This is a genomic window from Actinomycetospora sp. C-140, assembly GCF_054796175.1.
The window spans coordinates 282,954-338,973 of the sequence record NZ_JBTWNF010000002.1 but is presented as its reverse complement, the minus strand read 5'-3'; the positions used below and the strand labels follow the sequence as shown (position 1 = coordinate 338,973).

General features: G+C 72.8%; 56 protein-coding genes (2 of these 56 only partly in view). 27 read left to right on the top strand and 29 right to left on the bottom strand.

Annotated elements, in window-relative coordinates; translation table 11 throughout:
- Positions 1-731, top strand: the 3' portion of a protein-coding gene (locus ACR9E3_RS04630; RefSeq protein ID WP_460378888.1) for an aldo/keto reductase. It extends 145 nt beyond the left edge of the window; only the last 731 of its 876 coding nucleotides appear in the window; the start codon falls outside the window, past its left edge; the stop codon is at positions 729-731.
- An 83-nt stretch (positions 732-814) separates the two neighbouring features.
- Here the strand turns inward: ACR9E3_RS04630 and ACR9E3_RS04625 are convergent, their stop codons facing one another.
- A complete protein-coding gene (locus ACR9E3_RS04625; RefSeq protein ID WP_460378887.1) occupies positions 815-2,419 on the bottom strand; it encodes an SDR family oxidoreductase in 1,605 nt (534 codons plus the stop codon).
- Positions 2,420-2,805: 386 nt separating this feature from the next.
- Here ACR9E3_RS04625 and ACR9E3_RS04620 point away from each other — a divergent pair, with 386 nt between their 5' ends.
- The 3 genes from ACR9E3_RS04620 (at position 2,806) to ACR9E3_RS04610 (ending at position 5,541) form a co-directional block, all read left to right on the top strand.
- Positions 2,806-3,345, top strand: a complete 540-nt coding sequence (locus tag ACR9E3_RS04620) for a hypothetical protein (RefSeq protein WP_460378886.1) — start codon at positions 2,806-2,808, stop codon at positions 3,343-3,345.
- A gap of 184 nt (positions 3,346-3,529) precedes the next feature.
- A complete protein-coding gene (locus ACR9E3_RS04615) occupies positions 3,530-4,099 on the top strand; it encodes a DoxX family protein (protein ID WP_460378885.1) in 570 nt (189 codons plus the stop codon).
- Between the two features lie 104 nt (positions 4,100-4,203).
- Positions 4,204-5,541, top strand: coding sequence for a D-arabinono-1,4-lactone oxidase (locus tag ACR9E3_RS04610; protein WP_460378884.1), 1,338 nt, complete (start codon positions 4,204-4,206; stop codon positions 5,539-5,541).
- Here ACR9E3_RS04610 and ACR9E3_RS04605 read toward each other — a convergent pair.
- Complete coding sequence (locus ACR9E3_RS04605) at positions 5,484-7,988, bottom strand: FUSC family protein (RefSeq protein ID WP_460378883.1); 2,505 nt, start codon at positions 7,986-7,988, stop codon at positions 5,484-5,486. The genes ACR9E3_RS04610 and ACR9E3_RS04605 overlap by 58 nt on opposite strands.
- Positions 7,989-8,141: 153 nt before the next feature.
- On the opposite strand from ACR9E3_RS04605, the gene ACR9E3_RS04600 reads away from it, so the two are divergent.
- Positions 8,142-10,001, top strand: a complete 1,860-nt coding sequence (locus ACR9E3_RS04600) for an acyl-CoA dehydrogenase (protein WP_460378882.1) — start codon at positions 8,142-8,144, stop codon at positions 9,999-10,001.
- A 10-nt stretch (positions 10,002-10,011) separates the two neighbouring features.
- Complete coding sequence (locus ACR9E3_RS04595; protein WP_460379068.1) at positions 10,012-10,872, top strand: DUF72 domain-containing protein; 861 nt, start codon at positions 10,012-10,014, stop codon at positions 10,870-10,872.
- On the opposite strand, the gene ACR9E3_RS04590 is transcribed toward ACR9E3_RS04595, so the two are convergent.
- From ACR9E3_RS04590 to ACR9E3_RS04570, 5 genes are all read right to left on the bottom strand, one after another.
- Positions 10,869-11,768, bottom strand: a complete 900-nt coding sequence (locus ACR9E3_RS04590; RefSeq protein ID WP_460378881.1) for a DUF1206 domain-containing protein — start codon at positions 11,766-11,768, stop codon at positions 10,869-10,871. The genes ACR9E3_RS04595 and ACR9E3_RS04590 overlap by 4 nt on opposite strands.
- Positions 11,765-13,792, bottom strand: a complete 2,028-nt coding sequence (locus ACR9E3_RS04585; protein ID WP_460378880.1) for a VanW family protein — start codon at positions 13,790-13,792, stop codon at positions 11,765-11,767. Before ACR9E3_RS04585 ends, ACR9E3_RS04590 begins: the two co-directional genes overlap by 4 nt.
- A 35-nt stretch (positions 13,793-13,827) precedes the next feature.
- Complete coding sequence (locus ACR9E3_RS04580; protein ID WP_460378879.1) at positions 13,828-14,163, bottom strand: GroES family chaperonin; 336 nt, start codon at positions 14,161-14,163, stop codon at positions 13,828-13,830.
- Positions 14,164-14,396: 233 nt separating this feature from the next.
- Entirely contained in the window at positions 14,397-15,587 is a 1,191-nt protein-coding gene (locus tag ACR9E3_RS04575) for an AAA family ATPase (RefSeq protein ID WP_460378878.1), read from the bottom strand.
- A 344-nt stretch (positions 15,588-15,931) separates the two neighbouring features.
- Entirely contained in the window at positions 15,932-16,594 is a 663-nt protein-coding gene (locus ACR9E3_RS04570) for a TetR/AcrR family transcriptional regulator (protein WP_460378877.1), read from the bottom strand.
- 99 nt (positions 16,595-16,693) lie between these two features.
- Here ACR9E3_RS04570 and ACR9E3_RS04565 point away from each other — a divergent pair, with 99 nt between their 5' ends.
- Together ACR9E3_RS04565 and ACR9E3_RS04560 are read left to right on the top strand one after the other, a co-directional pair.
- Positions 16,694-17,224 carry an SCP2 sterol-binding domain-containing protein gene (locus tag ACR9E3_RS04565; protein ID WP_460378876.1) on the top strand — a complete coding sequence of 177 codons (531 nt, stop codon included), beginning with the start codon at positions 16,694-16,696 and terminating at the stop codon, positions 17,222-17,224.
- 15 nt (positions 17,225-17,239) lie between these two features.
- Positions 17,240-18,451 carry an acyl-CoA dehydrogenase family protein gene (locus ACR9E3_RS04560; RefSeq protein WP_460378875.1) on the top strand — a complete coding sequence of 404 codons (1,212 nt, stop codon included), beginning with the start codon at positions 17,240-17,242 and terminating at the stop codon, positions 18,449-18,451.
- Positions 18,452-18,564: 113 nt separating this feature from the next.
- Here the strand turns inward: ACR9E3_RS04560 and ACR9E3_RS04555 are convergent, their stop codons facing one another.
- The 7 genes from ACR9E3_RS04555 to ACR9E3_RS04525 form a co-directional block, all read right to left on the bottom strand.
- Positions 18,565-19,761, bottom strand: a complete 1,197-nt coding sequence (locus ACR9E3_RS04555; protein ID WP_460378874.1) for a tyrosine-type recombinase/integrase — start codon at positions 19,759-19,761, stop codon at positions 18,565-18,567.
- A 39-nt stretch (positions 19,762-19,800) separates the two neighbouring features.
- Positions 19,801-19,989: a helix-turn-helix transcriptional regulator gene (locus ACR9E3_RS04550; RefSeq protein ID WP_460378873.1), complete on the bottom strand. Its 189-nt coding sequence runs from the start codon at positions 19,987-19,989 to the stop codon at positions 19,801-19,803.
- A complete protein-coding gene (locus tag ACR9E3_RS04545) occupies positions 19,986-21,662 on the bottom strand; it encodes a replication initiator (protein WP_460378872.1) in 1,677 nt (558 codons plus the stop codon). The genes ACR9E3_RS04550 and ACR9E3_RS04545 overlap by 4 nt, the downstream gene beginning before the upstream one ends.
- The gene (locus ACR9E3_RS04540; protein ID WP_460378871.1) at positions 21,662-23,212 is read right to left on the bottom strand and encodes an FtsK/SpoIIIE domain-containing protein; all 1,551 of its coding nucleotides are present in this window, start codon (positions 23,210-23,212) and stop codon (positions 21,662-21,664) included. Before ACR9E3_RS04540 ends, ACR9E3_RS04545 begins: the two co-directional genes overlap by 1 nt.
- 247 nt (positions 23,213-23,459) lie before the next feature.
- A complete protein-coding gene (locus ACR9E3_RS04535; protein WP_460378870.1) occupies positions 23,460-23,879 on the bottom strand; it encodes a WhiB family transcriptional regulator in 420 nt (139 codons plus the stop codon).
- The gene (locus tag ACR9E3_RS04530; RefSeq protein ID WP_460378869.1) at positions 23,876-24,130 is read right to left on the bottom strand and encodes a hypothetical protein; all 255 of its coding nucleotides are present in this window, start codon (positions 24,128-24,130) and stop codon (positions 23,876-23,878) included. The genes ACR9E3_RS04535 and ACR9E3_RS04530 overlap by 4 nt, the downstream gene beginning before the upstream one ends.
- Positions 24,130-24,579 carry a plasmid replication, integration and excision activator gene (locus tag ACR9E3_RS04525; RefSeq protein ID WP_285651025.1) on the bottom strand — a complete coding sequence of 150 codons (450 nt, stop codon included), beginning with the start codon at positions 24,577-24,579 and terminating at the stop codon, positions 24,130-24,132. Before ACR9E3_RS04525 ends, ACR9E3_RS04530 begins: the two co-directional genes overlap by 1 nt.
- A 138-nt stretch (positions 24,580-24,717) precedes the next feature.
- Between ACR9E3_RS04525 and ACR9E3_RS04520 the strand changes: the two genes are divergently transcribed.
- Positions 24,718-25,938, top strand: coding sequence for a helix-turn-helix domain-containing protein (locus ACR9E3_RS04520; protein WP_460378868.1), 1,221 nt, complete (start codon positions 24,718-24,720; stop codon positions 25,936-25,938).
- Between the two features lie 44 nt (positions 25,939-25,982).
- Complete coding sequence (locus tag ACR9E3_RS04515) at positions 25,983-26,459, top strand: NUDIX domain-containing protein (protein WP_460378867.1); 477 nt, start codon at positions 25,983-25,985, stop codon at positions 26,457-26,459.
- A 1,217-nt stretch (positions 26,460-27,676) separates the two neighbouring features.
- On the opposite strand, the gene ACR9E3_RS04510 is transcribed toward ACR9E3_RS04515, so the two are convergent.
- Positions 27,677-28,186 carry an ImmA/IrrE family metallo-endopeptidase gene (locus ACR9E3_RS04510; RefSeq protein WP_460378866.1) on the bottom strand — a complete coding sequence of 170 codons (510 nt, stop codon included), beginning with the start codon at positions 28,184-28,186 and terminating at the stop codon, positions 27,677-27,679.
- Between the two features lie 11 nt (positions 28,187-28,197).
- Positions 28,198-28,557 carry a helix-turn-helix domain-containing protein gene (locus tag ACR9E3_RS04505; RefSeq protein ID WP_460378865.1) on the bottom strand — a complete coding sequence of 120 codons (360 nt, stop codon included), beginning with the start codon at positions 28,555-28,557 and terminating at the stop codon, positions 28,198-28,200.
- A 347-nt stretch (positions 28,558-28,904) separates the two neighbouring features.
- Between ACR9E3_RS04505 and ACR9E3_RS04500 the strand changes: the two genes are divergently transcribed.
- A complete protein-coding gene (locus ACR9E3_RS04500) occupies positions 28,905-29,132 on the top strand; it encodes a DUF2188 domain-containing protein (RefSeq protein ID WP_460378864.1) in 228 nt (75 codons plus the stop codon).
- Between the two features lie 107 nt (positions 29,133-29,239).
- Complete coding sequence (locus ACR9E3_RS04495; RefSeq protein WP_460378863.1) at positions 29,240-29,521, top strand: hypothetical protein; 282 nt, start codon at positions 29,240-29,242, stop codon at positions 29,519-29,521.
- Between the two features lie 140 nt (positions 29,522-29,661).
- Here the strand turns inward: ACR9E3_RS04495 and ACR9E3_RS04490 are convergent, their stop codons facing one another.
- The gene (locus ACR9E3_RS04490) at positions 29,662-30,396 is read right to left on the bottom strand and encodes a tyrosine-type recombinase/integrase (RefSeq protein ID WP_460378862.1); all 735 of its coding nucleotides are present in this window, start codon (positions 30,394-30,396) and stop codon (positions 29,662-29,664) included.
- Positions 30,397-30,529: 133 nt separating this feature from the next.
- On the opposite strand from ACR9E3_RS04490, the gene ACR9E3_RS04485 reads away from it, so the two are divergent.
- On the top strand, positions 30,530-30,658 hold the full coding sequence (locus ACR9E3_RS04485; RefSeq protein WP_460378861.1) for a hypothetical protein: 129 nt from the start codon (positions 30,530-30,532) through the stop codon (positions 30,656-30,658).
- A gap of 3 nt (positions 30,659-30,661) precedes the next feature.
- On the opposite strand, the gene ACR9E3_RS04480 is transcribed toward ACR9E3_RS04485, so the two are convergent.
- From ACR9E3_RS04480 to ACR9E3_RS04460, 5 genes are all read right to left on the bottom strand, one after another.
- Positions 30,662-31,006, bottom strand: coding sequence for a VOC family protein (locus ACR9E3_RS04480; protein ID WP_460378860.1), 345 nt, complete (start codon positions 31,004-31,006; stop codon positions 30,662-30,664).
- 591 nt (positions 31,007-31,597) lie between these two features.
- Positions 31,598-31,747 carry a hypothetical protein gene (locus ACR9E3_RS04475; RefSeq protein WP_460378859.1) on the bottom strand — a complete coding sequence of 50 codons (150 nt, stop codon included), beginning with the start codon at positions 31,745-31,747 and terminating at the stop codon, positions 31,598-31,600.
- Between the two features lie 30 nt (positions 31,748-31,777).
- The gene (locus tag ACR9E3_RS04470; RefSeq protein WP_460378858.1) at positions 31,778-32,035 is read right to left on the bottom strand and encodes a hypothetical protein; all 258 of its coding nucleotides are present in this window, start codon (positions 32,033-32,035) and stop codon (positions 31,778-31,780) included.
- A gap of 290 nt (positions 32,036-32,325) precedes the next feature.
- Positions 32,326-32,505, bottom strand: coding sequence for a YegP family protein (locus ACR9E3_RS04465; protein ID WP_460378857.1), 180 nt, complete (start codon positions 32,503-32,505; stop codon positions 32,326-32,328).
- 121 nt (positions 32,506-32,626) lie between these two features.
- Positions 32,627-33,046, bottom strand: a complete 420-nt coding sequence (locus ACR9E3_RS04460; protein ID WP_460378856.1) for a limonene-1,2-epoxide hydrolase family protein — start codon at positions 33,044-33,046, stop codon at positions 32,627-32,629.
- 83 nt (positions 33,047-33,129) lie between these two features.
- Between ACR9E3_RS04460 and ACR9E3_RS04455 the strand changes: the two genes are divergently transcribed.
- Positions 33,130-34,338 (top strand): acyl-CoA dehydrogenase family protein, encoded by a 1,209-nt coding sequence (locus ACR9E3_RS04455; RefSeq protein ID WP_460378855.1) that lies wholly within the window; start codon positions 33,130-33,132, stop codon positions 34,336-34,338.
- Positions 34,339-34,366: 28 nt separating this feature from the next.
- Here the strand turns inward: ACR9E3_RS04455 and ACR9E3_RS04450 are convergent, their stop codons facing one another.
- Entirely contained in the window at positions 34,367-35,686 is a 1,320-nt protein-coding gene (locus tag ACR9E3_RS04450) for a cytochrome P450 (RefSeq protein ID WP_460378854.1), read from the bottom strand.
- Positions 35,687-35,826: 140 nt separating this feature from the next.
- On the opposite strand from ACR9E3_RS04450, the gene ACR9E3_RS04445 reads away from it, so the two are divergent.
- The 5 genes from ACR9E3_RS04445 to ACR9E3_RS04425 all read left to right on the top strand — a co-directional run bounded on the left by ACR9E3_RS04445 (position 35,827) and on the right by ACR9E3_RS04425 (position 43,478).
- Entirely contained in the window at positions 35,827-36,231 is a 405-nt protein-coding gene (locus ACR9E3_RS04445) for an SRPBCC family protein (RefSeq protein ID WP_460378853.1), read from the top strand.
- 15 nt (positions 36,232-36,246) lie between these two features.
- Entirely contained in the window at positions 36,247-36,783 is a 537-nt protein-coding gene (locus ACR9E3_RS04440; RefSeq protein ID WP_460379067.1) for a metallophosphoesterase family protein, read from the top strand.
- Between the two features lie 335 nt (positions 36,784-37,118).
- Positions 37,119-40,271, top strand: coding sequence for a glycosyltransferase family 2 protein (locus ACR9E3_RS04435; protein ID WP_460378852.1), 3,153 nt, complete (start codon positions 37,119-37,121; stop codon positions 40,269-40,271).
- On the top strand, positions 40,268-42,226 hold the full coding sequence (gene glxA, locus ACR9E3_RS04430; RefSeq protein ID WP_460378851.1) for a radical copper oxidase GlxA: 1,959 nt from the start codon (positions 40,268-40,270) through the stop codon (positions 42,224-42,226). Before ACR9E3_RS04435 ends, glxA begins: the two co-directional genes overlap by 4 nt.
- 262 nt (positions 42,227-42,488) lie before the next feature.
- On the top strand, positions 42,489-43,478 hold the full coding sequence (locus ACR9E3_RS04425; RefSeq protein ID WP_460378850.1) for a glycoside hydrolase family 6 protein: 990 nt from the start codon (positions 42,489-42,491) through the stop codon (positions 43,476-43,478).
- Between the two features lie 62 nt (positions 43,479-43,540).
- On the opposite strand, the gene ACR9E3_RS04420 is transcribed toward ACR9E3_RS04425, so the two are convergent.
- The 3 genes from ACR9E3_RS04420 to ACR9E3_RS04410 are packed head-to-tail and all read right to left on the bottom strand — an operon-like array spanning position 43,541 to position 45,513.
- On the bottom strand, positions 43,541-44,395 hold the full coding sequence (locus ACR9E3_RS04420) for an NAD(P)-dependent oxidoreductase (protein WP_460378849.1): 855 nt from the start codon (positions 44,393-44,395) through the stop codon (positions 43,541-43,543).
- A gap of 9 nt (positions 44,396-44,404) precedes the next feature.
- Positions 44,405-44,986: a peroxidase-related enzyme gene (locus ACR9E3_RS04415; protein WP_460378848.1), complete on the bottom strand. Its 582-nt coding sequence runs from the start codon at positions 44,984-44,986 to the stop codon at positions 44,405-44,407.
- A 17-nt stretch (positions 44,987-45,003) separates the two neighbouring features.
- Positions 45,004-45,513 carry a hypothetical protein gene (locus ACR9E3_RS04410; protein WP_460378847.1) on the bottom strand — a complete coding sequence of 170 codons (510 nt, stop codon included), beginning with the start codon at positions 45,511-45,513 and terminating at the stop codon, positions 45,004-45,006.
- A 148-nt stretch (positions 45,514-45,661) separates the two neighbouring features.
- Here ACR9E3_RS04410 and ACR9E3_RS04405 point away from each other — a divergent pair, with 148 nt between their 5' ends.
- The 5 genes from ACR9E3_RS04405 (at position 45,662) to ACR9E3_RS04385 (ending at position 49,994) form a co-directional block, all read left to right on the top strand.
- Positions 45,662-46,000 (top strand): DUF3024 domain-containing protein, encoded by a 339-nt coding sequence (locus ACR9E3_RS04405; protein WP_285651065.1) that lies wholly within the window; start codon positions 45,662-45,664, stop codon positions 45,998-46,000.
- Positions 45,997-46,614: an NUDIX hydrolase gene (locus ACR9E3_RS04400; RefSeq protein WP_460378846.1), complete on the top strand. Its 618-nt coding sequence runs from the start codon at positions 45,997-45,999 to the stop codon at positions 46,612-46,614. The genes ACR9E3_RS04405 and ACR9E3_RS04400 overlap by 4 nt, the downstream gene beginning before the upstream one ends.
- Positions 46,615-46,737: 123 nt before the next feature.
- Entirely contained in the window at positions 46,738-48,306 is a 1,569-nt protein-coding gene (asnB, locus tag ACR9E3_RS04395; RefSeq protein WP_460378845.1) for an asparagine synthase (glutamine-hydrolyzing), read from the top strand.
- A gap of 49 nt (positions 48,307-48,355) precedes the next feature.
- Positions 48,356-49,186, top strand: coding sequence for an aldo/keto reductase (locus tag ACR9E3_RS04390; RefSeq protein WP_460378844.1), 831 nt, complete (start codon positions 48,356-48,358; stop codon positions 49,184-49,186).
- 175 nt (positions 49,187-49,361) lie between these two features.
- Complete coding sequence (locus ACR9E3_RS04385) at positions 49,362-49,994, top strand: TenA family protein (protein WP_460378843.1); 633 nt, start codon at positions 49,362-49,364, stop codon at positions 49,992-49,994.
- Here the strand turns inward: ACR9E3_RS04385 and ACR9E3_RS04380 are convergent.
- Positions 49,991-50,368 carry an HNH endonuclease gene (locus ACR9E3_RS04380; protein ID WP_460378842.1) on the bottom strand — a complete coding sequence of 126 codons (378 nt, stop codon included), beginning with the start codon at positions 50,366-50,368 and terminating at the stop codon, positions 49,991-49,993. The two genes, ACR9E3_RS04385 and ACR9E3_RS04380, sit on opposite strands and share 4 nt — an antisense overlap.
- A gap of 137 nt (positions 50,369-50,505) precedes the next feature.
- Between ACR9E3_RS04380 and ACR9E3_RS04375 the strand changes: the two genes are divergently transcribed.
- From ACR9E3_RS04375 to ACR9E3_RS04365, 3 genes are all read left to right on the top strand, one after another.
- Complete coding sequence (locus ACR9E3_RS04375; RefSeq protein WP_460378841.1) at positions 50,506-51,540, top strand: alpha/beta fold hydrolase; 1,035 nt, start codon at positions 50,506-50,508, stop codon at positions 51,538-51,540.
- An 80-nt stretch (positions 51,541-51,620) separates the two neighbouring features.
- A complete protein-coding gene (locus ACR9E3_RS04370; RefSeq protein ID WP_460378840.1) occupies positions 51,621-52,076 on the top strand; it encodes a hypothetical protein in 456 nt (151 codons plus the stop codon).
- Positions 52,077-52,108: 32 nt separating this feature from the next.
- A complete protein-coding gene (locus tag ACR9E3_RS04365; RefSeq protein WP_460378839.1) occupies positions 52,109-53,755 on the top strand; it encodes a glycoside hydrolase family 13 protein in 1,647 nt (548 codons plus the stop codon).
- 12 nt (positions 53,756-53,767) lie between these two features.
- Here the strand turns inward: ACR9E3_RS04365 and ACR9E3_RS04360 are convergent, their stop codons facing one another.
- Both ACR9E3_RS04360 and ACR9E3_RS04355 read right to left on the bottom strand, forming a co-directional pair.
- Positions 53,768-55,060, bottom strand: a complete 1,293-nt coding sequence (locus ACR9E3_RS04360; RefSeq protein WP_460378838.1) for a DUF4032 domain-containing protein — start codon at positions 55,058-55,060, stop codon at positions 53,768-53,770.
- Positions 55,057-56,020 carry the 3' portion of a LacI family DNA-binding transcriptional regulator gene (locus ACR9E3_RS04355; RefSeq protein WP_460378837.1) on the bottom strand. It continues 86 nt past the right edge of the window, so the window shows 964 of its 1,050 coding nt (coding positions 87-1,050); its start codon lies beyond the right edge, outside the window; it ends in the stop codon at positions 55,057-55,059. The genes ACR9E3_RS04360 and ACR9E3_RS04355 overlap by 4 nt, the downstream gene beginning before the upstream one ends.

Below are 56,020 nucleotides of genomic sequence, written 5' to 3'. Positions count from 1 at the left end.
ACAACGCGCTCGCGGTGCTGCGGCGCGCGGTGGACCTGGGCGTGGACTTCGTCGACACGGCCGATTCGTACGGCCCGTACGTCAGCGAGGAGCTCGTCCGCGAGGCCCTGTACCCGTACCGCGGCGTCACCGTCGCGACGAAGGCGGGCCTGCTGCGCACCGGGCCGAACAAGTGGATCCCCTGCGGGCGCCCGGACTACCTGCGTCAGGAGGCCGAGATGAGCCTGCGCCGTCTCGGCGTGGAGACCCTCGACCTCTTCCAGCTCCACCGCATCGACCCGCACGTCGCCGCCGACGAGCAGTTCGGCCTGCTGGCCGACCTCCAGCGCGAGGGCAAGGTCCGCGAGGTCGGGCTCAGCCAGGTCTCCGTCGCCGAGATCGAGGCGGCCGGGAAGATCGTCGACGTGGCGTCGGTGCAGAACCGCTACAACCTCGTCGACCGCTCCTCGGACGACGTGCTGCGCCACTGCACCGAGCACGGCATCGGGTTCATCCCGTGGGCGCCGGCCGACGCGGGCAAGCTCGCGGAGCCCGGCCACGCCGCCGCGCGCGCCGCCGACCGTCTCGGCGCGACGCCCGCCCAGGTCGCCCTGGCGTGGCTGCTGCAGCGCAGCTCGGTGATGCTGCCGATCCCGGGCACCAGCTCGCTCGACCACCTCGAGGAGAACTGCGGCGCGGCCGCCCTCGACCTCGACCGCGACACCGTCGCGACCCTCGACGCCGCCGCGTAGCTCCGTCGGGCCGCAGTGATCGAAGTCCCGTCACGGACGCTCAGCGTCCGTGACGGCACTTCGCTGACACTCCAGCGAGCCACTCAGGTGCCGGTGTGCTGCACCGCCGGGCGGGCGCGTTCGGCGTCGCGGCGGGCGCGGCGGTCCTTGAGCCGGGCGACCAGCCCCGTCGGCGGTTCCGGGCTCTCCCCGCGCTCGGCCCGCTCGGCGGCCGCCACGATCCGGCGCTCCATGCCGCCGAACACCAGCACGTGGAACGGGGCGATCACCCACCAGTAGGCGTGCCCGGCGAGCCCGTGCGGGAAGAAGATCGCCCGCTGCCGGTAGGACGAGCCGCCCGGGGCCGGCGCGACGCGCAGCTCGAGCCAGGCGAGGCCCGGTGCCTTCATCTCCGCGCGCAGCCGCAGGAGCCGCTCGCCCGGGGCCATCTCCGTGCCGTCGGTGCTCTCGTGGCCCTCGTCGAGGCACTCCTCGACCCGCCACCAGTCCAGGGCGTCGCCGATCTTGAGTGAGTCGGCGTCCCGGCGGCCGCGCCGCAGGCCGACCCCGCCGAAGAGCCGGTCCAGCACCCCGCGGGCCCACCACCCCAGCGGGAACGAGTACCACCCTCGCTCGCCGCCGATCCCGGTCACGACGTGCCAGACGTTGTCCACGGATGCGGTCGACCGGCGCTCCCGGACGTCGGTGTAGACGGTCCCGCCGGCCCACGCCGGGTCCGACGGCAGCGGGTCGGAGGGCGCGTACGTCGCGTTCGCGCCCGACCACCGGGTCTCGACCTGGCCGCTGCTGATGCGGTACAGCGCGAGCGCGACGGCCCGCTGGAAGCCGGTGAGGCCCTCCTCGGGGGCCGCGACGAAGTGGTCGATGTCGTGCTCGGACGCGACGACCTCGTGCACCAGGGAGTCGATCAGCGGCACCGCGGTGGACCGGGGCACGGGCGTCACAAGGTTGACCCAGTGCGACGACAGCCGGGGCGTCAGCACGGGCACCGGCAGCATCGTGCGCGTCGGCAGCTCGGCGACCTCCGCGAACCCCTCCATCATCTGCAGGTAGGTCAGGACGTCGGGACCGCCGATGTCGAAGGTGCGGTTGACCTCGGGCGGCAGATCGACGACGCGCACCAGGTAGTGCAGCACGTCCCGGATCGCGATCGGCTGGACGCGGTGGTGCACCCAGGACGGCGTCAGCATCACCGGCAGCCGCTCGGTCAGGTAGCGCAGCATCTCGAAGCTCGCGGACCCGGAGCCGAGGATCACCGCCGCCTGCAGCACGACCGTCGGCACCCCGGAGCGCAGGAAGATCTCGCCGACCTCGGCGCGGGAGGCGAGGTGCTCGGAGAGCTCGACCCCGTCCGGGTGCATGCCGCCGAGGTAGACGATCCGCGAGACGCCGGCCTCCCGGGCGGCCTGCGCGCTGATCATCGCGGCGCGCCGGTCGACGGCGGCGAAGCCGGACTCGGACAGGGAGTGCACGAGGTAGTAGAGGACGTCGGCGCCCGCGCAGGCCCGGCGCATCGACTCCTCGTCGAGCACGTCGCCCGCCACGATCTCGACCTGGCGCGCCCACGGGACGTCGCGCATCTTGTCGGGGCTGCGCACCACGCAGCGCACGTCGTGGCCCTCCGCGGCCAGGCGCGGGGCGAGACGCCCGCCGATGTAACCCGTCGCTCCCGTGACCACGCATCGCACGCGACGATCGTGGCGTCCGGAGGCCGGGACCGCAGCGTCGGACGCCCTGCCACCCGCCCCGGGGACGGCCGACCCGATCGCGTGGCGGCGGGCCCGCGAAACCCGCCGCGCCCCCAGGGGGTGACACCCGGCCGGGGGATCCTCCGGCGTGTCGCGGGCGAAAGGCCGTGTCGCCGCGATCCGGGCCCCAAGTCGCCTCAGGTCGCTGCCGTTGTGGGGGCCAGACGCTCGCAGCGGTTCGGCCGTTCGGCGGTGAGCACGCGGGCGAGCAGAGGGATCAGTAGTCGGGGAGGTCGAGGATCGTGTGGGTATGGCGTGATGACCTGGGGTCCGGTGCAGCGTCCGGCGGGGCCGGTGGCTGGCGGCTGGACGCGTACGGCACGTGGGTGTGGGACGAGCCCTCGGTCCTCGAGCGGCCCGGCGCCGGCACGGACGCGCTGCGGCGCGCCGCGGGGTCCGCGGGGTACACGGCGTCCGCGGGTTCCCGGGGAGCCGGCGTCGTCCGGCGGCAGCGCCCGGCCCGCAGTGCCCGTCCCGCCGCGGGCGACCGCGCCATCGCGGCCCTGGGTGACGACCCGACGCCGATCTTCCACGAGCTGACCGAGGACCGGTCGCGCCCGGCGCAGCGCCCGTCCCGCGTCCACGTCCCGGAACCGCACCCGGGTTCGGGCCCGCTGCCCGTGCAGGACCCGTACCCGACGCCGCGGCGCGGCGGGCTCGACGAGGTGCCGACGGTGCCGCCGCCCGCGCCGGCCGGGTCGAGCCCGGCCGGGGACGTCGCGGAGTCGCCCGAGGACGAGCTGCGGCGCCGGGCCGAGCGCCGGCGCCGTCCCCTCGGCGACGGTCGGGACGCGGACCGTGAGGGCGGCCGGCACACGTGGCGCCGCGAGGAGGTCCGCACCGGACGGCACGCGCTGCGTCGCTGACCCGCGCATCGGGTACGGAACCGCCGGGCCGTCCGTCACCGGGCGGCCCGGCACTCCGGCCGGCACGACCGGGGCGCGGATCGGGCGGGGCTATGCTGCGGCACCCGCGCGGGCCCGCCGACCGGGCCGAGTCCGGTCGCCGCCGCTCCTGCCGTCGCCGCCGTCGTCCGTGGAGGTCGCTCCCGTGCTCGTCCGTCGTCTCGCCCGGCCCATGCTGGCCGCCATGTTCATCAAGGGCGGGGTCGACACCCTGCTCAACCCCGAGCCGCGGGTCCAGAAGGCGACCCCGCTGCTCGAGAAGGTCGGGCCCACGCTGCCGGACCAGGTCCCGTCCGAGCCCGGCCAGCTCGTCCGCATCGACGCCGGGGTCAAGATCGGGGCCGGGACGCTGCTCGCGATCGGCAAGTTCCCGCGGCTGTCCTCGCTCGCGCTCGCCGCGACGCTCGTGCCGACGACCGTCGCCGGTCACCCCTTCTGGGAGAAGGCGGACCCGGCGGAGAAGACGGCCGAGCAGCAGCAGTTCCTGAAGAACCTCGGCCTGCTCGGCGGCCTCATCCTCGCCGCGGTCGACACCGAGGGGAAGCCGTCGCTCGGCTGGCGCGGCCGTCGCGCCGCCCGCAAGCTCGCGGAGCGCACGAGCGAGCTCTCCGGCCACTCCGACGACGCGGGCGACAAGCTCCGGGAGGCCGGGGACAAGGTCCGGAAGAACGTCGTCGACGGTGTCGACGTCGCGATCGGCTCGATCGCGTCCTGAGCACGGGAGAGGGCCGCCCGCGTCCTCGGGGTCGAGCCCGGCCCCTGGCGGCCCTCTCTGTCTCGACGGTTCGGCTGATCCCGTGAGCCCCTAGGGTGGCGCCCGTGTGGACGAACTGGTCCGGCGGCCAGCAGTGCCGGCCCACCGCGACGGTGCGGCCGCTGGACGACAGCGGCGTGTCCGCCGTGGTGCGCCGGGCCGCCGAGCGGGACCAGAAGGTGCGCCCCGTGGGCGCCGGGCACTCGTTCAGCGCGCTCGCCGTGACCGACGGCGTGCACGTCGACCTGTCCGCCTTCCGCGGGGTCACCGCGAGCGGCGGGGCTCCCGCCCGGCCCACCGTCCGCGTCCGGGCCGGCACCACCCTCGGCGAGCTCCACGACGAGCTCGCGACGCGCGGGCTGGCCCTCGACGCGCCCCTCGAGCTCGCCGCCCCGACCGTCGGCGGCGCGCTGGCCGTCGGGATGCACGGCAGCGGGGCGTCGCGGGGGTCGCTGTCCGCGGCCGTGGTCGGGCTGCGTCTCGTCGACGGGCGCGGGCGCCTGCGCGACGTCGCCGCGGCCGACCTCGACGCCGCCCGCACCTCGCTGGGTGCCCTGGGCGTGGTGCTCGAGGCGGAGCTGGCCGTGGTGCCCGCCGGCCGCGTCCGGGTCACCCGCGAGCCCCGCCCCGTCGAGGAGGTGCTGCGCGGCGACTTCTGGAGCGCGCACCCCGTCGTCGAGGCCGCCGTCTTCCCGTCCGCGAGCACGGCGCTGACGCGCTGGGCGGACCCGCTGACGGACGCCGGGGACGACGAGGACGACGGCGAGGACGAGGAGACGCACCGCGGCGGGGGTCGAGCCTCGAGGGAGGCCGGCGAACGCAGCCTCGGGGTCACGGTCGCGGGGGCCACGGGCCGCACGGCCCTCGGCGGCGCGGTCGTCGTCGAGCGCGCGCTGCCCCGCCTCGTCCCCCGGTTCAACCGCGCGGTCTCGCGCCTGGCCCGCACCGTGTCCGCCAGCGGGCCCATGCACCGCGTGCTCTCCAGCCCGCCGGCGGTGCGCTACGAGCAGACCGAGTGGGCCCTGCCCCGTGCCGGCCTGCCCGCCGCGGCCCGCGAGCTGCTCGCCGCCCTCGCCGACGACCACCTCGAGGTCGGGCTCCCGGTGCGGCTGCGCGTCGGGGCGCCCGAGTCCGGCTGGCTGCACCCCGCGCACGACCGCGCGACGGCCTGGGTGGCGGTGCGGGTGCCGCGGCACACCGACCACGCCCCGGTGCTCGAGCGGGCCTGGCGCGTCCTGCGGGCCCACGGCGGCCGCCCGCACTGGGCCTCCCGGTCGGACTGGACGGTCGAGGACACCGTCGCGGCCTACCCCCGCTACCCGGACTTCCGCCGGGTCCGCGACGACTACGACCCGGACCGGGTGTTCACCACCCCGCCGCTGGCGGCGGTGCTCGGGGACTGATCGATCTCCTCGTCCGGGTCGTCGGCCGCGCCCAGGTCGACGGCGAGGCCGACCACCGCCTGGTCGATGCGCCGCAGCAGCCGGGCCGCGGTGAGCATCGTGGCGCGCCGGTGCGGGTCGTCGGCGATCCGCGCGGCGTGCTCCTCGGCCGCGTCCACGAGGCGCTCGGCCGACCGCGCCTGCACCTGTCCCCCGTCGGACGCCCGCCGCCCGCGCACGAGGACGTCGCGCAGCCCGTCGAGGTTGGCGCGCACCCGGGCGGCCGCGGGGTCGAGCGTCGGCGCCCACGTCCGGTCGGTGACCTGGTCGGCGGTGCGGGCCAGCGAGCGGGCGTAGACGTCGCACACGACGAGGATCCGCAGGCCACGCTGATAGCTCGACCGCGCGCGCCGGCGGGCGAACGGCGCGGCCAGGGTCTGGGCCCGCAGACGCAGGGTGGCCAGGGCGTCGTCCATGGCCCGTACGCCCTCGCGCGGTGACGTCGCGGGCTGCCGGCCCACGAGCCGGTCGGTCGCCTCCTGCAGGACCCGGTCCATGGCGTCGACGACCTCGCTCACCGCGTCGCCGAACGCCGCACGCGTGCCGCGGGGCAGGACGAGGAACGCCGCGACGACGGCCGCCGCCGCGCCGATCACCGTCTCCTCGATCCGCAGGACGAGCACCTGCACGCTGAACTGGCCGATCAGCCCGTAGACGAGCGCGAGCACCGCGGTGATCCAGAAGGCGAGCATCGACGGCGAGACGCGCACCAGGTACAGCGCCAGGAACACGCAGGCGAACAGCAGCACCAGCGACAGCACGGTGCTGCCGCCCACCAGCGCGGCGAGCCCCATGCCCGCCAGCACCCCGCCGACCGTCCCGAGCACACGTCCCCACCCGCGGGAGAGCAGGTCGCCCCGGCTGTTCGTGCCGGCGAACACGACGAAGGCGGTGATGACCGCCCAGTACCAGCGCGAGGGGGCGATGAGCTCGCCGACGACGATCGCCAGCGTCGCCGCCACCCCGACCTGCACGGCCTGGCGGGTGCTCAGCGCGAGCCCCCGGGACGACGCCGCCGGCGCGTCGGCGGGGCGCACGTCGTCGGGCTCGGGGCGCTCCGAGGACGGCCCCGGTCGCTCGTCGGGAGCGGGGGCGGCGATCGCGTCCGGCACCGGCCCGCCCCCGGCGGCGCCCGCCGAGGACGCCGAGGACGCCGAGGACGCCGAGGACGCCGAGGACGCCGAGGACGCCGAGGACGCCGAGGACGCCGAGGACGCCGAGGACGCCGTCGCCGGCGGACGCAGCGGTGCGGCGACGCCGGTGGTCCGCGCCGGCGAGCCGGGCGCGCCGCCGTCGGGACGGCGCGACGGGGCGTCGACCTGGGCGTGGTGGATCGCGTCGGCGACGCGGCGCACCGCGAACGCCGTGCGCTGCACGCGCTCGTGGCCGGGCCGGGTGTCGGCGACGAGACCGGCGACCGCGGCGCGGGCGTCCGCTGCCGCCTCGAGGATCGCGGCGTGCCCCTGGCCGGACTCCAGCGCCGTCAGCAGGTGGCGCAGGCCCGTGCGGAGCGCGGCGATCACCACCGGGTCCGCGGGCTCGGCGGGATCGTCCCGCTGCGGCAGCGCGAGGCGCCGCGCGACCACCGAGAGCCGCTCGAGGGCGAGCTCCGCGTCGGCCACCCGGAGGGCCAGCGTGTCGTCGTCGAGCCCCGGCCAGACGCGCCCGGCCGTCGTCTGCTCGAGGGTGTCCTCGACGAGCAGCGCGACCTCCTGGAGGCGGGCGCGGGTGCGACGCAGCGCCTCGAGGTCGCGCTCGTCCAGCGCGCCGGCCGCGATGCCGGCGAGCACGTCGTCGGTGGCGTCGACCAGGGCGTGCGCCCGCGCCCGGAAGGCGGTGACCGTGCGGCGCAGGGTGCGGGCCGGTCGTTCGGCGAAGACGACCCCGCGCAGCAGCAGCGTCGAGGAGATGCCGACGACGACGGCGACGAGCAGCCAGGGCAGCTGCGCGGGCGCGATCTTGAGGAACTGCGTGAAGAAGTAGGGCATGAAGCCGGCCATGCCGAGCGCGAACCCGCGGGGCCCGTACCGGCGCACCCAGACCGCCACCACCATGACGAGCACGAACACCGCGGCGGCCGGGATCCGGTAGGGCGAGAGGACGGCGCCGAGGACGGTGCTCGCGGCGGCGGGCAGCACCATGAGCGCGGTGGTCACCCGCCGGCGGCGCAGGTCGTCCTCGTTGACCGCCAGGTTCGAGATCATCGCGAGGACGCCGGCGAACAGCAGCACGGTCACCGGTTCGGACGGGGCGAGGAGTGCCCGCACCGCCGCGACGACCACGACCGCGAGCACCATCGCGGCCACCGCGATCGCGGCCAGGCGCAGGCGCGTCAGACCGGGGTCGACGCCGGCGAGCCAGGTCCGGACGTCGGCCCACCGACCCCCGCGCCGAGCGTCCCCAGCCACGCCGTTCCCCCTGTCCCTCCGACGAGCCGGGAGTCTCGCACGGGGGAACGCCGGGAGGCCGATCTCGACAGGGTTACCCCGCAGTAATAGTGTGTGGTTACCGGCCGGTAGAAATCATCGGCCGCGCGCCGTGGGGAACAGGAGCGAGGCGGCATGGGCCACTACCGGGCGAACGTCCGCGACATCGAGTTCAACCTCTTCGAGGTCTTCCGCGTGCAGGACCGCTTCGGGTCCGGCCCCTTCGCGGACGCCGACGAGGAGACCGCGCGCGCCCTGCTGGGCGAGGTCGCGTCGATGGCGGAGGGGCCGCTGGCCGACTCCTACGTCTCCGGCGACCGCAACCCCGTGCGCTTCGACCCCGAGACGCACATCGCCCATCTCGACGAGGGCATCAAGAAGTCCTACCGCGCGATGTGGGACGGCGAGTGGTGGCGCCTGTCGGCCGACAACGCGATCGGCGGCATGGGTGTCCCGCCCTCGGTGCAGTGGTCGGCCGGCGAGATGATCCTCGGTGCCAACGCCCCGGTGTTCATGTACATGGCGGGCCCGAACTTCGCGTCGGTGGTCTACCGCAACGGCACCGAGCAGCAGAAGCGCTGGGCGCAGCTGATGGTCGACCGCGCCTGGGGCGCGACGATGGTGCTCACCGAGCCCGACGCGGGCTCCGACGTCGGCGCCGGGCGCACCAAGGCCCGCGACAACGGCGACGGCACCTGGTCGATCGAGGGCGTCAAGCGCTTCATCACCTCGGGCGACGCCGACGACCTCAACGAGAACATCATGCACCTGGTGCTCGCCCGTCCCGAGGGCGCGAAGCCGGGCACCAAGGGCCTGTCGCTGTTCCTCGTCCCGAAGTTCCACTTCGACGACACCACCGGCGCGCCGGGCGAGCGCAACGGCGCCTTCGTCACGAACGTCGAGCACAAGATGGGCCTCAACGCCTCGGCCACCTGCGAGGTGACCTTCGGCGGCAACGGCACGCCCGCGATCGGCTGGCTGCTCGGCGACGTGCACGACGGCATCGCGCAGATGTTCCAGGTCATCGAGTACGCGCGGATGATGGTCGGCACCAAGGCCATCGGCACGCTCTCGACCGGCTACCTCAACGCCCTGGACTACGCCAAGGAGCGCATCCAGGGCGCCGACCTCACGCGGCAGACCGACAAGACGGCTCCGCGCGTCCCGATCACGAACCACCCCGACGTGCGCCGCAGCCTGATGACGCAGAAGGCGTACGCGGAGGGCCTGCGCGCGGTGTACGCCTTCACCTCGACCTACCAGGACCTCATCCGGTTCGGCGAGGCACCCGAGGCCGACCGGGGGGCCGTGTCCGCCGAGGAGATCGCGCTGGCGGAGAAGGTCAACGACCTGCTGCTGCCGATCGTCAAGGGCGTCGGGTCCGAGCGGGCGACCGAGCAGCTGATCCAGTCGTTGCAGACCCTCGGCGGCTCGGGGTACCTGCAGGACTACCCCATCGAGCAGTACATCCGCGACGCCAAGATCGACTCGCTCTACGAGGGCACCACGGCGATCCAGGCGCAGGACTTCTTCTTCCGCAAGATCGTCCGCGACAACGGCCAGGCGCTGATGCACGTCGCCGGCAAGGTCCAGGCGTTCCTCGACGCCGAGGGCGGCAACGGGCGGCTCAAGGAGGAGCGCGCGCTGCTCGCCACCGCACTCGCCGACGTGCAGGCGATGCTCGGGGCGATGGTCGGGTACCTGACCTCGTCGCAGCAGGAGGTCACCAACCTCTACAAGGTCGGCCAGCACGCCGTGCGCTTCCTCATGAGCGTCGGCGACATGCTCATCGGGTGGCTCCTGCTCACGCAGGCGGAGGTCGCCGGCGCCGCCCTCGACGCGGGCACCGCCGGGCGTGACCAGCAGTTCTACGAGGGCAAGATCGCCGTGGCGCGCTTCTTCGCCCGCTCGGTCCTGCCGGAGCTCACCAGCCGGAAGGCCATCGTCGAGGCTGCCGAGAACTCCATCATGGAGCTGGACGTCGCGGCATTCTGATGCCGTGACGGTGCGCATCGGGACCTCGGGGTGGATCTACCCGCCGTGGCGCGGGGTGTTCTACCCCGAGGGTCTCGTGCAGCGCCGTGAGCTGACCTACCTCGCCGAACGCCTCGACACCGTCGAGATCAACGGCTCCTTCTACTCGCTGCAGCGGGCCTCGAGCTACCGCACGTGGTCCGAGCGCACCCCGGACGACTTCGTCTTCGCCGTCAAGGGCGGGCGCTTCGTCACCCACCTGAAGAAGCTGCGGGGCGTCGAGGAGGGGCTGGCCAACTTCTTCGCCTCCGGCCCGCTCGCGCTCGGGGCCAAGCTCGGTCCCGTGCTCTGGCAGCTCCCCCCGAACCTCCCCTACGACGCCGAGCGGATCGAGGGGTTCCTGCGCCTGCTGCCGCACACCACCGCCGAGGCCGCGGCGATGGCCGCCGGGCACAGCGACAAGGTCAAGGATCCCTGCACCGAGACCGACGCCGACCGGCCGCTGCGCCACGCCATGGAGGTGCGGCACGCGAGCTACCGCGACCCGGCGTTCGTCGCCCAGCTGCGCCACCACGGGGTGGCCCTCGTCGTCGCGGACACCGCCGGCACCTTCCCCCGGCTCGACGACGTCACCGCCGACCTCGTCTACGTCCGGCTGCACGGCGACACCGCGCTCTACGCCAGCGGCTACACGCCGGCCTCGCTCGACGCCTGGGCCGGGCGGCTCCGCGCGTGGGCGGCCGGGGAGGCGCCCGTGTCGGAGGACACCGCCGCACCGGACGACCCGCCGCCCCCTGCCCCCGACGGGCGGGACGTCGTCGTCTACTTCGACAACGACATCAAGGTCCACGCGCCCTACGACGCGATGGGGCTCCGCGAGCGCTGCTCCTAGATCCGCCGGGCCCAGGCCTCGGCCACGCAGAACAGGCCGAACGCGACGAAGCCCAGCGCCACCACGACCAGCAGCAACGGGCCGTAGGGCTGCCCCGCGAGGGTCTTCAGGGCGCCGTCGAGGCCGCCCGCCCACGAGGGGTCCGCGCGGACCGCGGCGACGCCGAAGAGCACGCCCATCACCCCGAACGCGACGGCGCGCAGGACGTGCCCGGCGACACCGAGCCAGCGCACCGGGCGCCGCAGCCGGGCCGGGAGCCGGGACCAGTCGAGATCCTCGGCGAAGTCGGCGGTGATCCCGGCCCAGGCGGTGGCCCCGGCCACGACGAGCACCACCAGCCCGACCAGCCCGACCAGGACCTGGCCCGCGGGCAGGGCGAGGAGCCCGGCGGTCGCCTGCTGCGACCCGCCGCTGCTCGAGCCGGACGAGCCGGTGACCAGCAGCCGGACCCCGATGACGGCGACCGCGAGCACGCCGACCGCCTTGGCGCCCGCCCCGATCCGGCGCTGCGTGCGGTCCCACCCCGTGGCCCAGCGGAAGCCGGCGGCCGCCGCGACGCCCTGCCAGATCGCGAACGCGACGAGCCCGACGACGACCACCACGAGCACGACGAACCCGAACGGCTCGGACGCGATCGTCGCCAGCGCCCCCTGCTGGTCGGCCTGCCCGCCGCCGCGGACGGCGACCTGCACGGCGAGCACGCCGATCAGCAGGTGCACCAGGCCGTACCCCACGAGGCCCACGCGGCCGAGGAGCTCGACCCCGCGCGCCGGGGCCTCGCCCTCGCCGGAGCGCCCGAGGCCGGTGAGCTCGCTGCGGGCCCGGTCCGCGGCGCGGGCGACCGCCTCGCCGGCGTCGCCCCCCGAGCGGTCGGCGGCGTCCGACGAGGCGCTCACGGCCCGTTGCAGGTGATCGTCGGCTGCGGCTCGTAGCGCACCGTGCGGGGCTCCCGGCGGACCTCGCCGGTCTGCACGTTCCGCAGGACGCGGGTGTCGGTGATGGTGAAGCCCTCCGACCCCGGTCCGGGCGTGCAGGTCGGGTTGCCGCCCTGGTCGCGCACCTGCGGCGGGGTGACGTTCGTGCGCGGCCCCGGCTCCGAGGTCACCTCGAAGCGCTTGATGCCGTAGAGCTGCACCGTGATCGAGTTCGGCGTCCACTGGGTGCGGATGTAGATCGGCGTCGGCCCGTCGTTGGCCTGCCGCAGGTCGATCGAGCCCTCGAAGACCGTCGCCTCGCGTCCCGCGGGGTAGCGACTGATCCAGTAGCTGTGCTCCTTGTGCTCCACGTTGCGGAGCCCGGCGAAGTAGCTCGCGTTGTAGAGCGTCGTCGCGAACTGCGAGGTCCCGCCGGCCATCCCGCGCCCGGGCGCGCCGTCGTCGATGATCCCGGCGTCGACGAAGCCGTTCGAGGCGTTCCGCGGCCCCGTGAACCCGTTGAGGCTGAACGTCGAGTTCGGCGCGATCACCGCGCCGTCGACGATCTCGGCGACACGGCGGATGTTCTGGCCCGAGTCGGGCTTGAACCCGCGGGTGGTGAACTCCCCGATGAGCTCGGCCGGCCCGAGGGCCTGCAGCGACTCGGTGGTCACCCGCGGCGGCGTGGTGGTGTAGACCGCGTTGACCGCGCGCCCGCTCTGGGCCGGCGGCTGGGCGGGCTCGACACCGGGCGCCGTCGGCGGCGGGGTGAACACCGGCGGCGCGGGCTGGTCGGCCGGCCGGCCCAGCGCCTCGACCATGCCGGAGAACGTCCGCGGCCAGTCGACGGCACGGCCGACGACGGCGGGGACGACGTTCGCCTGGGTGCCCGCGAACTCCAGCGTGGCGTCCCGGGGCTCGGTCTCGGTGGTGGCGAGCTGGGGCTGCACCGCCGCGATCGCCGCGGGCTCGTCGATCGCGGCGTTCAGGCCGCCGCGCCCGTCGGGGACGAAGCGCAGGAACGTCGTGATGGCGCGCGTGGTGACCGTCGCGTTCTTCGCGTCGCCGACGACGGTGACCGGGCCGGCCACGGCGGGGCGGGCGACCCGGTCGATGGCGTCCTGGATCCCCTCGGGAGTGACGCTCACCGGCGTCGCCGTGATCGGCAGGCCGACCGGCGCGGGGTCGAGCCAGTGGTCGACGATCGTCTGCCCGGCGGCGCCGCCGTCCACCACCTGGCCCGGCACCGCCGGCACGGCGACCGGCTCGACGCCGTCGAAGCGGATGTTGCCCTCGGTGGTGGGGCGGTCGAGCTGCGGGCGGACGGCGTTGAGCGCCTGCCCGAGGGCGAAGGCGTTCACCCGCGTCACCGGCGCGACATCGCGGGTGGTGACGAGCGAGGTGAGGCGCGTCCAGGGATTGAAGGGCTGCTCGCCCGCCCGGGCGATCGTGCCCTCCACGTCCAGCTCGAGCCCGGCGGCGGCCGGGTCGAGGGTCGCCGTGCTCTCGCCGGCCTGCAGCGTCACCGGCCCGGCGGTGCGACCGGCCAACTGGTCGCGCAGCGCCGCCTCGGCCTCGGGCTGCCCCATCCCCCCGATCTCGACCCCGGCCACGGTCACGCCGCGCGGGACGTCGGTGGAGGAGAACAGGAGGTCGCCGACGTAGAGGACGGCGAGCAGGCCGACGACGGCGGCGCCGATCAGCAGCGGGCGCCGCCGACCGCCCGACGACTCGGCCTCGTGGGCTCCGTGCTCGGGCTGGTGCGGGTGCTCGGAGCCGTCGGGCCCCCAGGACGACGGGCCGAAGCCGGAGGCGCCGAACGCCCGGGGATCCCGCTCGGCGATCGGGGGGAGCTGCGCGGTGCGGTCCGGGTCGGTGACCTCGGCGTCGGGGTCCGGCGTGACCCCGGGCCCGACCTCCGTCGCGGGCTCCCCGGCCATGGCCCGGGTGGGCTCGTCGAGCGCCTCGTACCCGGCCGGGTCGTCTCCGGCCGGGCCGGCGTCCACGGTCGTGTCCTCGGGCGTGCGTCCCCCGGGTGAGCTCACAGGTACAACCCCGTCCCGCTCGAGCTTCTCGTCGACTCGGTCGTCGCGCTCGCGACCGCGTGCAGGTCGCGCTCGCGCAGCACGACGAAGGTGCGCCCGGACACGTCGACCTCGAAGTGGTCGTCCTGGCCGTAGAGCACCCGGTCGCCGACCGCGACGCTGCGGACGTGGTGGCCTGTGCCGAAGACCTCGCCCCACACGAGCCGCTTGGCGGGCTGGGCGGTCGCGGGGATCACGATGCCCCCACTGCTGCGCCGCTCGCCCTCGCCCTGGGTGGGGGCGACCATCACACGGTCGTGGAGCATCTGGATCTCCAGCCTGGGATCCGACACGCCGGGATCGTACGGGGCGGGCGGTTTGGGGCGGTGCGCAGGGCGGCCGGGCACTCACGGGGGGCTCACGCGGCCGCACCGGGACCCGAGCAGCAGAACGGCCCCGGAACGTGGAACGCCCCGTGGCCCTGCCAGGTCGGGGGTCCGGCAGCGCCACGGGGCTCGCCGGGTGTTTCGGCCTCCGGGGAGCCCGCGTTACCGGCCTCCTCGGAGTTCACTCGTTCGGACCAGCGCTAGTCGCGGCCTAGGAGGAAACGGCCGAAGTGCGGCACGGTGAAGGCGATCCAGCCGCGCTCGGCGGAGAACACCAGGCCCTTGCGCAGCAGGCTGTCGCGCGCCGGCGACAGCGACGAGGGCTTCCGCCCGAGGTGCTGGGCCAGACTCGAGGTCGGCACCGGCTCGTCGCGGCCCTCGGCGATCTCCGCCATCCCCTGCAGGTACTCCCGCTCGGCCGGGGTCGCGCGCTCGTAGCGCGAGCCGAAGAAGCCCACGGCGAGCTCGGCGCCCGCCTCCGGCGCGGCCATGCGGACGTCGTCGGCGTCGATGGGGCTCCGCACCGCGGCGTCCCAGGCGGCCTTGCCGTAGGCCTGCACGAAGTACGGGTAGCCCCCCGAGACCTCGTAGAGCGCGTCGAGGGCGGCCTCGGTGAGCTCGGTGTCCTCGCGCTTGGCGGGCACCGTGAGGGCGAGGTCGGCGTCGGTGCGGTCCAGCTGCCCGATCATGACGTAGCGGAAGAGCCGCTCGGAGTACGACTTCGAGGCGCTGAGCACCGCCGGCAGGTGCGGCAGGCCCGCGCCCACGACGACCAGTGGGGCGCCGGACTGCGAGAGCTCGTGGCAGGCCGCGCACAGGGCGGACACGTCGTCGATGCCGAGGTCCTGCATCTCGTCGATGAGCAGGGCGATGCCCACCCCGACGTCGGCGGCCAGCTCCGCGCACACCCCGAACAGCTCGACCAGGTCGATCTCGATGTCCCCGGAGTCGGCCCGGCCGTTCTTCACCGGCACGTCGATGCCGGGCTGCCAGCGATCCTTGATCTTCGCGTCGGACGGCGTGGCCTTGAGGGCGAAGGCCTTGAGCACGCCGAGGGTGTCCTCGACGCGGTCCGGGGCGCGGTGGTGCACGGCGAGGTCGCGGATCGCCCGGTGCAGCGCCGCCGAGAGCGGGCGCCGCAGGTCGGCGTCCGGGCGGGCCTCGATCTTCCCGGCGCCCCACCCCGCGCGGACGGCCATCGAGCGCAGCTCGCCGAGCAGGACCGTCTTGCCCACCCCGCGCAGACCGGTGAGCACGAGGCTGCGCTCGGGGCGGCCGCGGGCCACGCGCTCGAGCACGACGTCGAACGCGTCGACCTCGCGGTCCCGGCCGGCCATCTCGGGCGGGCGCTGCCCCGCGCCGGGCGCGTACGGGTTGCGCACCGGATCCATGCATCGGAGCGTATGGCCCTCTCTAGCGTCCGCCCGATACCTCACGAGAAACCGCGATCGGCGTGTCGTGCTCGGCGCGGAGGCCCGCCCCGGAGGAGCGAGGGACGCCTTGGGTGCGTGGGGGGCAGCGAGGGACGCCTTCGCGCCGCGGGGCCGGGCGGGCACCGGAGGAGCGAGGGACGCCCTGGGTGCGTGGGGGGCAGCGAGGGACGCCTTCGCGCCGCGGGGCCGGGCGGGCACCGGAGGAGCGAGGGACGCCCTGGCTGCGTGGCAGGCAGCGAGGGACGCCCTCGCTCCCACCGACCCACCCCACCGGCGCGGGGCATCGCGGCGTATCGGGCTGTCTAGCGTTCGCCCGAGAGATCGGCAGACGACGCGATCGTCCCGCCGGCGAGTTCCGTGAGCCCGGCGAGCCCCGGGCCGACGACGGTGACGAGCATGTCGGCGAGGACGTCGGCGGGATCCCCGTCGCCGACGTCCGGGTCACCGGTCAGCCACCAGTCGGCGAGGCCCTCGGCCGCGCCGACGAGCGTGTGGGCGTAGGGCTGCGCGACCGCGCGGGGCACGCCGAGCCCGCCGGCCATGAGGTCGGCCGCCTGGTCGACGATCTGGCGGCGCAGGGCGTCGACCTCGCCGGCGAAGGGTCCCGTGGAGGCCTGGCGCCAGAGCACGGTCCAGCCGGCCTGGCGGGTGGTCAGGGCGTGGAAGAACGCGCGCAGGGCGCGGCGCAGGCGCTCGAGGGGCTCGTCGTCGGCGGCGCCCGCCGCGCTCTCGACCGAGCGCAGCAGGCGCTCCGCTTCGCGGTGCAGGCACGCGGCGAAGAGCTCCTCCTTGCTGCCGCCGTGCGCGTAGACGAGCGGCTTGCTGACCCCGGCCCGCGCCGCCACGGCGTCCATGGACGCGCCGTGGAAGCCCTCCTCGGAGAACACGGCGACCGCGGCGTCGAGGACCTGCTGGCGGCGCACCTCCGGCGCGAGACGCCGGCGCGGGTGAGTCTCCGAGGTCACTCTTGCCCCGTATCTACTAGCGCGTAAAGTAGCCGCTGTTGCCGGGACCGCCAGTACCGGACACATCCGCCACCTTGCCGACGACGCCGGAGTGAGACCGTGCCCGAGAAGATCGACGTCAACGAGCTGGGTCGCAGCGTCGACCCGAAGTCGTTGTCCGACGAGCAGCTCGTCGACGCCCTGCGCGACGGCCTGGCCTCGGGCGGGGGCAAGGACATCGATCCCTCCCTGTTCGCGCGACTGGTCAAGAGCACCGGCAAGGGCCAGCTCGAGGCCGTCATGGCGTCCGACGTCCGCCGGCCCGTGCTCGACGCCATCTTCGGGCGAATGGCGGAGTTCTACTCCTCGAAGGGGTCGAGCGCGAAGCGCCAGGTCGTGCACTGGCACGTCACGGGCACGGCCGGCAGCGACGACTTCCAGACCGCCATGCAGCACGGTACGTGCGAGGTGTCCGAGGAGCTGTCCGAGGAGCCCCGCACCGAGCTGTCGATGGACGGCGTGCAGTTCCTCAAGGTCGTCACGAACAACGCCTCGCCGGTCACGCTGTTCATGACCCGCAAGCTGAAGGTCTCCGGCGACGTCGGGTTCGCGACGGCGCTGCAGAAGATGTTCACGATCCCCTCGGCGTGACAGGAGCACCCCGCGATGACCTTCTCCATGGAGCTCTCCGAGGAGCACACCGACCTCCGCGACTGGGCCCACGGGTTCGCCGCCGAGGTGATCCGCCCGGCCGCCGCCGAGTGGGACGAGCGCGAGGAGACCCCCTGGCCCGTCCTCCAGGAGGCCGCGAAGATCGAGCTGTACAACTTCGAGACCCTCGCCAGCTTCTGGGGCGACGAGACCGGGCTGAGCCTGCCGCTGGTCAACGAAGAGCTCTTCTGGGGCGACGGCGGCATCGGGATGGCGATCTTCGGGACGACCCTCGCCGTGGCCGGCATCTTCTCCTCGGGCACGCCCGAGCAGATGGTCGAGTTCATCCCGCAGTGCTACGGCGACGCCGGCGACGTCAAGGTCGCCGCCTTCTGCTCCTCGGAGCCCGAGTCGGGGTCCGACGTCTCGGCGATGCGCACCCGGGCGACCTACGACGAGGCGAAGGACGAGTGGACGCTCACCGGCCAGAAGGCGTGGGCGACCAACGGCGGTATCGCGAACATCCACGTCGTGCAGGCGGTCGTCGACTCCTCGCTCGGCTCGCGGGGGCAGGCCGCGTTCGTGGTCCCGCCGAACACGCCGGGGCTCGAGACGGCGAAGAAGATCAAGAAGATGGGCCTGCGCGCGTCGCACACCGCGGACGTCTTCCTCGACGACGTGAAGGTCCCCGGCTCCTGCCTGCTCGGCGGCAAGGAGAAGCTCGACGAGCGCCTGGCCCGGGCCCGTGAGGGCGTGAAGTCCAAGGGCTCCGCCGCCATGCAGACCTTCGAGCTCTCCCGCCCGACGGTCGGCTCGCAGGCGATCGGCATCGCCCGCGCGGCCTACGAGTACGCCCTCGAGTACGCCAAGGGCCGCGAGACCTTCGGGCGCCCGATCATCGACAACCAGTCGATCGCGTTCACCCTCGCCGACATGAAGACCGAGATCGACGCCGCCCGCATGCTCGTCTGGCGCGCGGCGTGGATGGGTCGCAACGGCGTCGCGTTCGAGGCCGGCGAGGGCTCGATGTCCAAGCTCAAGGCCGGCCGCGTCGCCGTGTGGGCCACCGAGCGGGCGATCCAGATCCTCGGCGGTGCGGGCTACTCGCGTGAGCACCCGGTGGAGCGGATGCACCGCGACTCGAAGATCTACGACATCTTCGAGGGCACCGAACAGATCCAGCAGCTCGTCATCGCCCGCGCCATCAGCGGACGCCACATCGCCTGAGGCTCCCCCGCGGCATCGGCGCCGGTCACGAGGCCCGTCCTCGTGGCCAGCGCCGGCGGGCGTCGGGGCCTGGCGTGGCCCTCGGCGTCCGGCCGTCGTCGGCGCTTTCATGATCAGGCCGTCCTCAGGCCGTGGGAGGTATCAGCGCCGGCCCCGAGCACCGCGTCCACGGCCTGCCGGGCGCGAGCGTGGCTCGACGGCACGAGGTGGGTGTAGGTCCGGAGCGTGAAGCCGGGGTCGGCGTGGCCGAGGTACTCGGCGACCTCCTTGATGGACACGCCGCCGGCCAGGAGCGTCGAGGCGTAGAAGTGCCGGAGGGCGTGCATGCCGTCGGTCCGCGTTGCGTAAGCGAGCCCGGCCACCCGGAACGCCCCGCGCCACATCACCTTGTTGAAGTGATCGCCCGAGTGCGGCTCGCCGCGCTCGTTCGAGAGCAGCAGCTCGACCTCGACGGTTCGTTCTCCGGGTTCCAGCCACGGCAGCCGTACCCGTGGCGAGGGGAACGACCGGCGATGCGTCGCGATGGCGGCGCAGACCTCATCGGGCAGCGGGACCGTGCGGGACTTGCCGCCCTTAGGAGGGGCGAAGACCAGCTGGCCGCGAATGATCCGCAGTTGCCGAACGACGTGGACGACGCCCTCAGCGGTGTCGACGTCATCAGCCGAGAGGCCGAGCACCTCGCCCTGGCGCAGTCCGAGCCCGGCCCCGACATCGGCCGCCAGACGCCACCGCTCGGCCAGCCCCTTCTGCACAGCGTGGACTCGTTCAACGGGCCATGGCACGACGCGCCGGCTGGACCGTCGGGGCTTCTTGATGCTCCGTGCCTGACAGGGATTGTCACGAACGAGCTTGTCCTCGACGGCGGCGTTCATGATCGAGGAGAGGGTGTCGAAGAGGACCGCTCGATACGTTCCGTCGAGCCGGCGCTCCTCCAGCCAAGCGAGCCAGTCGCGCACGCGAGCCGGTCCGATGGCGTCGACTGGACGCCGGTCGAAGAAGGGGTAGAGCTGGCTGCGCAGCCGGCTTTCGATCGACTGCCGTGAGGACGCGTCGCTGGACTGCCCCTTGACCCAGCTCTCTGCGTACTCGCGGAACGGCACCTTGCCGGCGTCGGGGTCGAGGTAGGTCCCCGCGCGGACGCCCGACTCCATCTCCCCGAGGAAGTCCTCCGCCGCCTTCTTGCGTCGGTCGGGGAACGACTTGGACCGCTCCCGGCCCTCGGGGTCGACGTAGCGGACCTTGTAGCGCAGCCCCGTGCCGTGCAGGTCGGTGCGTTCCCGACGGGGCTTGCCGGTGAGCTCGTCCCGCACGGTGCGGAACCATCGGTCTTGTACGTGGCCCATGAGCGATCACGCCGCTTCCGGCTGGGTGACCCACGCTCGCACCTGGTCAGGCACGTACCGGAGGTGGCGACCGATCTTCCGAACCGGCGGACCCTCGCCGCGCCACTTCCACTGGTACAGCGTCTTCACGGGGATGCCCAGGTACGCCGAGACGTCGTCGACCGACCAGAGGCCCTCGGTCACGTTGGCCGTCACGCCGCTTCTCCTTGATCACGAGTTGCCGAGCTGATGTCGGTCTTGGCCTGGTCGTACTGGTCTCGCCATCGCCGTCGTTGGGCGATGGACCGGAGGAGGAGTTGGAGCCGGTCGGGTTGGTCGCGGTCGCGGGGGCCGATGAGTTGCCAGTCGTAGCGGGCGAGGTCGCCGTCGTCGGTGACGTGCTCGGTGGTAGCGCCGACGGCTCCGAGGACCTTGAGGACGTGGGCGCGGCGTTCGCCGCGGTGCTCGGTGAGGGTCTTGCCCGACCACTTGCGAGAGACGAGGCAGCGCCGGCCGCCGTAGCCGAGGTGCTCGCGCTTGTGGGCCTTGGCGCGGCACTGGCCGGGCACCATCCCGGGCTTCGGGTTCTCCGGGGTGATGCCGTGAAGCAGCCAGTTCGGGCACGACTCCGAGCACGGCTCCCACCGCAGCGCCTCGACCAGCCGGTCCATGTGCGCGGCGGCGGCGGGGGTGTCGGGTTCGGCGGTCTCGCCGAGGCTCTTGGTCAGGTACTTGGTCAGGTACCGGATCGCCTTGTCCGACTTCTCGGTCCCCGAGAGGACTCCCTGGATGTCGACCTGGGTGCCGAACTCGATGACGTGAGCGGGGGCGGCGTCGGGGTCGTCGTCGAGCGCGTCGAGGGCCTGCTCCCAGGTCCGGAGCGGTCGCCCGGTGTCGGGGTCGACGTAGCAGGCCGGGTCGCGGGTCTCGTCCCAGACCGGCGGGTGGTCCTCGGTGTAGAGCGGCTGGTCGTGGTTCGGCCACCACACCTGGTGATAAGTCGCTGCGACCACCTGCTTGATGAGCCGGCGGGGGATGGTGCCGCGGATCGCGGCGTGCAGGTGCGGGGCGCCGCGGCGCTGGGGTTCGACGGCGGCGAAGTACTGCACGTTCCACCCGACCGCGCGGCGCAGGTTCTGCACGAAGCGGTCGAACAACTCCCCGAGGTGGATCGCGTCGCGGGCGGCGCGGCGATAGTCGTAGCGGGTCGGGTCCTTGGGGGCGCCGTCCTGGGTGCGGACCGGCCCGTAGGAGGGCAGGGTCAGGGTGACGAACGTCGAGGGCCGGTAGGTGCGCCCGTTGGGGGCCTCGAACACCCGACCCGTGGTAGTGGCCCGCACCGGGAGCCGGGGCAGGTCCGGGACGTCCTGACGCCGCTTCGTCGAGCGGGCACGACGTTTCGGCTTGTCCTCGCCCCGGGCGCGGTTGTCGGCGCCGCGGACGCCCTCGGCCCGGAGCATCTCGTCGGTCTGCTCAGTGGCGGCTTCGACCTCACGGACGCGGGTCATCTCGCCGGCCTCGAGCGCGGCGGCGCGGTCCTGCTCGAGGTCGGCCCGCTGCCCCAGCAGCGCCCGCTGCCGCACCGTGGGCTCCTCGGTCGGTGTCTCGGGTTCGGTGTCGAGGTGCCACCCCTGCTGCGCCTGCCACATCCGCAGCCGCCGTGCCCGGTCAGCACACGGCCCGCACACCGAGGCTCGGGTGGCGCCGCACGGGATCGGGACCACGGTCGTGGCGCCGGTCTCGCGGTCGATCCGGCGGACCGCGAGGGGGCGGATGCAGGCTCCGACCTGCTCTGCGGCGCTTTGGGCGACCTCGCGCACGACCGGGCCGGTGAGCTTCCCGACCGGGGTCGGCCCGGCCGCCGCGGTGTCCTGCTCGTGGGTGCTCATCAGGACGCCTCCCGATCCTCGCCGGTGGCGCGCTTGCGGCGCCGCGGCTTGTCCTGCTTGTCGGGGAGGTCGGCGACCTCGGGCAGGACCTCGCGGGTCGGGGACGGGTAGGTGGTGGCGAGCCAGCGCAGCTGGTCGTCCTCGACGTAGGCGGCGCGGACCTTGGTGACGACGGTGGAGCCGTCCTCGACGAGGTAGCCGACACCCGGCGTGCTCATCGGGATGCGGTCGCACAGCGCCCCGCGCTCGCGGGCACCGTCGCCGAGCACCATCGGGACCTCGGTCTTCTCGGCCAGCCGGAGTCCGATGCGGGTGGTGAACAGGTTGCGGACCTCCAGGACGTCCTTGCGGGGGTCCTGCACGCACCCGACGACCGAGACCCCGACCGCGCGACCCTTTGTGAGCAGCCGGCCCAGCGCCTGCTTGGCGCGCTCTTTGAGCGCCTTGTCGCTGATGTAGGCGGTCAGGGAGGCGATCTCGTCGACCAGGACGACGATGAGCGGGGCGTCCACGGTGGGGGTGTGCAGGCGCACGAGGCCCGCCAGGGATCGGGCGCGCTCGGCGACCAGATCGGCGGCGGCTTCCAGGGCGCGGACCATGTCCTCCTCGGTCTCGCAGGCGAGCAGGTGGAACAAGTCGTGGTAAAGCCCGAACTCCATGCCGCCCTTGGGATCGATCCCGATCAGCCGCACCGTGCCGGCGCGGATGGCCGGGGCGAGCGCCACGAGCAGGGAGGCGACGACACTGGACTTGCCCGCTCCGGTCGCGCCGGCCACCAGCAGGTGGCGCCCGAGCAGGCGCAGCAGCCACGGCTCGCCGTCCTCCCGGCGTCCGAGGTGCAGCGCGGTGAGGTCCACCCCATGGGGCGCCTGTTCGGTCTCGGAGCCGATGGGCGGGGCGATGGTGTCGAGCAGGGTGTCGGCGCAGATCACCCGTAGCGACACCCACCCTCGGCGCTGGTGGGGCAGGACGCGGACCTCCAGCGCGCGGAACTCGGCGCGCAACGCGTCGGCGGCCGCTTCGAGGTGCTCGGGGGTGATGCCGGGGCAGAGCTGCACGGTGAGCAGGTCGGCGTGGCGCCCGAGACGGACCCACAGCAGCCGTGGCACCCGGATGACGTGGTGGGCGTCGCGGGCGCGGACGTCGGCGGCCGCGAGCAGGTCTCGCCAGACCCAGCGGTAGCGGATGCGGCGGGTGAACCGCCACACCCGCGACACGACGAACCGTTCCCAGGTCTCGGGGTGTGCGCGGGACCAGGTGTAGAAGCCGACGCCGACCAGCGCGACGCACGCGAGGCCGGCGCCGCGGCCCTGCACCGCCCACACCATGGCGACCAGGGCGGTGGCGGCGGCCAGGATCGGGACGTAGGCCAGCAGCCATGCGGCCATGACCGCGCCCCACGCGGCGAGGACGAGCAGGCGCCCGACGGCGAGCAGGCCGCGGCGTCGCAGCCGCCCGAGGAAGGTCCGCGAGGGTTCGATGAGGGTGGGTTGGACGTCGGCGCGGCGCCGGATGGTGGCGCCGCGTCCGACGGTGTGTCCGATCGGCATCAGAAATCAGTCCTTCCGGAGCGGTCGCGGCGCACTGGGCGCCCGGTGGTGGTGTGGTGGCGGTCGTGCCGGGGCGAGAGGTCGTCGGCCCCGGAGCGGACGCGCCGACGTCGTCCGGGGACGGCCGCGAGCGGGAAGAGGGCCTGTTGCGCGAGGTGCTCGGTGCAACGCCGGGGCCGGTTGGTTGGGCTGTTGGGGTCGAGGCGGGCGGCGCAGACTTCGCAGCGCGGCCCGGCTGGCGGGCGGCTCACGCCACCGCTCCTGACTCGTCGCTGGCGTCGTCGAGGGCGAACGCTCGGGTACGGAGGTCGGCATACAGCCGGGACCGGTCGCCCGCAGACAGGCCGCCGAACACGCCGTAGCGGGCGGTCGGGGACTCGCGGGCCATCGTGTCCGCGAGGCACGTGGTCCGGACCGGGCAGCCGGCGCAGACCTGCTTGGCCTGCTCGATCCGCTCGACCCCGAGAGGTCCGCCGTCGGCGACGGGAAAGAACAGGGCCTCGTCCATGCCCGCGCAGGCGGCGTGCTCGTGCCAGTCGGGCACCGGGTGCCCGTCGAGGACCAGCTCCCGGACCACGGCGCGCAGCCGCTCGCGCGTCAATCGGCGCGCGGTACGGGTCGACGTCGCCTCGGTGACCTTCTTTGTGCCGTGGCTGGTGGTGCTCATGCCGCACCACCGATCGCCCGGTCCGTCGTGGGCGGGAGCCAGTGGGTGGCGTGCTCGACGAAGACCGTCAGCGCCGCGAGCAGCGACTGGGCCGCTTCCAGCTCCTCGGCGGTGACCTCGTCGAGGCGCCGCGCGGTCAGGGTGAGCACCACCCGGTGCTCGACGATCACGTCCAGGATCGGTGGCATGTCGTCGGGGAGGTGGACCTCGGCGCGCCCGACCGGGGTGAGACGGACCGACAGCCCGGGCATCAGGCCGCCTCCCCGTTCTTCGCCTCGCCCTTGGGCTGGCCGGCACGCCGGGCGTCTCCACCAGGGGTGGGGGTGCGCATGCCGGTGGCGCGCAGGCTGAACGCGACCTTCGGGCGCGGGCCGTTCGTGTCGAGGTAGGGCGTGACCTCCAGGCCCTCGAACTCCACCGGGCGGAACGGCAGCCCGGGCAGCGCCTCGGGCGGGACCGGCTGGTACTCGGCCGCGATCTTGACGTCCACTGAGCGCTCGGCCTTGCGGGCCTCAGGGTCGGGGTCGTGGACACCCACGCCCCACACCGGCAGGCCGGTGATCTTGTCGATGGCCTGCACGAACTTCTCTCGTGTCGACCGGTCGTAGTCGGGAACGGGCTCCGCGCCGTCGGTGGTCATGAACGCCCCGTGCGGGAAGACGTCCTCCATCGAGACCCGAAGCCGCCGCTTGATCGCCATTTCTGTTGCTCCAGTCCGCTGAATCCGACCCCGCGCGTCGGGGTCTGCAGCTAGCGTCAGAGCGGTTCCGGCGTTCGACCCGGAAGAAAATTCCGGGGTCCTCCGTGGGTGCGGGAGGAGGTTCTTGCCATGCGAGGGATGACCGAGTCACTGACCATCGGCGAGCGCGTGGCCTTCTACCGCCGTCGCCGCGGCCTGTCCCAGGAGGTCGTGGCCGGGCTGGTCGGCCGCACCGAGGACTGGCTTGGCAAGATCGAGAACAACCGAGCCGAGCTGGACCGGCTCTCGGTCATCCGACGCTTCGCCGACGTCCTCGACGTCTCGCTCGGAGACCTCCTCGGAGAGCCCACTCTTCTCGACTGGACCGCCGAGACCGGCACAAGCACCGTCCCGGCACTGCGCACCGCGCTCATGGACTACCGCCAGCTCAACGCCGTCCTGCGCCGTGCGGCACCGTCAAGCGAGCCGCCCGCGATGGCGTCGGTGGAGCGGGACGTGGCGGCTGTTTTCGACGCCTACCAGGCCTCGCGGTTCGGGTTCGTCACCAGCCGTGTCCCGCTGCTGCTCACCGACGCGCTCACCGCGGCGGACGCCTACGACGGCGACGAGGGCGAGCGCGCACATGCGATGTTGGCCCTGGCCTACCAGGTCGCGGCCTCGACTCTCACCAAGCTCGGTGAGTGCGACCTCGCGTGGATGGCCGCCGATCGGGGCCTGGCCGCCGCGCAGCGCTCCGGAAGCCTGCCAGTGATGGGCTCGCTGTTCCGGTCGGTGGTCCACTCGCTCCTCGCCACCGGTCGCTTCGACGCTGCCGCCCAGCTCACGGCCGACGGGTCGGACTATCTGTCGACCTCCCTCGGTGGCGCCGACGCGAACCTGTGGTCGGTCTACGGGTCGCTGTTCCTCGCGGGCGCCATGGCGTCGTCGCGGATGGACGACCGGACGATGACCCGCGACTTCCTCGAGCAGGCCCGCCGTGCAGCCGGCTATCTCGGTGGCGACGCCAACCACATGTGGACGGCGTTCGGCCCGACCAATGTCGCGATCCACCGGGTCGCGACCGCGATGGAACTCGGGGACGTCCAGGTGGCCGCCGACCTTGGGCCGACCGTCGACACCACAGCGCTACCGACCGAGCGGCGCGTCCGGCACGCCCTGGAGACCGCCCGCGCCCTCTCGGTCTCCGGCCGCCGCGACCAAGCCCTGAGCACCGTTCTGGATGCCGAGCGCCTCGCACCCGAGCAGGTCCGGCACCACTTCATCAGCCGCCAACTCGTCCTGTCCTGGATGAAGAACCCGCGCGGCACCGTCACCACCGAGCTCGGCGCGCTCGCACACCGCCTCCGACTCGCCGCCTGACCGCTGCCAGACGTCATCCTGACGTCCACCAGTAACCTCGGGGCGTGGCCGCACCAGAGGACACCTTCGCCACCCCACGGGTCGCCGCCGGGGCGTTGTTCGTCGACGCCGACGGCCGGGCGCTACTGGTCCACCCGACCTATAAGGACACATGGGACATCCCGGGTGGGTACGTCGAGCGCGGTGAGTCTCCCGCGGCCGCGTGTCAACGTGAGGTCCGCGAGGAGCTAGCCCTCGACCGAGAACCGCGCCGGCTCGCCGCGGTTGACTGGGCGCCGAACGACCGCGAGGGCGACAAGCTCCTGTTCGTCTTCGACTGCGGTCCCCTCGGTGACGACGAGGCCCGCATCCAGCTCGACGGCAGCGAACTTGACCATTGGGAATGGGTCGCCGCCGAGCAGCTCGACGACTACCTGATCCCGCGCCTAGCCCGGCGCGTGCGGTCCCTGCTGGCCGGAGACCGCGGGAACGGGGCCTACTTCGAGCACGGCACTCCCTTTCCAGGGTCTGCGCTCGTCTAAGCGTCCCGTTTGAGTTCGCGCTCAAGGCCGCGCAGGCCAAGCTTGAGAGCAATGGAACCGACTCTGTCGGAGGTCTGTCGGCCCCGGAGCGTCACACGGGCTGACTCCCGATCAAGAGTGCTGCGCATCGCTGCGCGACGGACTCCGTCCGCTCTTGATCGCGAGCCTCCACGCCCGTGTCCCTGCGCTCCAAGCGTGGCGGGGCAGCACGCCGCCACCCCGGCCGGGGCCGACAGACCACGGCACTTCTGAGGTGCAGTGCGCTACCTGGACAATGGTATTACTAAACAGACCGGGTGCTTATGGAGTGACAGCCCAGCGTATAAACCTGAGAAGGAGCCGCCGGACCGTTCCCGTGGGTAGCCCTAATAGTTCCCGTACGTCCAATTCCATCGCTCCCCACAGTCGGGCGCCACGCAGCTCGCGCCGCATCTTCCGAGAGCGCGCAAGCATTAGCTGCGACGAATCGAGATCACGACACCAGTAGCGACCAGCTGCATCTCGATATGAAAGCCAGAAGCGTATATAGTCGATCGGTACGCCAAGCTGTTTTCCAGTGAAAGTCCGAGTGAGTTCCTGGTCCCTCCTGAGAGAGATCTCATCATCCGGGGAGTGGCCGATATCGTAAGCTCTCCCACTAGAGAGCGCCCACATCGAGCGATCGGGAACGAAACGCCGATTTGATCTTCGATTCAGACGCTTTGCCTCGCCACGAGTATACGTCCTAGTCAGCAATATTGGCGCGATAACCGGATAGGAGGAACCGTTCAGCACGTGTGAAACCGCTCGGAGCACTTCGTCCTCCTGCCCGAGTTGACTGAAGCGGTGGACTTCCATCCATGCCACGACCTTCTCGGCTTCTTCACGTTCCTTGCCTCGGCGATCTCTAAGAATGATGTGTAGTGCAAGTAACACACTGCCAACCGATAGAACGGCAGCCGCCCAGGACGAAAGAGTGCCGTACCGTTGCGCGAAGTCGGCCGAGATGATCGCGAACACAGCCCCCAGTGTGCACGAGCCCGAGTTGCAAGCGAAAGGTCGATCGAGTTCACTGCTCGGCCCGCGACTTGCCGAATACACCTCTCATCAGTCAAGGCGGCGCCTCCGGCGCCGCGCCGGCCACGGCCTCTCGGCCCTGGCCTCCCGCTCCGCTTCGGCGGGCCGGCGGCCGAACCGGCGAAGACGAGGAGGATGCCGTTGACGTGTGAGCGGGAGACTTAGGCAGAAGCTATGCCAAGGTTGATCAGTCGGTAACCCATCGCCTCAGTGCTAACGTCAAATTCCCGAGCAAGCCGGCTGATTAAGTCCTCACGCGTTGTGGCGGAAGCGCTTAGCCGCACGACGGCCTCTTGCACCCACGCTTTGGGCATAAGGAGCGCCGCGGCGAACTTGTTGGCTTGCATCTCCTCTTCGTCGGTAGCCATGCTCGAAACGTCGTCCCGATAGTTAACGCGGATGCTGGAATCGACTATCAGGTTTCCGGAATGTAGCTTCAGATGGCCAATCTCGTGGGCGATCGTGAAGCGCTGCCTGCGTCGACTCGTGCCGTTATTAACGCCGATCACCACGCGGGAGCCGTCCCGAAGGACAAACCCAGACTGCCCGCCCTCGGCGCGTGTTCGGACCAACTCGGCCCCCAGCAGCCAGGCGAGCTTTTCAACGTCAACGGGCGGCGACCCAATTCCGTACTGCTTGAGGATATGCTCGGCTACCTGGTGCGAGTACATCGCGCTTTGACTCATTGCTTTTCACGCAATGCCAGCGTGTTTGCAAGGCTATTCTCAACAAATCGGCGAGCCGACTCGCTCTCGAAACTCGCACCGTCTTGCAACGACGACGGTACCGTAGAACGAGGGTCCGATATTGATTCTTCTTCTGGCAGCAATGATTGAGGGTCTACGGCGAGCGCCTTGGCTAGAGTAACCAATGTGTGAGCCTGTATGCGCTGTCTTCCGCCTTCCAGATTTGCTACCGATGACCTAGTGAGCTGTAATGCATCGGCGAGTGCTGCTTGTGATAAGCCGGCCTCGATTCGAGCATCCCGGACTCGCCGCCCTAGTCGTCGGTAGAACTCCGATAGCGCCTCGGCGGTGAGCATCCATGCCTCCCAAGTCCCCTTGAAGATCTTGTTTCAAGCCAGCGTACTCTGGGACGTTTGCCCTGTAAACACCAACTCTGAAAGTTTGCTGAGTGGGGTTGACGTTCGAGATCGACGCTGGATAGCGTCGGTCGTGCACGCAGCGTTAAGGTTTGCGAGACTGTCAGGGAGGTACGTGCATGGCTCGGAACTCAGGCCGCGGGTATCGGATCGGTGCCGTGAGACGGCGTAGCCAGGTCCTGAACCCGAGGACTCGGCGATGGACGACACGCGGGCCAGACGGCCGACTGATCAATGGCAAGTCGGACACCAAGCCCTTCAGGGGCGTGCGGAAGGAGCGGTAGGTCATGGTCGAGAACCGCAAGAAGTACTGGGTCAGTCCGAACGGGACCCTGTGGGTGGTCACCCACGACAAGCAGCAACTCTCGCGCCACATCACGAAGCAGGAGGCGGTGACCGCGGGCCGCAAGGTTGCCCGGGCCAACGCACCGAGCCAGCTGCTCATCATGAGGGGAGACGGCACGATCGAGGACGAGAACACCTACCTCCTCGACCCGTACCCCCCGCGCGGCTAGAGCTGATCGACCGAGGGACCACGCCGCTGATACCGGCGTGGTCCCTCGGCCAATCGCCGCTGACGCTATCCGTAGTTGAACCCCATCGCATACAGGAGGTCTGTTCTGTGGCTCCCTCGTCCTTCAAGTTCACCAAGGGTGGTCTGGAGCGCGCGGTGCGCGAGGCCGCTCGCGATGGCGTCCAGCGTCTCGCGGAGCGCTTCCAGGCCGTGCTCGACGAGGTGCTGGCGACGCACGCCGGCCGTCCGGTCGACGAGGTCAAACCTGTCCTCCAGGCTCGATGGCGCGCGGTCAATGATGGTGCGGACCTCACTGATCCCGAGCTGACCCAGTATGCGCAGGCATTGTCCGATGGCCAACGGGTCGTCGTGCGTGCCGAAGACTTCTGACCCGATCTTTCCTAGGCCGTGACCAGGCCGTCGGAGGCCGGGGAGGGCCGAGCGGAGCTGAGAAGTGCCGAGCAGCTCCGACCCAGGTCGGGGCAGGTGCACACGGAGTCGGCGCAGGTCGCCGACGACCCGCGACAGATCTACGACATCTTCGAGGGCACCGAGCAGATCCAGCAGCTCGTCATCGCCCGCGCCATCTCGGGCCGCCACATCGCCTGAGCGGGTTCGGACGCATCGACGCTGGTCACGAGGGCTGTCTCGTGATCAGCGCCGGCCCCGAGCACTGCGTCCACGGCCTGGCGAGCGCGGGCGTGGCTCGACGGCACGAGGTGGGTGTAGGTCCGGAGCGTGAAGCCGGGGTCGGCGTGGCCGAGGTACTCGGCGACCTCGATGATCGAGACGCCGCCAGCCAGGAGCGTCGAGGCGTAGAAGTGCCGCAGGGCGTGCATGCCGTCGGTCCGCGGTGCGTAGGCCAGTCCGGTCGCCCGGAACGCTCCGCGCCACATCACCTTGTTGAAGTGATCGCCCGAGTGCGGCTCGCCCCGCTCGTTCGAGAGCAGGAGCTCGGCCTCGACGGTGCGCCCTTCAGGCTCCAGCCACGGCAGCCGGACCTGCGCCGGCGGGAAGGACCGGAGATGCGTCGCGATCGCGGCGCGGACCTCGTCGGGCAGCGGGACGGGGCGGGACTTGCCTCCCCTGGGCGGGGCGAAGACCAGCTGACCGCGGATGATCCGCAGTTGCCGAACGACGTGGACGACGGCTTCAGCGGTGTCGAGGTCACCAGCCGAGAGCCCGAGCACCTCCCCCTGGCGCAGGCCGAGCCCGGCCCCGACGTCGGCCGCCAGCCGCCACCGCTTGGCCAACCCGTCCTGCACGGCGCGGACTCGTTCCAGGGGCCACGGCACGACGCGGTGGGTTGAGCGGCGGGGCTTCTTGATGCTCCGTGCCTGACAAGGGTTGTCACGAATGAGCTTGTCCTCGACCGCAGCGCCCATGATCTAAGAGAGGGTGTCGAAGCGCCGGTCCCCGAACATCCGGTACTGGAACGAGCCCGGCAAGGGCGGCCACTTCGCGGCGTTCGAGCAGCCGGCGTTGTTCGTCGACGAGGTCCGGTCATTCTTCCGGCTGGTCCGCTGATGGTCACCCGTACTCGGTAAGCGGCTGGCTAAAGATCAACAAGTGCCCATCGGGTGTCCGTACGTTGAAGTCGCGCATCCCGTAGGGCCGGTCAGCCAGTGGCTCGACGATGTCGGCGCCGCGGGCGCGCAGCTCGTCGTGGCAGGAATCGACGTCGTCCACGACAACCGTCACCCTGGCCGGGCCGACGCTGCTTTCGGCGTACAGGTGGAACTCGGCGGTGTCGCGGATCACGGCCGCGTAGCTAGGTGGGGTCTCCCAGGTGAATATGGTGTCGAATCCGAGCACGTCCGTGAAGTACGACCGCGCTGCCTGCACATCCCGGCATGGCAGCACGGGAACCGCCATCCGCATGACCATTCCGTCACTTTACTCACAGAGGCCGTCGACCGCCAGGAGCGCATAGGCGTGGCCGTCACCGCTTACCGAGAGGTCCTGTGACCGGGCTGCCGAATTGACCTCTCATCAGTCAAGGCGGCGCCTCCGGCGCCGCGAGCCGGCCACGGCCTTCTGGCCCTGGCCTCCCGCTCCGCTTCGGCGGGCCGGGGGCCGAGGCCAGCTCCAGGACCCGGAAAACCAGCGCTGACTGGCAAGAGGCAACGGCCACGACGACCTGGAGCCATGGATAGATGGGATCAGACCTGGCGCGTACTTCGAGAGTGGACCGATGGTCAAGCGCAATCAGAACGACTTGCTGCGCAGCTGGTGATGAGCGAACGCTTCACCAACGTCGATCCTTCGCACCCTCTTGGTGGGCCTGACCGTGGTGGTGACGCCGATGCACGGCGAGGTGACGCGACGTGGGTGATGGGAGTCTACTTTGCGCGGAAGCAGCTTCGATTCAGTCGTGTGAGAAAGAAGTTTGCTTCCGATCTGGCCGGCGTCCGCGCCAAGAAGGCCGACGGCTTCATTTCTGTCACCAATCGAGAGCTGACTCTCTCAGAACGCCAACACCTTCGAGGGTGAGCTGGATCGAAACCAGTGGAGTTGATTCATTGAGAGCGAGCTGTGGTCGGCGACGAAGCCAGCAAGATCGACGACATCTTCGAGGGCACCGAGCAGATCCAGCAGCTCGTCATCGCGCGCCATCAGCGGGCGGCACATCGCCTGAGCCCGGTCCTACGGCTCGCTGTGCCGCCAGGGGCCACGCGGGTGCGGGATCGCCACGGGATGGTGGCGGGCGATCCGCACGTCGGCGTGGTGCTCTCCCGCCGCGGAGAGATCCCGCCGCCGGCGGTCGGCCTCGCGGTGGGCCATGGCCAGCGGGTACGGGCCGTACGCGTCGCGGAAACGTCCCGCGCGGTCGGCGACGACCACGAGGTACTCGGCGGAGCCGTCGCGACGGTCCCCGTTCCTCGGATGAGCCTGTCCGTCCATCCACTCCCCCCGGCGGACCGGCCACGATGGTGTGGACATCGTCCAACGGGCCCCACCGTGGGTCCGTGCGCACCGCTCGGATACGGCTGCACGGGTGACGGGCAGTGGATATACCCGCCGACGGGGTGAAGGGAACAACCGGTCGTGCGCAACCTGCGTTTGATCGTTAGATTCGTCGCTCGGCGGACAGGACGGTGCGTCCGGTGTCCGTCGGCGACCACTCGGACGGGTGACACCCGGCCGGACCGCGAGGCGGGTCCGGCCGGGCGCCGAGCCCGGCGGTCATCGCCTCAGCTGGCCTCCTCGATCGGGGCGCCCTGCGCGGCCTTCTGGACGGACTCGCAGCCCTTCTTGGCCGCGGCCCGCGTCTCGTAGGCCTCGCCGGACGCGACGATCTGACCGTTGCTGGCCTTGAGGCGGAACCGGAACTTCCCGGCCTTGTCCTCGTACACCTCGAACTTCCCCGCCATGACGTCCCCTCCGCTCGGTGCTGAACGTGCCGGTCGAGGGCGGACGCTAGCGCGAACGGGCGCATCGTGGGGGTACCGAGCGGGCGGCGTGTGGCGCCGTGGGCTGCGACGACGCGGCCGCCTACGACCGGCGCACCAGCGACACGAGCGCCCGCCCCGCCCCGGTGATCAGCGCGCCGGTGACGGCGGCCCAGTCGAAGTAGTCGCGCCACAACGTGATCCGCCCGTCGTGCACCTCGAACGTGCCGCACACCCAGAACGACGTCCGCAGGCGCCCGATCTCGATGGTGTCCGTGCGCTCGGTCAGCACCACCGGGCCGTCGGCGGCCACGCGGTGGTTCTCGGCGCCGAAGCCGGTGGCGCGCGCGGTGAGCATCCCGAGCACGCGCCGGGTCGCGGCGATCCCGCGGGCGGGCGGCAGCGACACGTTCTCGTAGACGACCGCGGGGTCCAGGCGAGCGCACGCCGCGTCGAGGTCGAGGCGCTCGAGGTCGGCGAGGAAGGCGCGCACGACGGTCGCGGGATCGGTCGGATCGGTCAACGGAGCACTCCCGGGTGGCGTGGCGATCGCGGCGACGGGGAACCGTGCCCGCCGTAACCACCGTGCCAGGCCAGGGAGCGCCGATGACCGCCGACAGCAGCGTGGACAGCGACGGTCCGCTCACCGAGGCGCTCGGGACGGACTTCTTCTCGGTGCGCCGCCGCTTCACCGACGCGCAGTGGGACACGTTCATGGCCGTGCGCCGCTACGTCGACCGCGTGGTGAGCCCAGCCGCGCCCGCCGCGTGGGACGCCGCGGAGATGCCGTGGGAGGTCATCAAGGGCCTGCCCGAGCTGGAGGTCGTGGGCGACGACATCGAGGGCTACGGGTGCCCCGGCCACGACCCGCTCACGAGCGGCCTCGTCGCCATGGAGCTCGCGCGCGGCGACGGCAGCCTCGCCACCTTCCACGCCGTGCAGTCGGGCCTCGCGATGAAGTCGATCGCCATGCTCGGCTCGGAGGAGCAGAAGCAGGAGTTCCTGCCGGCGATGGCGCGGCTCGACCTCGTCGGCGCCTTCGGGCTCACCGAGCCCGAGCACGGGTCGGACTCGGTGTCGCTCGAGTCGACGGCCCGCCGCGACGGGGACGACTGGGTGCTCGACGGCCGCAAGCGCTGGATCGGCAACGGCAGCATCGCCGGGCGCACCGTGATCTGGGCGCGCGACACCGAGACCAACACCGTGCTCGGGTTCCTCGTCGACACCTCCACGCCCGGGTACGACGCGGAGGTCATCCCGCGCAAGGGCTCGATGCGTTCGGTGTGGCAGGCCGACATCCGCCTCGACGGGGTGCGGGTCCCCGAGCGCGACCGTCTCCCGGGCGCGGAGAGCTTCAAGGACACCGGCCGCGTGCTGGCGACCACGCGCGGGACCTGTGCCTGGATGGCGCTCGGGCACGCGACCGCCGGCTACGACGCCGCGCTGCGCTACGTCATGGAGCGCCACCAGTTCGGGCAGCCGCTGGCCGCGTCGCAGATCGTGCAGGAGCGGCTGGTGCAGATGCTGGCCGAGCTGACCGGCATGCAGCTCTACTGCATGCAGATCGCGCGGCTCGCCGAGGACGACGACCTGGCGCCGACGATCGCCGGGCTCGCCAAGATGAACAACACCCGCAAGGCACGCTGGGTGCTCGCGCACGCGCGCGACCTGCTCGGCGGCAACGGGATCCTGCTCGACAACCACGTGATGCGGCACATGGCCGACATCGAGTCGATCCACACCTTCGAGGGCACCGAGACCATCCAGACCCTCATCGTGGGCCGGGAGATCACGGGGTACTCCGCGTTCACCTGAGGCACGGCGGGCGCCAAGCCCGAGGCCGTCACCGCGCGGGAGCGACCGCCGGCTCGAGGCGCACGGGCATCTCGGCGTACCCGCGCAGGATGCGGGTCGAGCGCCGGCGCGCGGGGCCGGCCGGGGCGAGCTGCGGATGGCGCTCGAACAGCGCGCGCAGGGCCACCTCGCCCTCCATCCGCGCGAGCTGGGCGCCCAGGCAGAAGTGCGGGCCGCTCGAGAAGGCCAGGTGGTCCTTCGCGTTCGTGCGGGCGACGTCGAAGGTCGCGGGGTCGTCGAACACCCGCGGGTCGCGGTTGGCGCCCGCCAGCACGGTGACGACGAGTCCGCCCGCGGACACGGGGACGCCGGCGACCTCGGTGTCGGCCGTGGCGCGGCGCGCCGTGCGCTCCACGGGCGGGTCGAAGCGCAGGATCTCGTCGACGGCGGTGGACCACCGCTCGGGCTCGGCGGCCAGCCGTTCGCGCTGCTCGGGGTGCGCGAAGAGCTGGGCGGTGCCGTTGCCGATGAGGTTGACGGTCGTCTCGAAGCCCGCGGCCAGCACGAGCAGCGCGGTGGACACGAGCTCCTGCTCGGTCAGCCCCGTGCCGTCGTCGTCGACCTGCGTGACGATGCTCGAGAGCAGGTCGTCGCCGGGCTCGCGGCGCAGCCGGCGCAGGTGCTCGCGCATCCAGTCGTTGAGCGCGGCGAGGTGGCGCTCCATCGACGCGTGCGCCCGGCGGGTGAGGCCCATGTCCAGCGACGTGGCCGCGCCGTCGCCCCACTCCAGGAACTGGTCGCGCATCGAGGTCGGCACCCCGAGCATCTCGCTGATGACGGTGACCGGCAGCAGGCTCGCGTAGCGGGCGACGAGGTCGACGGTCTGCCCGTCGCGGGCCGCGCGGTCCATGTCGTCGAGGAGCTCCTGGGCGACCTCGCCGGTCCGCTCGCGCAGCGCGGCGACCCGCTTGGCGGTGAAGGCGCGGCTGACGAGCTTGCGGTAGCGCGGGTGGTCCGGCGCGTCGACGGCGAGCATCGAGGGCGGCTCGATCGGCCCGGGGTTGCGGGGCGGACCGGCGAGGGCCAGGGCCGCCTTGGCCGGCCCGGGCACCACCGACGTGGGGTTGGTGACCCCGAAGTCGTCGCTGCGCAGGACCGCCGTCGCGACGTCGTGGTGCACGGTCATGCGCGCGAACGCGCCGGGCGCGAAGGGATAGGACGCCCGGATCGCCTCGTAGTGGGGAAACGGATCGGCCTGCATGCCGGGGTCGAGCAGCAGGCGGGCATCGGGGTTGCCCGCCCGGACCTGGCGGCGGATCGCCGCGCGCATCAGCCCGTGCGTGGCGCCCCAGCGCAGGGTCGTGCCCACCGAGCTGGACCTGACGGCTTCCGACAGCGACACGGCGACCTCCCGCGGTCGATCGGTACGTGGACGTACCGGGTGCTCGCCGAAACCATACTCGGAGTATGTGTTCGTCGTCCAGGCCCGTCGCGGGTACGTCCACGGCCGTGCAGACGACGCTGCGGGCGACCGGTCCGCTCCCCGCCGACCAGGCGTGGGAGCGCTACGCCGACCTCGACCTCTGGAGCCGGTGGGCGCCCCAGATCACCGGGGTCGCGGCGGAGCACCGGCGCCTGCGGCCCGGCCTGCGGGGCACCGTCCGGGCGGCGGGTGTCGTCGGGCTGCCCTTCGAGGTCACGGCCGTCGACGAGGCGGCCCGCACATGGTCGTGGCGGGTGCGCGCGGGACCGGTCACGCTGCACCTCGACCACGGCGTCGAGGACGCCCGCGGCGACGACGGGCCGCGCGTGCGGTCGCGGACGTGGCTGCGCACCACCGGCCCGGCGCCCGTCGTCCTGCTCTACGCGCCGCTCGCGCTCGTCGCCCTGCACGCGCTGCTGCTGGAGCGCTGAGACCCGATGGCACCCGTGCGTCTCCTGCTCACCACCGACACCCACCTCACGCCCCGCTACCCGAACCGCGAGCTGCCCGCCGAGCTCTGGGAGCGGATCGACGCCGCCGACGTCGTCGTGCACGCCGGCGACTGGATGGACCCGGAGCTGCTCGACGGCTTCGAGCGGCGCTGCCGCCGGCTCGTCGCGTGCTGGGGCAACAACGACGGCGACGACCTGCGCGCCCGCCTCCCCGAGACCGCCGTCGCCGACGTCGGCGGGCTGCGCCTGGCCGTCACCCACGAGACCGGCGCGGCGGCCGGCCGCGAGCGGCGCTGCGACGCGCGCTTCGGACCGGGGAGCGCGACGCCGGTCGACGTGCTCGTGTTCGGGCACAGCCACATCCCGTGGGACACGACGACACCGGGCGGCGTCCGGCTGCTCAACCCCGGATCGCCCACGGAGCGTCGCCGCCAGCCGGAGTGCACCTACATGACGGCGGAGATCCGGGACGGCGATCTGCTGGACGTCACACGGCACGCGCTCCCACCCGCTGCGGTGCGGCAGGACTGACGCGCTACCGTCTGTCGTCGACCGTGAACGGACGTCACGGGGCCGTGATGGCGCCTCCGTGTCCCCCGTTCGGTGGAACACGGCGCGATGTCAGCGGGTCGCGGGCCACGGATGGGGGCGGTCAACCGTCCCCCTCGGTGAGCACGGTGGGTGATGCCCTTACCGTTTCCGGGACCGATGGAACACCAGCGGTCGCACGACCGGGATGACCGGACAGGAGGACGGCACGTCGGCGGTACCGCCTCCCCGCGGGTCCGCGAGGGGTGCGACGACGACGGGAGGCTCGTGACCACTGCCGGTGCTGCGGTGTCACGAGGATCGAGACGAAACGGCCGATGACCCTTCTTGCCGAGCGACCCCCGGACGAGGTCGACGAGTCGGAACTCGTCGTCGGCCGTCGTATCCAGGAGTTCTCTCAGCTCGCCGGGCCGATCCGCGAGCCCGATCCGGCCGACGGCCCGTACCGCGTCGCCTACCGCGGCGTGGACGCCGTGCACGGCAAGGGCCGGGTGGCCCGCTCGCTGCTCGTCGCCGGCCTGAACTTCGCCTTCGAGGCCCTGTTCTTCCTCTGGCTGCTGCACCCGTCACACCGGCCGCCGGTCATCGGCTCGACCTTCGCGATCTACGCGAACTGGGTCGTCATCGGCTCGATCGGCCTCATGGAGCTCCTGCGGCTGATCAACGTCTTCTCCCTGTCGCTCGCGTCGGTGATCAGCCGCGACCCGGTGCCGGTCCCGCCCGAGCCCGACCGGCGCATCGCCTTCCTCACCACGATCGTCCCCAGCAAGGAACCCATCGACGTCGTGCGCGGCACGCTGCAGGCGGCGCTGCGCATCCAGTACGACGGGATCCTCGACGTCTGGATCCTCGACGAGGGTGACGACCCGGACGTCAAGGCGATGTGCCGCGAGCTGGGGGTCAACCACTTCACCCGCAAGGGCATCGACAAGTACAACCAGCGCAAGGGCGCCTACAAGGCGAAGACCAAGCACGGCAACTACAACGCCTGGGTCGCCGAGCACGGCGACTCCTACGAGGTGTTCCTGTCGGTCGACCCCGACCACGTGCCGCTGCCCAACTACGCCGAGCGCATCCTGGGCTACTTCCGCGACCCCGACGTCGCGTACGTCGTCGGCCCGCAGTGCTACGCGAACGACGAGACGTTCGTGACGCGCGCCGCGGAGTCCCAGCAGTTCCCGTTCCACTCGCTGATCCAGCGCGCGGCCAACCGCTACAACGCCGCGATGCTGGTGGGCACCAACAACGCCATCCGCATCAGCTCGCTCAAGCGCATCGGCGGCCTGTCCGACTCGATCACCGAGGACATGGCCACCGGGCTGAAGTTCCACACCCGCCGCAACCCCGACTCCGGGCGCCGGTGGAAGTCGGTCTACACGCCCGACGTGCTGGCCGTCGGCGAGGGCCCGTCGTCCTGGGGCGACTTCTTCTCCCAGCAGATGCGCTGGTCGCGCGGCACCTTCGAGGTGCTCCTCAAGGAGATGGTCTTCCGGCTGCCGCGCCTGTCGCCGGGCCGCGCGCTGCACTACATCCTCATCACGACCTTCTACCCGTCGATGGCGATCGGCTGGGTGCTGGGCGCGGTCAACGCCTGCCTCTTCCTGGCCCTGGGGGTCCAGGGCGTCGTCGTGCCGGTGCAGCTCTGGCTCGCGCTCTACGTGGACGCCACCGCGTTCCAGCTGTGGGTCTACCTGCGCAACCGGCGGTACAACGTCAGCCCCTACGAGGCCGAGGGCTCCTCGGGCGTCAAGGGCATGCTGATGTCGATCTTCGCGGCGCCGATCTTCGCGGCCTCGCTGATCGCCACGCTGCTGCGCCTGCCGGCGCGCTTCGTCGTCACGCCGAAGGGCCTGTCGTCGAGCGCCGACCACATCCTGACCTTCCGGCGCCACCTGCAGTGGGCGGCGCTGCTGGTCGGCGCGATCGTGCTCGCGATCCTGCAGGGCTACGCGACCCCCGCGGTCCTGCTGTGGCCGGCCGTGGCGCTGGCCGCGTGCCTGGCGCCCCCGATCCTCTGCCTCGTCGAGCGCATCGTCGGGCGGCAGCCGGCGATCGAGTCGGTGCCCGTGCTCGCGGACGGCCGCTCCGGGGTCACCACCGAGTCGCTCGAGCGGGCCGCGCTCGACGCGCTGCTGGCCGCGGGCAGCACGACCCGGCGCTCCCCGATCCCGGAGGCGATCGCGGCCGGCGATCCGGCGTTCGCGCCGGTCGGTGCCCCGCGTCCCGCGGTCGCGCTCGACGGCGACCTGCCCGCGGGCTGGGTGCGGACGTCCTCGCTCTCCCGCCGCGGCGCCGACGAGTCCTCCCCGTCTCCGCGTCCCGCCGACGGCCGCCCCTCGCCGGCGCGCCGCCCGTCGCCGGAGAAGGGCGTCGACCCGGCACCGTCGCCGGTGCCGCGCAACCGCCCCTCGCCGGCGCCCCAGGGCCAGCCCCAGCCGGGCCAGCCGGGTCAGCCCCAGCCGGGTCAGCCCCAGCCGGGCCAGCCGGGTCAGCCGGTTCAGCCCCACCCGGGTCAGCCGGGTCAGCGGCCCGGGCTCCGGCCGGTGCCCCAGCACGCCGCCCAGCAGCCGCCGTCGCCGCAGCCGAAGGCGCCGCAGGGTCCGCAGCCGCAGGGTCCGCAGGGTCCGCAGGGACCCCAGCCGCAGGGACCGCAGGGTCCCCAGCACCAGGGGCCCGCGGCGCCGGGCGGTCCCGGCGCGCCGCAGGGCCCGCAGCCCGGCCGGCACACCGGACGCCGGCCGGGCCCCGGTCCCGCCGACCGTCCGGCCGCGCCGCCCGCCGGCCCCGCACGTCCCTCGCCCACGCCGGGCGCCCGGCCTCGCCCGACGCCGACCCCGCGTCCCGGCCCCGCTCCGTTCCCGCCCCCGGGCCACCCCGCCGAGCGGCCGGCGGCGGCCGAGCAGCCGGGTCAGCCGGGTCAGCCGGGTCAGCCAGGTCAGCCCGGCCAGCGCCCGATCGCGCCCGCGGCCGAGCAGCAGGGTCCGGCCCGGCCGGGCGCTCCCCGGCCCGAGCCCCGTCCCGACCGTCCGGACGACCGCCCGGACGCCCGCCCCGGGATCGTCCCCGAGGGCGGACGACCGACCCCGTCGCCGTCCGCGCGCCCGGACACGGGTGTCGAGGGGCGTCCTGCGCCCGCACCGTCGCCCACACCGTCGCCCACGCCGCGGCCCACGCCCCGGCGTGAGCAGCCACCGACGCCGATGCCGGCGGCCGCCGAGCACGCCGCGGCGAACGGTACGAACGGGACACCAGGGGTGATCCCGGTCTCGGCAGGGTCTAGCATCAGTAACGAATCGGCAAAGCGGCACGACGGACGAGACGGTGGGACGCGCGCGTCCGATGCCGTCTCGCTCAACGCCCCGACGGTCGCGGTCCGCGTGGTGGCGCTGGCCGCGGTGGCCGGCCCCTCCCGACACCCCGGTGCCGAGGTGCCGCCGGAGACCGAAGGGCGACGAACGGAGGCGAGTTGATCGAGCAGGGGCTGACCAGACGGGTCAAACGCTTCCTGCTCCTCATCGTCGTCCCGGCGGTCATGCTCGGCGTGAACGTGCCGCCGGCCTGGGCCTGGATCACCGAGCTCCGCCACCAGCGGCTGATCAACAGCCAGGAGTACAAGCAGCAGTACGGCAAGTGGGACGTCGTCGAGGTCCCCGACGACCAGAAGGTCAACGCGATCCACGCCGCGGTGCTGCCGACCGGGCGCATCCTCCTCATCGCCGGTTCGGGCAACAAGGAGGACATGTTCAACGCGGGGACGTTCAAGAGCCTCGTGTACGACCCGGCCACCGGGCGCAGCCGCGTCATCCCGACACCCGACGACATGTTCTGCGCCGGGCACACCTTCCTCGCCAACGGCAACCTGCTCATCGCCGGCGGGACCCAGCGCTACGAGCGCCTCGACGGCGCGGTCACCCACGCCGCGGGCGGGCTGACGGTCAAGAACGAGAACCCGGACGCGGCCCCGCAGAACTTCCCGGCGGGCACGGAGTTCCGTTCGCCCGAGGGCCTCGTCTACCGCGCCACGCACCCGTTCGTCGTCCAGCCGGCGGCCAAGACCGCCACCCGGCGCGGCGCCACGGTGACGGCCAGCGAGACCGTCGTGTTCGCCGAGGCCGTCGACGTCGGCGCGCAGTACATCGCCGTCGGGCCGAAGCAGTACACGATCAACGGCGTCCCCGCGGCCGAGGCGCAGAACCTCTACGCGCTGGGCCAGGCGATGACCCTGGAGAAGCAGGACTACCAGGGCATCGAGCAGAGCTACGAGTTCAACCCCTTCACCGAGACCTACGAGCGCGTCGGCGACATGGTCTTCAAGCGGTGGTACCCGACGCTGACGGGCCTCGCGAACGGCAGCGTCATCTCGGTGTCGGGGCTCGACGGCACCGGCGAGATCCTCAACGGGCAGAACGAGATCTACGACCCGGCGACGCGGCGCTGGACCGAGCGCAAGGACCTCACGCAGTACTTCCCGAGCTACCCGGCGCTGTTCCAGACCGCGCGGGAGAACGTCCTCTTCTACTCCGGGGCGAACGCCGGCTACGGGCCGGCGGAGCAGGGCCGTGTGCCCGGGTTCTGGAACCTGCGCACGAACCTGCTCACCCCGGTCCCCGGCATCCGCGACCCCGACCTGCTGGAGACGGCGGGCTCGGCGTGGGTCGGCCCGGTGCAGGACCAGCGGATCGCGGTGGTCGGCGGCGGCGGGGTCGGCGAGAGCCCGCGCTCGACGGGCCGGATCGACACCATCGACCTCGACGGCCCGAACCCGACCTGGCAGCCGGGCCCGTCGCTGCCCGAGGGCACCCGCTACCCGAACCTCACGACGTTGCCGGACGACTCGCTGCTCATCAGCAACGGCTCGCGGGACTACCGCGGCAAGGGCGCCTCGGACAACCACAACGCCCGCATCTACCGACCGCAGACCAACACGCTCGACTACGCCGCCGATCCGCAGGTGGGTCGCAACTACCACTCGGCGGGCCTGCTGCTGCCCGACGGCCGGGTGATGACCGTGGGCTCCGACCCCCTGTTCAACGACGCGGCCGGCACGATCCCGGGCACGTTCGAGCAGCGGATCGAGATCTACACGCCGCCGTACCTGTTCCGGGGTCAGCAGCCGACCATCGCCGACGCGCCCCAGACCGTCGCGCTCGGGCAGACGGTCGACGTCGCGACGCCCGACGCCGCGCGCATCGCGAGCGCGCGCCTCATGGCGCCGATGGCGTCCACGCACGTCACCGACACCGGGCAGCGCTCCATCGCGCTGGACCTGCGGAAGCGCGACGGCGCCGTGTCGGTGACGGTGCCCGAGGACCGCACGATCGCCCTGCCCGGCCGCTACATGCTCTTCCTCGTCGACGACCGCGGTGTCCCCTCCACGGCCCGGTGGGTCGACGTGCCGGCGGCCGGCGAGGCCGAGGCGGCGTGACCCGTGTCGCACGCGACCGGGTCCCCGACGCGCCGGGACGGCGGCGACGCGCGGTGGGCCGCCGAGCGGACAGCTCGCCGCGGTGGGCGGTTCATCCCCCCACAGAGGCGCTACGAACGCACCTGAGAGCCTGACTCCGGATGGCCGAGAGGCCGCGAGCAGGACGCGAGAAGGCCGGACGACACGACCGAGCGGGACGGAATCGATGATGCAGGACCAGGACACGCACCGCGGGGCCGGACCGATGACGAGGACCAGGCTCATGGCGGGCGCGCTGGCCGCGATCGCCGCGCTCGGTCTCTCGGCCTGTGGCGGCGGCGAGAGCGGCGGAGGCGGCGGAGGCCAGGGCCCGGCGGTCCCGCCGGCCGCCTCGGAGTTCTTCGTCGACCCGTCCTCGGCGGCCGCCAAGCAGATCGAGCAGTGGCGCGGCGAGGGGCGCACCCAGGACGCGGCGGCGCTGGAGAAGATCGCCCGCCAGCCCGTGGCGATCTGGCCGACCGGCGAGCAGGGCGGCGTCGAGGGCGAGGTGTCGGGCGTGATGTCGCAGGCCCGCGCCGCCGGCCGGACCCCGGTCCTGACGGCCTACAACATCCCCAACCGCGACTGCGGCCAGTACTCCAGCGGAGGCGCCGAGAACGAGGGCGCCTACCGCGACTGGCTCGGTGCCTTCGCCCGCGGGATGGGCGGCAACCGCGCGGTCATCGTCCTCGAGCCCGACGCCCTGCCCCAGACGCTGACCAACTGCGAGGGCGAGGGCCAGCAGGAGGGCCGCGAGGAGCTGCTCTCCGAGGCGGTGCGCACGCTCTCGCAGGCCGGTGGCGAGGTCTACATCGACGCCGGCAACCCGGGCTTCGTCACGGACGTCGGCAAGCTGGCCGACGGCCTGCGGAAGTCGGGTGTCGAGCAGGCGGCGGGCTTCGCGCTGAACGTCTCGAACTTCATGAACACCGACGAGGTGCGGGCCTACGGCGACCGGGTGTCCAGCCAGGTGGGCAATGCCCGCTACGTGATCGACACCAGCCGCAACGGCAACGGCGACTACAACGGCCCGGACCAGCCGACGTGGTGCAACCCGCCCGGCCGCGCCCTCGGCACCCCGCCGACCCGCGACACCGGCTCGCAGCGCGTGGCCGCGTACCTGTGGGTCAAGGAGCCCGGTGACTCCGACGGCGACTGCCGCGGCGCCCCCACGGCCGGCGACTTCTGGCCCCAGTACGCCCTCGAGCTCGCCAACAACACCCCCGGTGCCTGACGGCATGTGAGCACTTCGGAGTGCTGGGGCACTCCGAAGTGCTCACATGCGCGAAGCGCACCTCAGTAGGCGTGCCAGACCGCGGCCATGTCGTCCGCGCCGTGACCGGCGAGCGAGGCGGCGGCGCCCCGGTCGCGCATCGAGCGGGCCAGCGTCGAGTCGGTGCCGTGGTCGTCCATCGCGGCGATGATGAGGTCGAGGTCCTTGATCATTCCGTCGAGCTCGAACGACGGCGTGAAGTCCTCGTCGATGATCGCCTTGCCCTTGAGCTGCACGTAGGGCGCGTCGACGGCCTGGCCCGCGACGGCGTCGAGGAAGGCCTGCGGCTCGAGACCCAGCGCCTTCGTCAGCGCCATCGACTGGGCGATGCCGTTGACCATCGTGCCGACCCAGGCGTTGACCGCGAGCTTGAGCCGGCTGCCCTGCCCGGTCTCCTCGCCGACCCACTGGGTCGCGCTGCCGACGGCGTCCAGGACCGGCGCCACCTTCTCCCGCAGCGACGAGGGCCCGGACGCGAGGATCACGAGCTTCCCGTTCTCGGCGGGCGCCTTGGTGCCGATGACCGGCGCGTCGACGATCGCGACGCCCTTCTTCTCGGCGAGCGCGGTCAGGCGCCGCGCGCCCTCGATGCCGACCGTGCTGGTCTGCAGCCACACCGCGCCCTCGCGGGCGGCGTCGAGGGCGGAGTCCATGACGTCGACGACGGACTCGGTGTCGAACAGCATGGTGATCACGACGTCGGCGGCGGCGACCGCCTCCGCGGCCGAGTCCGCCACCCGGGCCCCGTCGTCGGCCAGGGGCTTCGCCTTGTCGGGGTTGCGGTTCCACACCGTGACCTCGTGGCCCTCGCGGAGCAGGCTGCGGGCCATCCCCGCGCCCATGATCCCGATGCCGAGAACGGCGACGCTTGAGCTCATGTCCGCCGCCTACCCCCGCGCCTGACGGCCCATGCCGAAGAACTCGGGGTTGGGCTTCAGCGCCGTGAGGTGGGCCAGGCGGTTGGACATCGCGAACAGCGCGGTGATCGCCCCGACGTCCCAGATCTCCTCGTCGGTCAGGCCGGCGTCCCGCGCGGCGTCGAGGTCGTCCCCGGACAGCGACGCGGAGTCCAGGGCCAGCGCCAGGGCCAGGTCGACGATGGCGCGCCGGCGCGGGTCGAGCGCGGCGCCGTAGGGGTTGATGCCGACGTGGTCGGCGAGCTCGGGCTCCTTGCTGCGGATCCGCAGGATCGCGCCGTGGGCGACCACGCAGTACGTGCAGTGGTTGGCGCCGGACGTCGCGACGATGACGAGCTCGCGCTCGGCCTTCGACAGCGGGGACTCCCGCTCCATGAGCGCGTCGTGGTAGTCGAGGAACGCCCGCAGCTCCGGGGTCCGGTGCCCGAGGGCGCGGAAGATGTTCGGCACGAAGCCCGAGCGCTCGGCGATCGCGCCGACGCGCTCGCGGAGGTCGTCGGGCAGGTCGTCGAGCTCGACGACGGGGAAGCGGCTGATGGGCTCGTCGGTCACTCCCGGGACGGTAATCCTCAGCCCGGGGGACGGAAGGTGATCCCGCAGCGCTCCTGGGTGACCTGCTGGATGCGGGTCACCGCCGGTGTCGCCTCCTGCTGGAGGCGCGCGAGCGTGGCGCGGTCGATGCGCGACGGGTCGCCGCCGGTCGCGGCGAGGGAGTCCAGCGCCTGGTTCGTCAGCGACTGCACGGTGCGCCACTCGCCGGCGAGCTCGGGCGGGGCGGCGGCGACGAGGTCGGCGACCTGGCGCCGGGCGGCGTCCGAGGACGCGGGCACGCCGTTCTGCCCGGCCCCCGGCGCGGACTGCTCGGCCTGCACGCGGGTCACCGTGTCGCAGTACTGCCGCACGGCGGGGTCGGGTGTCGCGGGCGCGGCCGACGCGGCCGGGGCGCTCGACGCGGCGGGATCGGTCGGCGGTCCACCGCCGCAGGCCGCGACGCCGAGCGCGAGACCCGCGGCCGTGACGGCCGTGGCCACCGAGGTGGCGACCCGCGCGCGCCGATCGAGACCCGTCCCAGCGCCCACGCCCGCTCGCCTCCCAGCACCCGTTGCGGTCGGCGCATCGTGACAGGCGCCCGGGGTCACCCGGAGGGCGGGTCGCCCGTCCGGGCTCGTCCACCAGGTGCTGCGGGCCACTCCCGGCCGGCGGGGCGGCCGTGTCAGAGTGAGCGCCGTGGACGTCCCCGAGGAGCACCGCGCGCTCGTGCGGCAGTGGTGCGCGCGCCGTGTCCCGGAGGGACAGCGCGACCAGGTGCGCATCTCCTACACCGAGCGCGCCGGCCGCATCACGCTCTCCGCGCGCCGCGCGCCGGTGTTCCCCGAGCTCGGGACGGGCTGGACCACCGAGCCGATCGCCCAGCTGCGCCTCGTCCCCGACGAGGAGCGCTGGATCCTGCTCTGGCCGGACTCGAGCGGCCGCTGGCACCGCTACCCCGACGAGTCGAAGGCGAGCTCGCCCGCGCCGCTGCTCGACATCGTCGACGCCGACCCGACGGGCATCTTCTGGGGATGACGCACCCCTCCGCGGCGGAGGTGGCCGCGCGCGTCCGCGGCCACGACCGCGACGACCGGCGCACCGCCCACCGCCCCGACCTGCGCGCGGCGGCGGTCGCCGTCGTCGTGCTCGACGACCCCGGCCGCGGCCCGGGCGTGCTGCTCACGCGTCGCACGTCGCGGCTGCGCGACCACCCGGGCCAGTTCGCGCTGCCGGGCGGGTCGGTCGACCCCGGCGAGGACGTCGTCACGGCCGCGCGCCGCGAGCTCGACGAGGAGCTGGGCCTGCGTCTCGGGGACGACACCGTGCTCGGCCTGCTCGACGACTACCCGACGCGGTCCGGGTTCGTGATCACCCCGGTGGTCATGGCGGCGCCGGGCGCGGTGGCCGACCTGCGGCCCTCGCCCGACGAGGTCTCCGAGCTCTTCCACATCACGCTCGACGAGCTGGACGTCGACCCGCTCTTCCACGCGATCGAGGAGTCCCCCCGCCCGGTGGTGCAGATGCCGCTGGTCGGGCACTTCATCCACGCCCCGACCGCGGCCGTCCTGCTGCAGTTCCGAGAGGTCGCCCTGCACGGGCGGACCACCCGCGTCGACGGCCTCGAGCAGCCGGTGTTCGCCTGGCGCTGATCCGGGGGCGGATCGTTACAGGGCAGTGACGCATGCGACGGATCGATGCGCGCGTGGGCGAGGGGTGGTTATCTGGAATGTGCTCTACGGCCTGTCCGTGGTCCAGTCGAGAACACTGAGGATGTGGGACGCACCGTGTGCGGAATCGTCGCGGCGTACGGAGACATCGACCCCGAGAAATGCGAGCGGATGCTCGCCCGCATCCACCACCGAGGACCGGACGACACCGGTCGGGTGCACCTCGACACCGCGTGGCTCGGCCACCAGCGTCTCTCGATCATGGACGTCACGGGCGGCAAGCAGCCGATCGCCGACGACACCGACTCCGCGTACGTGGTCGGCAACGGCGAGATCTACAACCACGAGGACATCCGCGACGTCCTCTCCGAGGTCCGGTTCGCGACCGACTCCGACACCGAGTCGGCCTTCCGCCTGGTGCTGCGTGACGGCTCGGCGGCCCTGCACGAGGTGCGCGGCATGTTCGCCCTCGCGATGGCCCACACCGACGGCCGCGGCGCCGTCGCCCGCGACCCGATCGGCATCAAGCCCCTGTACTGGGCCCGTCTCGACGGCGTGACGCTCTTCGCGAGCGAGCTGCGCGCCTTCGACCCCGAGGACCAGCCGGCCGTCGAGGCCTTCCCGCCCGGGTACGTCTGGACGCCCGGCGTCAACGGCGAGGACGTCGCCGAGGGCGCCATCGTCCGCTTCGCCGACGCCGTGCCGGTGGAGGTGCGCCCGGCGCGCTACGCCCCGGACAAGCAGTGGACCGAGGAGGACCTCGGCCACATCCGCGACGTCCTCTCCGACTCCGTGCGCCGCCACATGATGAGCGACGTGCCGGTCGGGGTGTTCCTCTCCGGCGGGCTCGACTCCGCCATCGTCGCCGCGGTCGCCGCCAAGGTGGCCGACGAGAAGGGCGAGCGCCTGCCGACGTTCGCCGTGGGCACCGAGGGCTCGGGCGACCTGCTCGCCGCGCGCGCCGTCGCCGAGTACCTCGGCACCGACCACCACGAGATCGTCCCGACCGCCGACGACCTCGAGTCGGCCCTCGACGAGGCCGTCACGGTCATCGAGCACTTCGACCCGGCGCTGGTGCGCTCCGCGGTGCCGAACCTGCTGCTCGCCCGCGAGGCGGTGAAGCACGTCAAGGTCGTGCTCACCGGCGAGGGCGCCGACGAGCTGTTCGCCGGCTACGAGTACGTGCACGCCGAGGAGTACGGGACGCCGGACGCCCTGCAGGCCGAGCTGGTGCGCTCCATCGAGATGCTGCACGAGCTCAACCTGCAGCGCTGCGACCGCACGACGATGAACTACGGCCTCGAGGCCCGGGTGCCGTTCCTCGACGCCACCGTCATGCGCGAGATGCTCGCGATCCCGGCGGAGTGGAAGCTCAAGATCCACGACCGCACCGAGAAGCAGCTGCTGCGCGAGGCCTTCGACGGGATGGTGCCGCACGACATCATCTGGCGCGGCAAGGAGCAGTTCGGCGACGGCTCCGGCGCCAAGGACGTGCTCTCCAAGCTCGTCGAGAAGGAGAAGGCCAAGGAGGGCGCGCAGGACGCGGAGCCCCCGACGGTCGAGCACGGCTGGGCGCTGCGCAGCGACGAGGAGATCGCGTACTACCGCACGTGGCACCGCTCCTTCGCGGGCGTGCGCCCCGACCGCACCCTCGGCGCGTTCGCCACGGCCTGAGACCTCGTCCGGAGGTTGAGGCTCGCACCACCTCGGGTATTCGCCTGTCATGAGCGATGTCCCCGGTATCGAGCTGAACAACGGCACGACGATTCCCCAGCTGGGGTTCGGTGTGTTCCAGATCGACCCGTCGGACACGGCGGAGTCGGTGACGACGGCGCTGGACATCGGCTATCGCCACATCGACACGGCGCAGATGTACGGCAACGAGGCCGAGGTCGGCGAGGCGATCGCGAAGTCGTCCGTCCCGCGTGACGAGCTGTGGATCACGACGAAGTGCAACAACGGCAACCACGGCTACGACGACTCGCAGCGTGCCCTCGACGAGAGCCTGGGCAAGCTCGGGCTCGACTTCGTCGACCTCTACCTCATCCACTGGCCGCTGCCCGGCAAGGCCCTCTACGTGGAGACCTGGAAGGGCTTCGAGCAGGCCTACGCCGACGGCAAGACCCGCGCGATCGGGGTGTCGAACTTCCAGCCGCACCACCTCGACCGGCTGAAGGAGGAGACGAGCACGACCCCGGCGATCAACCAGGTGGAGCTGCACCCGCAGCTGCAGCAGGCCGCCGTGCTCGCCTACGACGACCGCCACGGCATCGCCACCGAGGCGTGGAGCCCGATCGGCCAGGGGAAGGGGCTGCTCGACGCCCCGGAGCTCGCGCCGATCGCTGAGGCCCACGGCAAGAGCGCCGCGCAGGTGGTGCTGCGCTGGCACATCCAGATCGGCACGATCATCTTCCCGAAGTCGGTGACGCCGGAGCGGGTGCGCGAGAACTTCGACATCTTCGACTTCGAGCTCTCCGCGGACGAGATGGAGACGATCAAGGGGATGGACCGGGACCGCCGTCTCGGTCCCGACCCCGACAAGTTCGAGCGCTGAGCACACCCCCGGCCGCCGCCTCCCGCGCGGCCGGGGTGCCCCGCGGCCCGGTCATCGGCGGCTGCCCCCGCCCGCCGATGCCCGGGCTGCGCCACGTCCGGGGTCGGCGTGGTTGTCAGCCTGGCGTCCACGCTGACGTTGGACGTCAGGAAATCCACCAGCTCGCGAGGAGGCCATGAGCTTCTCGGACGACCTCCGCGCGGCAACCGCGCCCACGTGGGACGCCGCGACCGGTCACCGGTTCGTCGACGAGCTCCGGTCCGGCACGCTCGACGACCCCGTGCTCGCCCGCTACCTCGCGCAGGACGCCCTGTTCCTCGACCGCTTCGTCGCCCTGCTGGGCGCGGCGGTGGCGCACGCGGACCGCACCGAGCCGCGCCTGGCCGTCGCCCGCCAACTCGGGCTGGTCGCCGGCGACGAGGACGACTACTTCACCCGTGCCCTGACCCGGCTGGGCGTCACCGGCAACGCCGACCCGCTCCCGCCGACCAGCGACTTCCTCGCCCTCATGGACGACGCCCGCCGCTCCGCGAGCTACGGGCAGGTGCTCGCCGTCCTGCTCGTCGCCGAGTGGCTCTACCTCGACTGGGCTTCCCGCCCGGGCCCCGCCCCGGACGACTGGCTGCACCGCGAGTGGGTCGACCTGCACCGCGGCCCGGCCTTTACCGCGTGGGTCGACCTGCTGCGCACCGAGACCGACCGCGTCGCCGCGGGTGCCGACGCCACGACCCGCGAGCACATGGCCGCGGCGTTCACCCGCGCCGTCGACCTCGAGCTGGCCTTCTTCGACGCGGCCTACCAGGACTAGGCGGCGACCCGGTTCCGCAGCCGGCGCAGCTGGGCGTCGAGGTGGGGACGCGCCCGCCGCTGCCCGCCGCGCTGGGCGATCGCGGCCACCAGCGACACCAGCACCCGCTCGAGACGGACCGCGTCGGGCGCCCACCCGCGGCGCTCGCACTCCTCGAGCCACTCGACGGCCCCGCGGTGGCCGCGCTCGCCGTTGCAGCGGCGGCAGGCGGCGACCTCGTTCTCCAGCCACGACGGCCCGCCCTTGACCTTGGGCACGACGTGGTCGGTGGTCGCGGCGACGGTGCCCGTCAGCGGTCGGGCGCACCACAGGCAGGCGTCGCCGTCGCGCTGGCGCGCGGCGATCAGCCGCTCGCGTCGCCCCGGCTGCCGCATCACCTCCATGGTGCCACCGGACCAGCGCACGGCGGCGACGTTGCGGTCCCGTGACGAAGCGGGTCCGGACGATGTGACAGCGGTCACCGACGTGCTCCCATCGCGGAGATCGCCACTGCCCGAGGAGGTCCCCGCCGATGCCCCCGCCCACCGACGCCCAGCTCTTCCCGCTCGGCGACGTCGTCCTCCAGCACGGGATGACGCTGCCGGACGCCCATCTGGCCTATCAGACCTACGGCACGCTCAACGCCGACCGCTCCAACGCCATCGTCTACCCGACCTGGTTCTCGGGGTGGCACACCGACAACGAGTGGCTCATCGGGCCGGGCATGGCGCTCGATCCCGCCGAGTGGTTCATCCTCGTGCCGAGCATGCTGGGCAACGGGCTCTCGAGCTCTCCCAGCAACACCCCGCAGCCCCACGACCGGGCGCGCTTCCCGCACGTCACGTTCCACGACCAGGTCGCCTGCCAGCACCGTCTCGTCACCGAGCACTTCGGGATCGAGACCCTCGCCCTGGTCACCGGCTGGTCGATGGGCGCGGGCCAGACCTACCAGTGGGCCGTCAGCCACCCCGAGATGGTGCAGCGCGCCGTCCCGTTCTGCGGCTCGGCGATCACCGCCGACCACAACAAGGTCTTCCTGTACTCCCTCGGCGAGGCGATGCGCGCCGACGCGACCTTCGCCGACGGCTGGTACACCCCCGACCGGCTGCCCCTGCGCGGCCTGCGCGCCTTCGCCCGCATCTACGCCGGCTGGGGGTTCTCGCAGGCCTTCTACTGGCAGGAGGAGTGGCGCAAGCTCGGGCACTCCTCGCTCGAGGACTTCCTCGTGGGCTTCTGGGAGGGCTTCTGGCTCGACGGCCGCGACCCGAACAACCTGCTCGCGATGCTGTGGACCTGGGAGCACGGTGACGTCGGGCAGACGCCGGGCTTCGACGGCGACACCGTCGCGGCGCTGAACTCCATCCGCTGTCCGCTGCTCTCCCTGCCGGCCGAGAAGGATCTCTACTTCCCGCCCGAGGACGAGGAGTGGTCGTCGCAGCACATCCCGCGCGGCGAGGTCACCGTCATCCCGGGCGTGTGGGGCCACTTCGCGGGCGGCGGGAAGAACCCGGTCGACACCGCGTTCATCGACGCGGCGATCGCGGAGATGCTCAAGCGTCCGGTGTAGATCGCCCGCGCAGGTGCCGCGACGGTGGGTGCCGTCGGCGGAGTGTCCTACCGGTTGTGCACGTCTAGCGTCAGGGAGTGATGACCACCAACGGCACCGTGCCCCGCCCCTCCGACGTGAGCGGGCCGATCCTGACCGAGGCCGCCCGGCGCATGCTCCCCGTGCTCGCCGGGCGTGTCCTCGCGGCGCTGGTCGACCGCGCCGTCGAGAAGGTGGACGACCTCGCCGACCGGATCGGCGAGCGCAGCGCCGAGCGCGAGCCGCGTCAGGACGAGGACCAGGGGCGCGTCGGCGCGGCCGTCGGGTTCCTCCTGGAGCAGGCGCGGCTCTTCCTCGCCTTCGTCGTGCGCCTCGCCGCACAGGCGCTGGACGTGCTGCGTCGCGCCACCGAGCGTCTGCGCGAGCGCCGCGCGCCCGAGGGCATCGACGAGGCGCCCGACCCCGAGGACGTCCTGGACCCGGACGAGTTCGACGACGAGTACGACGACGAGTTCGACGACGAGGACGAGGAGGACCGCGCCACCGTCCGCGCCTGACGCGTCACGCGGCGTTCGGGACACTGGGGTCCATGTCCGATTCGCCCTGGTGGCGCGACGCCGTCATCTACCAGGTCTACATCCGCAGCTTCGCCGACGCGGACGGCGACGGCATCGGCGACATCGCGGGCATCCGCGAGCGCCTGCCCTACCTGGCCGCGCTCGGCGTCGACGCGCTGTGGATCAACCCGTGGTACGCCTCGCCCCAGGCCGACGCCGGGTACGACGTCGCCGACTACCGGGCGATCGAGCCCGCCTACGGCACCGTCGCCGACGCCGAGAAGCTGATCGTCGACGCCCACGAGCACGGGCTGCGGCTGATCCCCGACATCGTCCCCAACCACACGTCGGACCAGCATGCGTGGTTCCGCGCCGCCCTGGCCGACGAGCCCGGCGCCCGCGACCGCTACGTCTTCCGGCCGGGCGCGGGTCCCGACGGCGCCCGGCCGCCGAACAACTGGCAGTCGCACTTCGGCGGCCCGGCGTGGACGCGCGTGGCGGACAGGCCAGAAGAGACAGCACAGTGGTACCTGCACCTGTTCGACCCCGGTCAGCCCGACCTGAACTGGGCGAACCCCGAGGTGGCCGCCGAGTTCGAGGCGGTCCTGCGGTTCTGGTTCGACCGGGGCGTCGACGGGTTCCGCATCGACGTCGCCCACGGCCTGGTCAAGGACCCGGCGCTGCCGGACCTGACCGATCCGCGCGACCAGCTCGGCCGCACGTACCCGGCCGGCGGGCACCCCTACGTGGACCGCGAGGGCGTCGAGGAGATCTACGAGGCCTGGCGGCGGGTGTCCGACTCCTACCCCGGTGAGCGCATGTTCGTCGCCGAGGCGTGGACGCCGGCCCCGGAACGACTGGCGCGCTACGTCGCCCCCGGCCGGCTGCACACGGCCTTCAACTTCGACTACCTCGTCGCGCCGTGGGACCCGGCGGCGCTGCGCGAGGCCATCGACGTCACCACCGGGCACCTGCGGGCCGCGGGCGCACCGGCGACCTGGGTGCTGTCCAACCACGACGTCGCGCGCCACCCGAGCCGCTACGGCCGGCCCACGACCGAGCGCGAGGAGGTGCCGACGTCCACGGTCGCCCGCGACGGCGACACCGACCTCGTCCTCGGCACCCGCCGCGCCCGGGCCGCGCTGCTGCTCGAGGCCGCGCTGCCCGGCGGCATGTACGTCTACCAGGGCGAGGAGCTGGGGCTGCCCGAGGTGGAGGACATCCCCGACGACGCCCGCCAGGACCCGACCTGGCGGCGGTCCGGGTTCACGGTGCGCGGACGCGACGGGGCTCGGGTGCCGCTGCCGTGGTCGGCGACGGCGGGCACCTCCGCCGGGTTCAGCCCGGAGGGCGCGGCGGCCCCGTGGCTGCCGCAGCCCGCGGGGTGGACGGACTACGCGGCGGACCGCCAGGAGAGCGACCCGGACTCGGTGCTGGAGCTCTACCGCGCCGCGCTGCGCCTCCGCCGCGCCCACCCGGCGCTGGGCGACGGCGACATGGCGTGGGTGTCGGCTCCCGGCGACGCGGTGCTGCACCTGCGCCGCGAGCCGGGGTTCGCGTGCGTGGTCAACCTGGGCGCCGAGCCGGTCGACCTGCCCGCCCACCACGAGGTGCTGCTCGCCAGCGTGCCGCTCGAGGAGGGGCGCCTGGGCCCGGACGCGGCGGTCTGGCTGGCCTGATCACCACGCCCGTCACCATTCCGGGGGGACGTCGGGCACCGCCGGGTCCGCCTCGACGACGGGGATGTCCGACGCGGTGTCGACGACGACCGAGCGCGCCGCGGAGTCGGCCGGGGCGCGCTCGGCGAGCGTCGCGAGGGCCCGCTCGGTGCCCACGTCGGCGCCCTCGGCCTCCGAGAGCAGCCACCGGACCTCGAGCAGGTCGCAGTAGGCCTGCACGGCCGTGCCGACGTGGCGCACGGCGGCGTGGGCGCGGCGCATGCCCGGCGCCAGCACGTCGTGACGCCAGCTGGCGATCGCCTGCTCCTCGGTGATCCGGCGCTCCGGGTGCTCGCGGGCGATCGCGCGCTGGTGGGCGCGCAGGTCGCCGAGCAGGATGCGGGCCTGGCCCTCGCCCACCTCGAGGCCGGTGAGCTCGCGGAGGTAGCGGGCGTGGTGGTTGCGCTCCCCCACCGCGACGCGGAGCCGGACGACGCCGCCGTCGGTGTCCTCCGCGGGCGCCAGGCTCACCTCGTCGACGACGTAGCCGAGGTCGTTGAGCTCGCGGACCGTGCTCTCGACCCGGTAGCGGTCGCCGAAGGCGAACTGGGCCTGGCCGTGCAGGACGTCCCAGAGCACCTCGTAGCGCGCCGGGAGCCCGGTCGCCTCCTCGATGAGCTGCTCCTCGATCTCGGGCGGGCGCCCGAGGCTCGCCGCGAGGTCGGTCATCCCCGAGGCCACGTTCTCCACGAGGATCTCGAGGTCCTGGGCGCGCTGCCCGTCCGAGAGCGACGGGTGCACCTCGCTGGTCTCGGCGTCGACGAGCCGCGCCGCGAACAGCTGGCCGTCCCGGGAGAACAGCGTGTTGGCCAGGGAGCAGTCGCCCCAGTAGACGCCGTGGCGGTGCAGCTCGACGAGCAGCCCGACCATCGCGTCGAAGAGCCGGGCGCGCTGCGCGGGACGGTTCGGGGGCAGCCGCGCGATGAGCCGCCGGTACTGCCAGGAGCCGGTGAGGTACCTGGTGAGCAGGATCGAGCAGTCCTCGCCGGGCTGGGTGACGAGGCCCGCCGGTCGGACGGCCGGCAGGCCCGCGGACTCGAGGTGGCGCAGCACGTCGAACTCGCGCGTCGCGATCCGCGGCGGCAGCTCCTTGAGCGCCCAGAGGGCCCCGTCGACCTCGACGAAGCGCACGAGGTGGCGGCTGGGTCCGACCGGCAGCTCGCGCAGCGGGACCGCCGCCGGGTCCCAGTCGCCGAGCGGCCGGTCCCACGGCAGCGCGAGCAGCCCCGGTGTCGGGGCGCGGAGACGGAGATCGGGTGCGGTCATCGCGGTGCTCCCGGTGGTGCGGTCGTGCCGCGCAGCACGAGCCGGGTGGGCAGGATCTCGGCCGGCGGCACCCGCTCGGTGAGCCCGCCGCGCAACGCCGCCAGGACCATCTGGCCGGCGCGCCGGCCCTGCTCGCGGACGGGCTGGGCCACGGTCGTGAGATCGGTGAGCGCGGCCAGCGGGTGGTCGTCGACGCCGATCACGGACAGGTCGCCGGGCACCCGCAGGCCCGCGCGGCGCAGGGTGCGGACCGCCCCGAGCGCGGTCTCGTCGTCGTGCGCGAAGACCGCGGTGGGCGGGGTGCGCAGCCCGAGCAGGCGGGCCATGCCGTCCGCGCCGCCCTCGCCGCCCCACGGCACGGTGACCAGCAGCTCGTCGTCCGGCTCGACCCCGGCGTCGCCGAGCGCCGCCCGCCAGGCCGAGATCCGGCCGTCGGGATCCGGCGCGAGCTGCCCCGCGTCCTCGACGGCGATCATCCCGATCCGCCGGTGGCCGAGGTGGAGCAGGTGGTCCATGGCCTGGCGGCCGGCCCGGTGGTCGTCGATGCCGACCGACGGGTAGGACGCGACCCGGCCGCCCGCGGCCACCACGGCGACCCCGAGGGACGCGAGGCGCTCGTGCTCGGCCTCGTCGACGGCGAAGGCCAGCACGACCACGGCGTCCACCTTGCGCCGGGCCGGCAGGCGAGCGAAGAAGGCCGTGCGCTCCTCGGGCCCTCCGACCCGGAACAGCACGAGGTCGAGGTCGGCACCGCGCAGCTCGCCCTCGAGGCCTTCGAGCAGCTCGCCGAAGAACCACCGCGACGGGTGCGGCACGAGCACCGCGACCCGGCCCGTCGGCCCCCCGGCGAGCCGGGCGGCCTCCGGGGAGGCGACGTAGTCGAGGGCCTCGGCGGCCTCCCGCACGCGGGCCCGGGTGGCCTCCGCGACGTGGGGGTGGTCGCCGAGGGCGCGCGAGGCG

What these genes read in the sequence shown, in the direction of transcription:
- ACR9E3_RS04465 (WP_460378857.1), bottom strand. Translation starts at nt 32,505, where the DNA reads ATGGCGGGGAAGTTCGAGGTGTACGAGGACAAGGCCGGGAAGTTCCGG.
- ACR9E3_RS04540 (WP_460378871.1), bottom strand. Translation starts at nt 23,212, where the DNA reads ATGCCGATCGGACACACCGTCGGACGCGGCGCCACCATCCGGCGCCGC.
- ACR9E3_RS04380 (WP_460378842.1), bottom strand. Translation starts at nt 50,368, where the DNA reads ATGCGGCAGCCGGGGCGACGCGAGCGGCTGATCGCCGCGCGCCAGCGC.
- ACR9E3_RS04520 (WP_460378868.1), top strand. Translation starts at nt 24,718, where the DNA reads ATGACCGAGTCACTGACCATCGGCGAGCGCGTGGCCTTCTACCGCCGT.
- ACR9E3_RS04535 (WP_460378870.1), bottom strand. Translation starts at nt 23,879, where the DNA reads ATGAGCACCACCAGCCACGGCACAAAGAAGGTCACCGAGGCGACGTCG.
- ACR9E3_RS04480 (WP_460378860.1), bottom strand. Translation starts at nt 31,006, where the DNA reads ATGGCGGTTCCCGTGCTGCCATGCCGGGATGTGCAGGCAGCGCGGTCG.
- ACR9E3_RS04530 (WP_460378869.1), bottom strand. Translation starts at nt 24,130, where the DNA reads ATGCCCGGGCTGTCGGTCCGTCTCACCCCGGTCGGGCGCGCCGAGGTC.
- ACR9E3_RS04365 (WP_460378839.1), top strand. Translation starts at nt 52,109, where the DNA reads ATGTCCGATTCGCCCTGGTGGCGCGACGCCGTCATCTACCAGGTCTAC.
- ACR9E3_RS04545 (WP_460378872.1), bottom strand. Translation starts at nt 21,662, where the DNA reads ATGAGCACCCACGAGCAGGACACCGCGGCGGCCGGGCCGACCCCGGTC.
- ACR9E3_RS04475 (WP_460378859.1), bottom strand. Translation starts at nt 31,747, where the DNA reads ATGGCGCGCGATGACGAGCTGCTGGATCTGCTCGGTGCCCTCGAAGAT.
- ACR9E3_RS04425 (WP_460378850.1), top strand. Translation starts at nt 42,489, where the DNA reads ATGGCGGGCGCGCTGGCCGCGATCGCCGCGCTCGGTCTCTCGGCCTGT.
- ACR9E3_RS04455 (WP_460378855.1), top strand. Translation starts at nt 33,130, where the DNA reads ATGACCGCCGACAGCAGCGTGGACAGCGACGGTCCGCTCACCGAGGCG.
- ACR9E3_RS04375 (WP_460378841.1), top strand. Translation starts at nt 50,506, where the DNA reads ATGCCCCCGCCCACCGACGCCCAGCTCTTCCCGCTCGGCGACGTCGTC.
- ACR9E3_RS04360 (WP_460378838.1), bottom strand. Translation starts at nt 55,060, where the DNA reads ATGACCGCACCCGATCTCCGTCTCCGCGCCCCGACACCGGGGCTGCTC.
- ACR9E3_RS04505 (WP_460378865.1), bottom strand. Translation starts at nt 28,557, where the DNA reads ATGCTCACCGCCGAGGCGCTATCGGAGTTCTACCGACGACTAGGGCGG.
- ACR9E3_RS04575 (WP_460378878.1), bottom strand. Translation starts at nt 15,587, where the DNA reads ATGGATCCGGTGCGCAACCCGTACGCGCCCGGCGCGGGGCAGCGCCCG.
- ACR9E3_RS04600 (WP_460378882.1), top strand. Translation starts at nt 8,142, where the DNA reads ATGGGCCACTACCGGGCGAACGTCCGCGACATCGAGTTCAACCTCTTC.
- ACR9E3_RS04400 (WP_460378846.1), top strand. Translation starts at nt 45,997, where the DNA reads ATGACGCACCCCTCCGCGGCGGAGGTGGCCGCGCGCGTCCGCGGCCAC.
- ACR9E3_RS04560 (WP_460378875.1), top strand. Translation starts at nt 17,240, where the DNA reads ATGACCTTCTCCATGGAGCTCTCCGAGGAGCACACCGACCTCCGCGAC.
- ACR9E3_RS04500 (WP_460378864.1), top strand. Translation starts at nt 28,905, where the DNA reads ATGGTCGAGAACCGCAAGAAGTACTGGGTCAGTCCGAACGGGACCCTG.
- ACR9E3_RS04510 (WP_460378866.1), bottom strand. Translation starts at nt 28,186, where the DNA reads ATGTACTCGCACCAGGTAGCCGAGCATATCCTCAAGCAGTACGGAATT.
- ACR9E3_RS04370 (WP_460378840.1), top strand. Translation starts at nt 51,621, where the DNA reads ATGACCACCAACGGCACCGTGCCCCGCCCCTCCGACGTGAGCGGGCCG.
- ACR9E3_RS04525 (WP_285651025.1), bottom strand. Translation starts at nt 24,579, where the DNA reads ATGGCGATCAAGCGGCGGCTTCGGGTCTCGATGGAGGACGTCTTCCCG.
- ACR9E3_RS04420 (WP_460378849.1), bottom strand. Translation starts at nt 44,395, where the DNA reads ATGAGCTCAAGCGTCGCCGTTCTCGGCATCGGGATCATGGGCGCGGGG.
- ACR9E3_RS04470 (WP_460378858.1), bottom strand. Translation starts at nt 32,035, where the DNA reads ATGGACGGACAGGCTCATCCGAGGAACGGGGACCGTCGCGACGGCTCC.
- ACR9E3_RS04390 (WP_460378844.1), top strand. Translation starts at nt 48,356, where the DNA reads ATGAGCGATGTCCCCGGTATCGAGCTGAACAACGGCACGACGATTCCC.
- ACR9E3_RS04435 (WP_460378852.1), top strand. Translation starts at nt 37,119, where the DNA reads ATGACCCTTCTTGCCGAGCGACCCCCGGACGAGGTCGACGAGTCGGAA.
- ACR9E3_RS04385 (WP_460378843.1), top strand. Translation starts at nt 49,362, where the DNA reads ATGAGCTTCTCGGACGACCTCCGCGCGGCAACCGCGCCCACGTGGGAC.